The 56183-nt window shown below is 66.9% G+C and carries 58 protein-coding genes and 1 riboswitch (1 of these 59 running past the window's edge); of the genes, 7 read left to right on the top strand and 51 right to left on the bottom strand.

What is annotated here, in order from left to right; genetic code table 11:
* Positions 1-546, bottom strand: partial view of a Nif3-like dinuclear metal center hexameric protein gene (locus DID99_RS29155; protein ID WP_124487861.1) — the 5' portion only. It extends 201 nt beyond the left edge of the window; only the first 546 of its 747 coding nucleotides appear in the window; its start codon is at positions 544-546; its stop codon lies beyond the left edge, outside the window.
* 21 nt (positions 547-567) lie between these two features.
* Here DID99_RS29155 and DID99_RS29150 point away from each other — a divergent pair, with 21 nt between their 5' ends.
* Complete coding sequence (locus DID99_RS29150) at positions 568-1773, top strand: Do family serine endopeptidase (protein ID WP_044845947.1); 1206 nt, start codon at positions 568-570, stop codon at positions 1771-1773.
* A 242-nt stretch (positions 1774-2015) separates the two neighbouring features.
* On the opposite strand, the gene tatC is transcribed toward DID99_RS29150, so the two are convergent.
* The 29 genes from tatC to DID99_RS29005 form a co-directional block, all read right to left on the bottom strand.
* The gene (gene tatC, locus DID99_RS29145) at positions 2016-2798 is read right to left on the bottom strand and encodes a twin-arginine translocase subunit TatC (RefSeq protein ID WP_044845948.1); all 783 of its coding nucleotides are present in this window, start codon (positions 2796-2798) and stop codon (positions 2016-2018) included.
* 41 nt (positions 2799-2839) lie between these two features.
* Positions 2840-3370 carry a Sec-independent protein translocase protein TatB gene (gene tatB, locus DID99_RS29140; RefSeq protein ID WP_044845949.1) on the bottom strand — a complete coding sequence of 177 codons (531 nt, stop codon included), beginning with the start codon at positions 3368-3370 and terminating at the stop codon, positions 2840-2842.
* A gap of 26 nt (positions 3371-3396) precedes the next feature.
* The gene (gene tatA / locus DID99_RS29135) at positions 3397-3627 is read right to left on the bottom strand and encodes a Sec-independent protein translocase subunit TatA (RefSeq protein ID WP_044845950.1); all 231 of its coding nucleotides are present in this window, start codon (positions 3625-3627) and stop codon (positions 3397-3399) included.
* Between the two features lie 93 nt (positions 3628-3720).
* Positions 3721-4086 carry a histidine triad nucleotide-binding protein gene (locus DID99_RS29130; protein ID WP_044845951.1) on the bottom strand — a complete coding sequence of 122 codons (366 nt, stop codon included), beginning with the start codon at positions 4084-4086 and terminating at the stop codon, positions 3721-3723.
* 29 nt (positions 4087-4115) lie between these two features.
* Positions 4116-4508, bottom strand: coding sequence for a hypothetical protein (locus DID99_RS29125; RefSeq protein ID WP_124487859.1), 393 nt, complete (start codon positions 4506-4508; stop codon positions 4116-4118).
* Positions 4509-4579: 71 nt separating this feature from the next.
* Entirely contained in the window at positions 4580-4945 is a 366-nt protein-coding gene (locus DID99_RS29120; RefSeq protein WP_044845953.1) for a phosphoribosyl-ATP diphosphatase, read from the bottom strand.
* A complete protein-coding gene (hisI, locus tag DID99_RS29115) occupies positions 4942-5358 on the bottom strand; it encodes a phosphoribosyl-AMP cyclohydrolase (RefSeq protein WP_044845954.1) in 417 nt (138 codons plus the stop codon). Before hisI ends, DID99_RS29120 begins: the two co-directional genes overlap by 4 nt.
* The gene (hisF, locus tag DID99_RS29110) at positions 5358-6131 is read right to left on the bottom strand and encodes an imidazole glycerol phosphate synthase subunit HisF (protein ID WP_044845999.1); all 774 of its coding nucleotides are present in this window, start codon (positions 6129-6131) and stop codon (positions 5358-5360) included. The genes hisI and hisF overlap by 1 nt, the downstream gene beginning before the upstream one ends.
* 104 nt (positions 6132-6235) lie before the next feature.
* Entirely contained in the window at positions 6236-6991 is a 756-nt protein-coding gene (hisA, locus tag DID99_RS29105; RefSeq protein WP_034183653.1) for a 1-(5-phosphoribosyl)-5-[(5-phosphoribosylamino)methylideneamino]imidazole-4-carboxamide isomerase, read from the bottom strand.
* Positions 6992-7154: 163 nt separating this feature from the next.
* On the bottom strand, positions 7155-7796 hold the full coding sequence (gene hisH, locus DID99_RS29100) for an imidazole glycerol phosphate synthase subunit HisH (RefSeq protein ID WP_044845955.1): 642 nt from the start codon (positions 7794-7796) through the stop codon (positions 7155-7157).
* Positions 7793-8413 (bottom strand): YchE family NAAT transporter, encoded by a 621-nt coding sequence (locus DID99_RS29095; protein ID WP_044845956.1) that lies wholly within the window; start codon positions 8411-8413, stop codon positions 7793-7795. Before DID99_RS29095 ends, hisH begins: the two co-directional genes overlap by 4 nt.
* Positions 8414-8475: 62 nt before the next feature.
* Positions 8476-9063: an imidazoleglycerol-phosphate dehydratase HisB gene (gene hisB / locus DID99_RS29090; RefSeq protein WP_006751804.1), complete on the bottom strand. Its 588-nt coding sequence runs from the start codon at positions 9061-9063 to the stop codon at positions 8476-8478.
* Positions 9064-9128: 65 nt separating this feature from the next.
* A complete protein-coding gene (gene hisC, locus DID99_RS29085) occupies positions 9129-10202 on the bottom strand; it encodes a histidinol-phosphate transaminase (RefSeq protein WP_044845957.1) in 1074 nt (357 codons plus the stop codon).
* A 122-nt stretch (positions 10203-10324) separates the two neighbouring features.
* A complete protein-coding gene (hisD, locus tag DID99_RS29080) occupies positions 10325-11641 on the bottom strand; it encodes a histidinol dehydrogenase (protein ID WP_044845958.1) in 1317 nt (438 codons plus the stop codon).
* Positions 11642-11665: 24 nt separating this feature from the next.
* Positions 11666-12319 (bottom strand): ATP phosphoribosyltransferase, encoded by a 654-nt coding sequence (gene hisG / locus DID99_RS29075; protein WP_006751807.1) that lies wholly within the window; start codon positions 12317-12319, stop codon positions 11666-11668.
* Positions 12316-13665 carry a UDP-N-acetylglucosamine 1-carboxyvinyltransferase gene (murA, locus tag DID99_RS29070; RefSeq protein WP_124487855.1) on the bottom strand — a complete coding sequence of 450 codons (1350 nt, stop codon included), beginning with the start codon at positions 13663-13665 and terminating at the stop codon, positions 12316-12318. Before murA ends, hisG begins: the two co-directional genes overlap by 4 nt.
* Before the next feature lie 14 nt (positions 13666-13679).
* On the bottom strand, positions 13680-13919 hold the full coding sequence (locus DID99_RS29065; protein ID WP_006477131.1) for a BolA family protein: 240 nt from the start codon (positions 13917-13919) through the stop codon (positions 13680-13682).
* Positions 13920-13969: 50 nt separating this feature from the next.
* Positions 13970-14725 (bottom strand): ABC transporter permease, encoded by a 756-nt coding sequence (locus tag DID99_RS29060; protein ID WP_044845960.1) that lies wholly within the window; start codon positions 14723-14725, stop codon positions 13970-13972.
* On the bottom strand, positions 14722-15648 hold the full coding sequence (locus DID99_RS29055) for an ABC transporter ATP-binding protein (RefSeq protein WP_044845961.1): 927 nt from the start codon (positions 15646-15648) through the stop codon (positions 14722-14724). Before DID99_RS29055 ends, DID99_RS29060 begins: the two co-directional genes overlap by 4 nt.
* Positions 15649-15840: 192 nt before the next feature.
* The gene (locus DID99_RS29050) at positions 15841-16116 is read right to left on the bottom strand and encodes a lipid asymmetry maintenance protein MlaB (RefSeq protein ID WP_044845962.1); all 276 of its coding nucleotides are present in this window, start codon (positions 16114-16116) and stop codon (positions 15841-15843) included.
* Positions 16113-16742 carry a phospholipid-binding protein MlaC gene (locus DID99_RS29045; RefSeq protein ID WP_044846000.1) on the bottom strand — a complete coding sequence of 210 codons (630 nt, stop codon included), beginning with the start codon at positions 16740-16742 and terminating at the stop codon, positions 16113-16115. Before DID99_RS29045 ends, DID99_RS29050 begins: the two co-directional genes overlap by 4 nt.
* Before the next feature lie 110 nt (positions 16743-16852).
* Positions 16853-17818, bottom strand: coding sequence for a VacJ family lipoprotein (locus tag DID99_RS29040; RefSeq protein WP_044845963.1), 966 nt, complete (start codon positions 17816-17818; stop codon positions 16853-16855).
* A gap of 32 nt (positions 17819-17850) precedes the next feature.
* Entirely contained in the window at positions 17851-18411 is a 561-nt protein-coding gene (gene mlaD, locus DID99_RS29035) for an outer membrane lipid asymmetry maintenance protein MlaD (RefSeq protein ID WP_124487854.1), read from the bottom strand.
* Positions 18412-18435: 24 nt separating this feature from the next.
* Positions 18436-19203 carry a lipid asymmetry maintenance ABC transporter permease subunit MlaE gene (gene mlaE / locus DID99_RS29030; protein ID WP_006762098.1) on the bottom strand — a complete coding sequence of 256 codons (768 nt, stop codon included), beginning with the start codon at positions 19201-19203 and terminating at the stop codon, positions 18436-18438.
* Positions 19200-20021 carry an ABC transporter ATP-binding protein gene (locus tag DID99_RS29025; RefSeq protein ID WP_044845966.1) on the bottom strand — a complete coding sequence of 274 codons (822 nt, stop codon included), beginning with the start codon at positions 20019-20021 and terminating at the stop codon, positions 19200-19202. Before DID99_RS29025 ends, mlaE begins: the two co-directional genes overlap by 4 nt.
* Before the next feature lie 84 nt (positions 20022-20105).
* The gene (gene thiE / locus DID99_RS29020; protein ID WP_124668057.1) at positions 20106-21230 is read right to left on the bottom strand and encodes a thiamine phosphate synthase; all 1125 of its coding nucleotides are present in this window, start codon (positions 21228-21230) and stop codon (positions 20106-20108) included.
* Complete coding sequence (locus tag DID99_RS29015; protein ID WP_039322226.1) at positions 21227-22042, bottom strand: thiazole synthase; 816 nt, start codon at positions 22040-22042, stop codon at positions 21227-21229. Before DID99_RS29015 ends, thiE begins: the two co-directional genes overlap by 4 nt.
* A 38-nt stretch (positions 22043-22080) precedes the next feature.
* On the bottom strand, positions 22081-22278 hold the full coding sequence (gene thiS / locus DID99_RS29010) for a sulfur carrier protein ThiS (protein WP_014898319.1): 198 nt from the start codon (positions 22276-22278) through the stop codon (positions 22081-22083).
* A gap of 32 nt (positions 22279-22310) precedes the next feature.
* Positions 22311-23447, bottom strand: coding sequence for an FAD-dependent oxidoreductase (locus tag DID99_RS29005; protein WP_124668056.1), 1137 nt, complete (start codon positions 23445-23447; stop codon positions 22311-22313).
* A 234-nt stretch (positions 23448-23681) separates the two neighbouring features.
* A riboswitch (TPP riboswitch) is annotated at positions 23682-23805 on the bottom strand.
* A gap of 268 nt (positions 23806-24073) precedes the next feature.
* Between DID99_RS29005 and DID99_RS29000 the strand changes: the two genes are divergently transcribed.
* The gene (locus DID99_RS29000) at positions 24074-25843 is read left to right on the top strand and encodes an ABC transporter ATP-binding protein/permease (protein ID WP_044845970.1); all 1770 of its coding nucleotides are present in this window, start codon (positions 24074-24076) and stop codon (positions 25841-25843) included.
* 73 nt (positions 25844-25916) lie between these two features.
* On the opposite strand, the gene thpR is transcribed toward DID99_RS29000, so the two are convergent.
* Together thpR and DID99_RS28990 are read right to left on the bottom strand one after the other, a co-directional pair.
* The gene (gene thpR, locus DID99_RS28995) at positions 25917-26465 is read right to left on the bottom strand and encodes an RNA 2',3'-cyclic phosphodiesterase (protein ID WP_124668055.1); all 549 of its coding nucleotides are present in this window, start codon (positions 26463-26465) and stop codon (positions 25917-25919) included.
* Positions 26462-27952: a sodium:alanine symporter family protein gene (locus tag DID99_RS28990; protein ID WP_124571919.1), complete on the bottom strand. Its 1491-nt coding sequence runs from the start codon at positions 27950-27952 to the stop codon at positions 26462-26464. The genes thpR and DID99_RS28990 overlap by 4 nt, the downstream gene beginning before the upstream one ends.
* Before the next feature lie 315 nt (positions 27953-28267).
* Here DID99_RS28990 and DID99_RS28985 point away from each other — a divergent pair, with 315 nt between their 5' ends.
* Both DID99_RS28985 and DID99_RS28980 read left to right on the top strand, forming a co-directional pair.
* Positions 28268-29506 (top strand): lipid II-degrading bacteriocin, encoded by a 1239-nt coding sequence (locus DID99_RS28985; protein ID WP_260428122.1) that lies wholly within the window; start codon positions 28268-28270, stop codon positions 29504-29506.
* Between the two features lie 73 nt (positions 29507-29579).
* Positions 29580-29951: a hypothetical protein gene (locus DID99_RS28980; protein ID WP_124571920.1), complete on the top strand. Its 372-nt coding sequence runs from the start codon at positions 29580-29582 to the stop codon at positions 29949-29951.
* A 254-nt stretch (positions 29952-30205) separates the two neighbouring features.
* Here the strand turns inward: DID99_RS28980 and DID99_RS28975 are convergent, their stop codons facing one another.
* The 3 genes from DID99_RS28975 to DID99_RS28960 form a co-directional block, all read right to left on the bottom strand.
* The gene (locus DID99_RS28975) at positions 30206-31672 is read right to left on the bottom strand and encodes a glutamate synthase subunit beta (RefSeq protein WP_044845973.1); all 1467 of its coding nucleotides are present in this window, start codon (positions 31670-31672) and stop codon (positions 30206-30208) included.
* Between the two features lie 85 nt (positions 31673-31757).
* Entirely contained in the window at positions 31758-36461 is a 4704-nt protein-coding gene (locus DID99_RS28970) for a glutamate synthase-related protein (protein ID WP_044845974.1), read from the bottom strand.
* Positions 36462-36750: 289 nt separating this feature from the next.
* Positions 36751-37464: a transposase gene (locus DID99_RS28960; protein ID WP_006752972.1), complete on the bottom strand. Its 714-nt coding sequence runs from the start codon at positions 37462-37464 to the stop codon at positions 36751-36753.
* Positions 37465-37657: 193 nt separating this feature from the next.
* On the opposite strand from DID99_RS28960, the gene DID99_RS28955 reads away from it, so the two are divergent.
* Complete coding sequence (locus DID99_RS28955) at positions 37658-38383, top strand: OmpW family protein (protein WP_044845975.1); 726 nt, start codon at positions 37658-37660, stop codon at positions 38381-38383.
* A gap of 163 nt (positions 38384-38546) precedes the next feature.
* On the opposite strand, the gene ugpQ is transcribed toward DID99_RS28955, so the two are convergent.
* The 12 genes from ugpQ to DID99_RS28895 all read right to left on the bottom strand — a co-directional run bounded on the left by ugpQ (position 38547) and on the right by DID99_RS28895 (position 50695).
* Entirely contained in the window at positions 38547-39311 is a 765-nt protein-coding gene (gene ugpQ, locus DID99_RS28950) for a glycerophosphodiester phosphodiesterase (RefSeq protein WP_124668059.1), read from the bottom strand.
* Positions 39312-39339: 28 nt separating this feature from the next.
* A complete protein-coding gene (locus DID99_RS28945; RefSeq protein ID WP_124487847.1) occupies positions 39340-40425 on the bottom strand; it encodes a sn-glycerol-3-phosphate import ATP-binding protein UgpC in 1086 nt (361 codons plus the stop codon).
* 31 nt (positions 40426-40456) lie between these two features.
* Complete coding sequence (ugpE, locus tag DID99_RS28940; RefSeq protein ID WP_044845977.1) at positions 40457-41302, bottom strand: sn-glycerol-3-phosphate ABC transporter permease UgpE; 846 nt, start codon at positions 41300-41302, stop codon at positions 40457-40459.
* Positions 41299-42183: a sn-glycerol-3-phosphate ABC transporter permease UgpA gene (ugpA, locus tag DID99_RS28935; protein WP_044845978.1), complete on the bottom strand. Its 885-nt coding sequence runs from the start codon at positions 42181-42183 to the stop codon at positions 41299-41301. The genes ugpE and ugpA overlap by 4 nt, the downstream gene beginning before the upstream one ends.
* A gap of 98 nt (positions 42184-42281) precedes the next feature.
* Positions 42282-43616: a sn-glycerol-3-phosphate ABC transporter substrate-binding protein UgpB gene (gene ugpB / locus DID99_RS28930; RefSeq protein ID WP_124668054.1), complete on the bottom strand. Its 1335-nt coding sequence runs from the start codon at positions 43614-43616 to the stop codon at positions 42282-42284.
* Positions 43617-43706: 90 nt separating this feature from the next.
* On the bottom strand, positions 43707-44915 hold the full coding sequence (locus DID99_RS28925) for a deoxyguanosinetriphosphate triphosphohydrolase (RefSeq protein ID WP_044845980.1): 1209 nt from the start codon (positions 44913-44915) through the stop codon (positions 43707-43709).
* 41 nt (positions 44916-44956) lie between these two features.
* The gene (aroB, locus tag DID99_RS28920; RefSeq protein WP_044845981.1) at positions 44957-46036 is read right to left on the bottom strand and encodes a 3-dehydroquinate synthase; all 1080 of its coding nucleotides are present in this window, start codon (positions 46034-46036) and stop codon (positions 44957-44959) included.
* Positions 46033-46587: a shikimate kinase gene (locus tag DID99_RS28915; protein ID WP_082088580.1), complete on the bottom strand. Its 555-nt coding sequence runs from the start codon at positions 46585-46587 to the stop codon at positions 46033-46035. Before DID99_RS28915 ends, aroB begins: the two co-directional genes overlap by 4 nt.
* Positions 46588-46627: 40 nt before the next feature.
* Complete coding sequence (locus DID99_RS28910) at positions 46628-48280, bottom strand: type IV pilus secretin PilQ (protein ID WP_124668053.1); 1653 nt, start codon at positions 48278-48280, stop codon at positions 46628-46630.
* Positions 48277-49143, bottom strand: a complete 867-nt coding sequence (locus tag DID99_RS28905; protein ID WP_124668052.1) for a pilus assembly protein — start codon at positions 49141-49143, stop codon at positions 48277-48279. The genes DID99_RS28910 and DID99_RS28905 overlap by 4 nt, the downstream gene beginning before the upstream one ends.
* A complete protein-coding gene (locus DID99_RS28900; protein WP_124487842.1) occupies positions 49140-49775 on the bottom strand; it encodes a fimbrial protein in 636 nt (211 codons plus the stop codon). Before DID99_RS28900 ends, DID99_RS28905 begins: the two co-directional genes overlap by 4 nt.
* Complete coding sequence (locus tag DID99_RS28895; RefSeq protein WP_124668051.1) at positions 49772-50695, bottom strand: competence protein ComA; 924 nt, start codon at positions 50693-50695, stop codon at positions 49772-49774. Before DID99_RS28895 ends, DID99_RS28900 begins: the two co-directional genes overlap by 4 nt.
* A 226-nt stretch (positions 50696-50921) precedes the next feature.
* Between DID99_RS28895 and DID99_RS28890 the strand changes: the two genes are divergently transcribed.
* The gene (locus DID99_RS28890) at positions 50922-53309 is read left to right on the top strand and encodes a penicillin-binding protein 1A (protein WP_124668050.1); all 2388 of its coding nucleotides are present in this window, start codon (positions 50922-50924) and stop codon (positions 53307-53309) included.
* A gap of 100 nt (positions 53310-53409) precedes the next feature.
* Here the strand turns inward: DID99_RS28890 and cyaY are convergent, their stop codons facing one another.
* Positions 53410-53736 carry an iron donor protein CyaY gene (gene cyaY, locus DID99_RS28885; RefSeq protein ID WP_124487840.1) on the bottom strand — a complete coding sequence of 109 codons (327 nt, stop codon included), beginning with the start codon at positions 53734-53736 and terminating at the stop codon, positions 53410-53412.
* Positions 53737-53772: 36 nt separating this feature from the next.
* Between cyaY and lptM the strand changes: the two genes are divergently transcribed.
* Entirely contained in the window at positions 53773-54054 is a 282-nt protein-coding gene (lptM, locus tag DID99_RS28880; protein WP_124571926.1) for an LPS translocon maturation chaperone LptM, read from the top strand.
* Positions 54055-54139: 85 nt separating this feature from the next.
* Here lptM and msrQ read toward each other — a convergent pair whose 3' ends face one another.
* From msrQ to ccsA, 3 genes are all read right to left on the bottom strand, one after another.
* On the bottom strand, positions 54140-54829 hold the full coding sequence (gene msrQ / locus DID99_RS28875; RefSeq protein ID WP_124487838.1) for a protein-methionine-sulfoxide reductase heme-binding subunit MsrQ: 690 nt from the start codon (positions 54827-54829) through the stop codon (positions 54140-54142).
* Positions 54830-54849: 20 nt separating this feature from the next.
* Positions 54850-55845, bottom strand: a complete 996-nt coding sequence (gene msrP, locus DID99_RS28870; protein ID WP_124571928.1) for a protein-methionine-sulfoxide reductase catalytic subunit MsrP — start codon at positions 55843-55845, stop codon at positions 54850-54852.
* A gap of 158 nt (positions 55846-56003) precedes the next feature.
* Positions 56004-56183 (bottom strand): cytochrome c biogenesis protein CcsA (ccsA, locus tag DID99_RS28865; protein WP_171928181.1); only part of this gene is annotated, 180 nt, incomplete at its 5' end.

The following is a 56183-nucleotide window of genomic DNA, read 5'->3' as shown; positions in this document are numbered from 1 at the left end:
CGCGTCGAAATAGCTTTGCGCGGCGCCCGTACACCATGCGATGCGGCGCAACTGCATCTCCGGATCGCCGAGCACGAGCGGCGTGCGGCCGAGCGTGCGCTCGACCTTCGCGACGAAGTGCTCGAGCGAGACGGGCATCGGCAGCGTGGCCATCCAGCCGAGGTCGCCATCGCCGAAACGCTGCTCGCCGAGCAGCCCGAGCTTCTCGCCGAGCTGCGCGTTGTTGCCGAACTCGGGGTGCGCGTCGAGCGGCAGGTGGAATGCGAACAGGTTCAGATCGTTCGCGAGCAGCAGCTTTAGCCGCTGGTACTTTCGGCCGGTGATCTGCGGCGCCTCGTTGCGCCAGAAATAGCCGTGATGGACGAGCACCGCATCCGCGCCCCATTCGAGCGCGGCTTCGAGGAACGCGACCGACGCCGTCACGCCGGTGGCGATCTTCTCGATCTTGCGGCGCCCCTCGACCTGGAGGCCGTTCGGGCAATAGTCCTTGAAGCGCGCGATTTCAAGGGTATTGTTCAAGTACAATTCAAGTTCGATCCGATCCATATAAACCTCTAATCCTTTCAGATGCTTAGACGCTTCTGGCTGTTCTTCGCGCAGGCGGTGACCGTACTGCTCGCGCTGATGTTCATCGTCGTGACGCTCAAGCCGCAATGGCTGCAACGGCAAGGACAGCTCGGCAAGCAGCTCGCCACGCCGATCGTCGCGCTGCGCGAAGTCGCACCGGGCATCGGCGGCGCCCCCGCGACCACGTCGTACGCCGAGGCCGCGCAAAAGGCGATGCCCGCCGTCGTCAACGTCTTCTCCAGCAAGGACGGCTCGCTGCCGCCCGATCCGCGCGCGAAGGATCCGCTGTTCCGCTACTTCTTCGGCGACCGCAATGCGCGCAAGCAGCACGACGAACCGGCCGCCAATCTGGGCTCGGGCGTTATCGTGAGCCCTGAAGGTTACATTCTAACGAACCAGCACGTAGTGGACGGCGCCGACCAGATCGAAGTCGCGCTCGCCGACGGCCGCACGGGCACCGCGAAGGTGATCGGCAGCGACCCGGAAACCGACCTCGCCGTGCTGAAGATCAACATGACGAACCTGCCGACGATCACGCTCGGCCGTTCCGACCAGTCGCGGGTCGGCGACGTCGTGCTCGCGATCGGCAACCCGTTCGGCGTAGGCCAGACGGTCACGATGGGGATCATCAGCGCGCTCGGCCGCAATCACCTCGGCATCAACACGTTCGAGAACTTCATCCAGACCGACGCGCCGATCAACCCGGGCAACTCGGGCGGCGCGCTGGTCGACGTCAACGGCAACCTGCTTGGCATCAACACGGCGATCTACTCGCGCTCGGGCGGCTCGCTCGGCATCGGCTTCGCGATTCCCGTGTCGACCGCGCGCACCGTGCTCGAAAGCATCATCACGACGGGCTCGGTCACGCGCGGCTGGATCGGCGTCGAGCCGCAGGACGTCACGCCGGAAATCGCCGAATCGTTCGGGCTCCAGCAGAAGTCGGGCGCGATCGTCGCGGGCGTGCTGCAGGGCGGGCCGGCCGACAAGGCCGGCATCAAGCCCGGCGACATCCTCGTGAGCGTGAACGGCGACGACATCACCGACACGACGAAGCTGCTGAACACCGTCGCGCAGATCAAGCCGGGCACGCCGACCAAGGTGCATGTCGTGCGCAAGGGCAAGGAGTTCGACGTGAAGGTCGTGATCGGCAAGCGCCCGCCGCCGCCGAAGCAGGCGCTCGACGAACAGGACAGCGACAGCGAATGACCTCCGGCGGGCGGCGTACCGGCGCCGCTTGCCGGCCAAGGACGGAAACAAAAAAGGGCAGCCTGATCGGCTGCCCTGTTGCTTTGGTCCGGCGGCGTTGCTCCGGCATGCCTTCTTCACGGTGAAGAAGCTGCGGGCGCCCTCGCGATCTGCACCATCCGGTCGGCGCGCGCGGCTTCAACGCTGTCGAGGGGCCGTATCGACGACCGCGATCATGCCGGCCGCCGCGCACCGGTCCCGCATCAACTCGCGGCGCCGTTCTCTGCCTCGGGTTCTTCCGTCGGCTTCGGCACGAAGAATCGCGCGGCCAGCAGCCCGATCTCGAACAGCACGACGAGCGGCAACGCGAGCATCAGCTGCGAGAACACGTCCGGCGGCGTGACGACCGCCGCGACGACGAACGCGCCGACGATCACGTACGGCCGCATCTCCTTCAGCTTCTTCAACGTCAGCACGCCCATCCGGACGAGCAGCACGACGACGATCGGCACCTCGAACGTGACGCCGAACGCGATGAACATCCCGAGCACGAAGCTCAGGTAGTTGTCGATATCGGTCGACATCTCGGCGCCGAGCGGCGCGTTGTAGTGCGCCATCACGCGGAAGATCGTCGGGAACACGAGGAAGTACGCGAACGCCATCCCGCACAGGAACAGGACATAGCTGCTGCCGACGAGCGGCGCGACGAGCTTCTTCTCGTGCTGGTACAGCCCCGGCGCGACGAACGCCCAGATCTGGTACAGCACGATCGGCAGCGCGATCACGAGCGCGACGAGCATCGTGACCTTCATCGGCACGAAGAACGAGCCGGTGACGTCGGTCACGATCATCCTGCCGCCCTTCGGCAGGTTTTCCATCAGCGGCCGCGCGAGCAGCCGGAAGATGTCGGGCGCCCAGTACACGAGCCCGAGGAACACGACGATCACGGCCAGCCCCGCGCGAATGATGCGGTCGCGAAGCTCGACGAGATGGGAAATGAAGGTTTCTTCCGGGGCGTCGCCCGGGTTCTGCTGGGGGTCGCTCACACCGGCCCTCGGTAGGATTGACGAGCGAGCATGCGCTCGGCTCAGAAGAAGCGCGTCGGCCGGCGCAGGCTGGCCGGCTGGTGGCGCGCGACACGCGCGGCCCCCGACTGCACGTGCGTGCGGCGGGTCGTCGCGCGCTTGTACCAGACAGGCGTCGCCGCCTGTTTCACACGCCAGTTGCGACGCTTCGGCGCGAGCGCGGCCGTGCTGCCGCGCCACGACGGCGCCGCGGGCGTGTCGGAGCCGTACGTACCGGCATCGACCGAGCCTTCGTTAAGGCCGCCGACCGCGGAGTTCCACGTGTCGTTCAGTTCCTTCTCGTGCTCGCGCAGGTTGTCGTGAATCGTCGTCTCGACATTGCGCGCGGCCGTCTCGAAATCGGTCTTCATCGTCCGCAACGCGTCGAGTTCGATTTCGCGCGAGACCTCGGCCTTCACGTCGTTGATGTACCGCTGCGCGCGGCCGAACAGTGCGCCGGCCGTACGCGCGACGCGCGGCAGGCGCTCGGGGCCGAGCACCACGAGCGCGACGACGCCGATCAGCGCCATCTTCGAAAGACCGAGATCCAGCATCGCGAATGCCTGTCAGCGTGCCGGCGTTACGCCTTGTTCGAGTCGGAACGCGTCGTTTCCTTCGCGTTGACGTCGACCGAGCCGTTGCGCGGCAGCTGCTGCGCGTCCGCCGGCGTCTCGCCGTCCTTCATGCCGTCCTTGAAACCCTTCACGGCGCTGCCGAGGTCGTTGCCGATGTTGCGCAACTTCTTCGTACCGAAAACCAGCGCGACGATCAGCAGCACGATCAGCCAGTGCCAAATGCTCAATCCACCCATGATGAAACCTCTCCTCAACCACGCCGCGTCGCGGCGCAAATCGCCGGCGGCACGCCGGCTTCGACTATCGATGCGGGGAAACGCCCCGCGACGTCAACCCATCCGCAGCCACGGGCGCGGGCCGGCCAGAATGTGCGCGTGCAGGTGGTAAACCTCCTGCCCGCCGCCGGGGCCTGTGTTGATCACCGTGCGAAAACCGGTTTCGCCACCCGTGTACGCGACGCCGAGCTGGTCGGCCAGACGCGCGACCAGCAGCATCAGCCGGCCGAGCATCGGCGCGTCGGCCTCGCTCGCCGCCGACAGCGTCGGCACGTGCCGGCGCGGAATCACGAGCACATGCGTCTCGGCCGCGGGGCGGATGTCGCGGAACGCGACGAATTCGTCGTCCTCGTGCACCTTCGTGCTCGGGATCTCGCCCGCCGCGATCTTGCAGAACAGGCAATTCGGATCGTGACTCATGTTGCTCCTGCGAAACGCCCGCGCGCCGGTCAGAACCAGGCCTGCGGATCGAGCGTCTTGTTGTCGTTCAGGTACAGCCAACCTTTGATGATACGGTACAGCGTCCAAATCCACGTGACAAACATGATGACGAATCCCACGCCCACGAACATCAGCGCGAAGCCGATCACGTAAGCGATCAGCGCGCGCCAGAACGTGCGGATCTGCCACTCGAAATGGTCGGCGTACGGCGTGCCGGCCACGTCGCCGCGCTTCACGTAGTTGATGATGATCGCGATGAGGCCGGTGACGCCGCCCGTCAGCCAATGAATCGCGTAGAGGCCGTACAGCACGTGCGTCAACGTGCGCAAACCGTTCAGCCGCTCGGCGTCCGCTGCACCCGGCACCGACGGCGTCGGAAGCTGGCTCGGCGTATCGGTCATGATGCTACCCCCGTTGGATGACAATTCTTACAGCTTACCGCACTGTCGCCGGCGCGGCAGGCCGCGAGCCGTCAACCGCCGTTTTCCTCGCGCTCGCGGCGCTTGCGCAGCGCCTTTTCCTCGATGCCCGACAACCCTTCGCGGCGCTCGAGTTCGGCGATCACGTCGGCCGGGCTCAGGTCGAAATGCGACAGCATCACGAGGCAGTGGAACCACAAATCGGCCACCTCGCCGACCAGCGCCGTCGGCGCGCCGCCCTGGCGTACGTCCTTCGCGGCCAGCACGACTTCGGTCGCCTCTTCGCCGATCTTCTTCAGCACCGCGTCGTCGCCCTTGTGGAACAGGCGCGATACGTACGATTGTTCGGGGTCGCCGCCCTTGCGGCTATCGATCACGGCCGCGAGGCGCAGCAGCGTGTCTTCGGTCGATTGCGTCATTTGTAGATGTGTTCGGGGTCTTTCAGCACCGGATCGACCGCGACCCAGTCGCCGCTGTCCACCGTACCTTCGAATTTCTGGAAGAAGCACGAATGCCGGCCGGTGTGGCAGGCGATGCCCGACACCTGCTCGACCTTCAGCAGCACGACGTCCTCGTCGCAATCGAGCCGCACCTCGTGCACGTGCTGCACGTGGCCCGACTCCTCGCCCTTGAACCACAGGCGCTTGCGCGAGCGCGAATAGTAGACCGCGCGCTGCGTCTCGATCGTCTTCGCCAGTGCCTCGCGGTTCATCCACGCGAACATCAGCACGTCGTTCGTCGACGCTTCCTGCGCGATCACCGGCACGAGGCCGTTGTCGTCCCAGCGGACCTTGTCGAGCCACGCGGGCAGGGATTTCGTTTCCGTATTCATCACAGCCTCACCGCGATGCCCTGCTCGGCCATGAAGCGCTTCGCCTCGCCGACCGTGTGCTCGCCGTAGTGGAAGATGCTTGCGGCCAGCACCGCGTCCGCGCGGCCGTCCTTGATGCCGTCCGCGAGATCCTGCAGGCAGCCGACACCGCCCGATGCGATCACCGGCACCGGCACCGCGTCCGACACGCCGCGCGTGAGCGCGAGGTCGAAGCCCGACTTCGTGCCGTCGCGGTCCATGCTCGTGAGCAGGATCTCGCCCGCGCCGAGTTCGGCCATCTTGCGCGCCCATTCGATCGCATCCAGGCCAGTGCCCTTGCGGCCGCCGTGCGTGAAGACTTCCCAGCGCGGCGCCTCGCCGTCGGCCGACACGCGCTTCGCGTCGATCGCGACGACGATGCACTGCGAGCCGTACTTGTCGGCCGCGTCGCGCACGAGTTGCGGGTTCGCGACCGCCGACGAATTCATGCTGACCTTGTCCGCGCCGGCGTTCAACAGGCGCCGCACGTCCTCGACGGCGCGCACGCCGCCGCCGACGGTCAGCGGAATGAACACCTGCGACGCAACGGCTTCGATGATCGGCAGGATCAGGTCGCGCTGGTCGGAGGTCGCGGTGATGTCGAGGAACGTCAGTTCGTCGGCGCCCTGGTCGTCGTAGCGGCGGGCGATTTCGACGGGGTCGCCGGCATCGCGCAGCTCGACGAAGTTGACGCCCTTGACGACACGCCCGGCAGTCACGTCCAGGCAGGGGATGATGCGTTTAGCTAGAGCCATGATGTACGCCATAGGCCGCGGTGGAACGGCCGGTTGCGGAAGCCTCGCGCGAGGCTTCCGGTCGGGGCCGCCTGCGGGCAGCCCCGGCGAACGGGACACCGCGGTTACGCGTTGTCGAGTTCGCCGTTCAGTTCGTCCGCGCGCTTTTGCGCGGCCGCGAAATCGAGATCGCCGGAGTAGATCGCACGGCCGCAGATCACGCCTTCGACGCCGTGCTCTTCCACTTCGCACAGGTTCTCGATGTCCGTGAGGTTCGACAGGCCGCCGCTGGCGATCACCGGAATGCCGACCGCCTGCGCGAGCTTCACGGTCGCCTCGATGTTGATGCCCTGCAGCATCCCGTCGCGGCCGATGTCCGTGTAGACGATTGACTCGACGCCGTAGTCCTCGAACTTCTGCGCGAGATCGATCACCTCATGGCCCGTCAGCTTGCTCCAGCCGTCGGTCGCGACCTTGCCGTCCTTCGCGTCCAGGCCGACGATGATGTTGCCCGCGAACGCGGTGCACGCGTCCTGCAGGAAGCCCGGATCCTTCACGGCCGCGGTGCCGATGATCACGTAGGACAGGCCCGCGTCGAGATACTTCTCGATCGTCTCGAGGCTGCGGATGCCGCCGCCGAGCTGAACGGGGATTTCGTCGCCGACTTCGTCGAGGATCGCTTCGATCGCCTCGAGATTCTTCGGCTTGCCGGCGAATGCGCCGTTCAGGTCGACCAGATGCAGCCGCCGGGCGCCGAGATCGACCCACTTGCGGGCCATCGCCGCCGGGTCCTCGGAGAAAATCGTGGCCTGGTCCATATCGCCCTGTTTGAGGCGCACACACTGACCGTCTTTGAGATCGATGGCCGGAATCAGCAACATAGCAATCGGGTGTCGTCGTGGAAAATGAAAAGAATCCGGCGCGCACCGGCCAAACCGGTGCCGCGCCGTCTCGCTAGTTTAGTACAACTCTTTCGGTGCTTAAGCGTGCGAGCCCCGCACGACAGGCGTTTGCGCCCTGTCAACTGTGGCTCGCGCACCACGTTCACGGCTTCCAGTGTACGAAGTTGCGATACAGACGCAACCCGACTTCCGCGCTTTTCTCGGGGTGGAATTGGGTCGCGAAGAGATTGTCCCGCGCGACCGCTGACGTAAACGGCGCGCCGTAGGCCGTTTCGCCGACCGTGTGCGCCGGGTTGTCCGGGCTCACGTAATAGCTGTGAACGAAGTAGAAATACGCGTCGTCGGGCACGCCGTCCCAGAGCGGGTGCGGCTGCGACTGGCGCACGCGGTTCCAGCCCATCTGCGGCACCTTGAAGCGCGAGCCGTCGTCCTGCAGCCGGCCGTCGAGCTCGAAGCGCACGACCTTGCCGGGCAGCAGGCCCAGGCCCTTCGTGTCGCCTTCCGCGCTCCAGTCGAACAGCATCTGCTCGCCGACGCACACGCCGAGCAGCGGCTTCGTGCGCGACGCCTCGATCACCGCTTCCTGCAGCCCCGATTCGCCGAGGCAGCGCATGCAGTCGGGCATCGCGCCCTGGCCGGGCAGCACGACGCGGTCGGCCGCGCGAATCGCGGCCGGCGTGTCGACGATCGCCACGTCGGCGGCCGGTTCGGCCTTCTTGAGCGCCTGCGCGACCGAGCGCAGGTTGCCCATCCCATAATCCACAATCGCAATCGAAGTTTTCATCTCAGTGCAGGCAGTAGCGCCCTCAGTCCATTGACGATGAATTCCACCGCCAGCGCCGACAGCATCAAACCCATCAGCCGCGTGGCGATGTTGATGCCGGTGCGGCCGATCCAGTTCGCGATCGGCTCGGCAAGCCGCATCGCGAAGAAACACAGCAGAGCCAGCGCCGCGCCGATCGCGACGAGCCCGGCTCGCTCATACCAGTGATGCGAGTTCGCCGCATAGATGATCACCGTGCTGATCGAGCCGGGGCCCGTGAGCAGCGGAATCGCCAGCGGCACGACCGCGATGTTGTCCTTCTGCTCGGCTTCATGGCGCTCCTCCGGCGTCGAGCGGGTGTTGCCGGCCTGAGCGTTCAGCATGCTGATCGCCATCAGCAGCATGATGATCCCGCCGCCCACTTCGAGCGAGCCGACCGATATGCCGAAGAAGTCGATGATCTGCTGCCCGAGCAGCGTCGTCACCGTCATCACGCAGAACACCGACACTGACGCGATCCGGATCGTGCGGCGCCGCTCGTCGTCCGTCTGCTGCGCCGTCAGGCTCAGGAAGAACGGCACCGCGCCGACCGGATTGATCAGCGCGAGCAGGGAAATGAACGATTTGAGCAGATCCATCGCAAGCCGGCGCGCCGCGCCGAAGCCGTGAGGTTGTCCGTGGCGTCCTGTCCGTTCGAAAGTTAGAGGCTGCCCTTCGTCGACGGAATCTGCCCCGCCGCGCGCTCGTCGAGCTCCACCGCCGCACGCAGCGCCCGGCCGAAGGCCTTGAACACCGTTTCGAGCTGGTGGTGCGCGTTGATCCCGCGCAGGTTGTCGATGTGCAGCGTGACGCCCGCGTGGTTCACGAACCCGCGGAAGAATTCGATCGACAGGTCGACGTCGAACGTGCCGATCCGCGCGCGCGTGAACGGCACGTGGAATTCGAGACCCGGCCGGCCCGAGAAGTCGATCACGACGCGCGACAGCGCCTCGTCGAGCGGCACGTACGAATGGCCGTAGCGGCGGATGCCCTTCTTGTCGCCGATCGCCTTCGCGACGGCCTGACCGAGCGTGATGCCGACGTCCTCGACCGTATGGTGGTCGTCGATATGCGTATCGCCATGCGCTTCGACCTCGAGATCGATCAGACCATGTCGCGCGATCTGATCGAGCATATGGTCGAGAAACGGCACGCCGGTGGCCAGCTTCTGCCGGCCCGTACCGTCGAGATCGAGCTTCACACGGATCTGCGTTTCGCTGGTATTGCGAACGACTTCCGCCACACGCATGGCAATTCCTTGATTGAGTCTGATGTAAATGGGGATTGATCGTCGCGCGCCGCCGCGCCCTGGGGTCAACCGGGCAGCGCGAGTTTCAAGGCAGCCAGCAGGCGCGCGTTTTCGTCGGGAGAACCGACGGTCAGCCGCACGCATTCGGCCAGCAACGGATGCATTTTACTCACGTTTTTGACCAGCACCCGCTCGGTGAGCAACGCATCGAACACGGCCGCCGCGTCCGGCACGCGCACCAACAGGAAATTGCCGGCGCTCGGAAACACCGTCGCGCCCGGCAGCGCGGCCACGGCCTGCGCGAGGCGCGTGCGTTCCGCACGCAGTTCGGCCGCCTGCGCGTCGAGCACGTCGAGGTGGTCGAGCAGGAAATCGGCGGTCGCCTGGGTCAGCACGTTGATGTTGTACGGCGGGCGCACCTTGTCGAACTCGGTCAGCCACGTCGGCAGCCCGGCGAGATAGCCGAGGCGGATTCCCGCGAGGCCGAGCTTCGAGACCGTGCGCATCACGACGACGTTGTCGAACTCGGCGGCACGCGGCAGCCACGAGCGCTCCGCGAACGGCTGGTACGCCTCGTCGATCACGATCAGGCTGTGCCGCGCGGCCGCGATGATCCGCTCGACGTCGGCTTCGTCGTACAGCGTGCCGGTCGGGTTGTTCGGGTACGCGAGATAGACGATCGCGGGCCGGTGCTCGGCGATCGCCGCGATCATCGCGTCGGCGTCGAGCGTCAGGTCGGCCTTGAGCGGCACGCCGACGAATTCGAGCTGCGCGAACTTCGCGGACAGTTCGTACATCACGAAGCCCGGCACCGGCGCGAGCACCTTCGCGCCCGGCTTCGCGCAGGCCACCGACATCATGCTGATGATTTCGTCCGAACCGTTGCCGAGCAGCACGTCGCACGCGGCCGGCACGCCCATCGCACGGCGCAGCTTGTCGAGCAGCGCGCCCGGGCGCGGCGCCGGGTAGCGGTTCAGCGCGACCTGCGCGAGGCGCTCGCCGAGCGCCGCCGCGAGCGGCGCCGGCAGCGAATACGGGTTCTCCATCGCATCCAGCTTCACGAACCCGCTCGCGTCGGGCACCGGGTAGCTCGTCATTGCGAGCACGTCGCGGCGGATGATGTCTTGTGGCGTCGTCATGGTCTCAAGCCGGCGTGCGTCGCGCCAGCGTCAAATTGGTCGGCAGGGCGGCGGCTGCCGCCCTGCGCTTGGTCTCCTCGTCGTCCGGAGTCGATGCGTCGGCATCGGCTCCGGCGCGCGGGTCACCCCTTCATCCGGAGTTCGGCGCTGCGCGCGTGCGCCTGCAGCCCTTCGCCGTATGCGAGTTCGGAAGCAATCTCGCCCAGCGTCTGCGCACCTTCGGCGCTGACTTCGATCAGGCTCGAGCGCTTGATGAAGTCGTACACGCCGAGCGGCGACGAGAAGCGCGCGGTGCGCGAGGTCGGCAGCACGTGGTTTGGGCCGGCGCAGTAGTCGCCGAGGCTTTCGCTCGTGTAGCGGCCGAGGAAGATCGCGCCGGCGTGGCGGATCTGCTGGCCCCATTGCTGCGGCTCCAGCGCGGAAATCTCGAGGTGCTCGGGCGCGATGTCGTTCGCGATCCGGCACGCTTCGGCCATGTCGCGCACCTTGATCAGCGCGCCGCGGCCTTCGAGCGACGCGCGGATCACGTCCTGGCGCGGCATCGTCGGCAGCAGCTCGTCGATCGCCTTCTCGACGCGCTCGAGGAACGCGGCGTCCGGGCACAGCAGGATCGACTGCGCGAGTTCGTCGTGTTCGGCCTGCGAGAACAGGTCCATCGCGACCCAGCTCGGATCGGTCGTGCCGTCGCACAGCACGAGGATTTCCGATGGTCCGGCGATCATGTCGATGCCGACCGTGCCGAACACGCGGCGCTTGGCCGACGCGACGTACGCGTTGCCCGGCCCGCAGATCTTGTCGACCGCCGGCACCGTGGCCGTGCCGTACGCGAGCGCGCCGACCGCCTGCGCGCCGCCGATCGTGAACACGCGATCGACGCCGCCGAGCAGCGCCGCGGCGAGCACGAGGTCGTTCTTCACGCCGTCCGGGGTCGGCACGACCATCACGATCTCGCCGACGCCCGCGACCCGCGCGGGAATCGCGTTCATCAGCACCGACGACGGATAGGCGGCCTTGCCGCCCGGCACGTACAGGCCGACGCGGTCGAGCGGCGTGACCTTCTGGCCGAGCACCGTGCCGTCGCTTTCCGTGTACTGCCAGCTATGGGTGCCGCACTCGATCTTCTGTTTCTCGTGGTACGCCCGCACGCGTGCGGCGGCGGCTTCCAGCGCCGCGCGCGCCTTCGGCGCGAGGCCGTCGAGCGCCGTCTGCAGCGCGTCCTGCGGCAGTTCGAGCGCGGCGACGCTGCTGGCGTCCAGCCGGTCGAAGCGGTTCGTGTACTCGAGCACCGCGGCGTCGCCGCGCGACTTCACGTCGGCGAGAATCTGCGCGACCGACTGCTCGATCGCTTCGTCCTCGCTCGCCTCGAACGCGAGCACCGCACGCAGCGCGGCGTCGAAGCCGTCGCTGGTCGAATCGAGTTTGCGGATGGTGATGGCCATGGAAGTTCCGTTACGGTGATGCGCTCAATTGCCATTCTGCGACGCGCGTTCGAACGCGTCGAGAATCGGCTTGAGCGCCGCGCGCTTCAACTTCAGCGCAGCCTGGTTCACGACGAGGCGCGACGAGATCGCCATGATCTCCTCGACCTCGACCAGATTGTTCGCCTTCAGCGTGCCGCCCGAGCTGACGAGGTCGACGATCGCGTCGGCCAGCCCGACGAGCGGCGCCAGCTCCATCGAGCCGTACAGCTTGATCAGGTCGACGTGCACGCCCTTCGCGGCGAAGTGTTCGCGTGCCGTTTCGACGTACTTGGTCGCGACCCGCAGGCGCGCGCCCTGGCGCACCGCGTTCGCGTAGTCGAAACCGGCCGGCACGGCCACCGACATCCGGCAGCGAGCAATGTTCAGATCGATCGGCTGGTAGAGGCCCGAGCCGCCGTGCTCGACCAGCACGTCCTTGCCGGCCACGCCGAAGTCGGCCGCGCCGTATTCGACATAGGTCGGCACGTCGCTCGCGCGCACGATGATCACGCGCAGGTTCGGATCGGTCGTCGGCAGGATCAGCTTGCGCGACGTTTCCGGATCCTCGGCCACCTGCACGCCGGCGGCCGCCAGCAGCGGCAGGGTTTCCTCGAAAATCCGGCCCTTCGACAGGGCGAGGGTCAGCGGCGCGGTCATGCTTGGCTCCCGGAGAGTCGGCGCACGTTCGCGCCGACGGCGGTCAGTTTGGTTTCCATGCGGTCGTAGCCGCGGTCCAGGTGATAGATGCGGTCGACGAGCGTTTCGCCTTCGGCGCGCAGCCCGGCGATCACGAGGCTCGCCGACGCGCGCAAGTCGGTCGCCATCACGTTCGCGCCGGACAGCTTGTCGACGCCCGTCACGAGCGCCGTGTTGCCGTCGATCGTGATGTTCGCGCCGAGCCGGTTCAGCTCCTGCACGTGCATGAAGCGGTTCTCGAAGATGGTCTCGACGACCTGCGCGGTGCCCGTCGCGACCGAATTGAGGGCCATGAACTGAGCCTGCATGTCGGTCGGGAACGCCGGGTATTCTGACGTGCGGATCGTCACCGCCTGCGGGCGGCGGTCCATCTTCACGCGCAACCAGCTGTCGCCTTCCTCGATCGACACGCCGGCCTCGCGCAGCTTGTCGATCACCGCGTCGAGGATGTGCGGGCGCACGCCCGTCAGCATCACGTCGCCGCCCGCCGCCGCGACCGCGCACAGGAACGTGCCGGCCTCGATGCGGTCGGGAATCACCGAATGGCGTGCGCCGTGCAGCCGCTCGACGCCCTGGATCACGAGGCGGTCGGTGCCGATGCCGTCGATTTTCGCGCCCATCGCGACCAGCAAGTGTGCGAGATCGCTCACTTCCGGCTCGCGTGCCGCGTTCTCGATCACCGTCTCGCCGTCGGCCAGCGTCGCGGCCATCAGCAGGTTTTCCGTCCCCGTCACCGTGATCATGTCGGTCACGATGCGCGCTCCCTTCAGGCGCTTCGCGCGTGCCTCGATGAAGCCGTGCTCGATGCTGATCTCGGCGCCCATCGCCTGCAGGCCCTTGATGTGCTGGTCGACCGGCCGCGCGCCGATCGCGCAGCCGCCCGGCAGCGACACCTTGGCCTCGCCGAAGCGCGCGAGCAGCGGCCCGAGCACGAGGATCGACGCGCGCATCGTCTTGACGAGCTCGTACGGCGCGACGAGGTTGTCGACGCGCGATGCGTCGAGCTGCACGCGGCAGCCGTCCGTTTCGCTCTTCACGCCCATCTGGTTCAGCACCTTCAGCGTGGTGCGCACGTCCTTCAGGTTCGGCACGTTGTCGAGTTCGACCGGCTCGGCGCTGAGCAGCCCCGCGCACAGGATCGGCAGTGCGGCGTTCTTCGCGCCCGACACGACGATCTCGCCCGACAACCGGCGACCGCCTTCGATCACCAGCTTGTCCATCCCATGTCCCTGCGATTCCCCGTTGGCGGCCGGGTGTGCCGTGGCGACGCTCTGGACGGCGTCGCGCTCGTTGACGGTGACTTGCACTCAGTGGTTCCGGTTTATGCGTTCTGCCATTCGGCGGGCGTCAGCGTCTTCATGCTGAGCGCGTGAATTTCCTGCTTCATGCGATCGCCGAGCGCCGCATAGACGAGCTGGTGCCGCTGGATCGGCCGCTTGCCTTCGAAGGCCGCCGACACGATCGTCGCGAAGAAATGCTGGCCGTCGCCTTCGACTTCCAGATGAGTGCAGGCGAGACCGCCGGCGATGTATTGCTTGACCTGTTCGGGAGTCGGCAACATGAGGGGCTCCTGTCGGCGCGCGCCGCCCGTGGCGGCCGCCGCCGTCGATATCAATGACGCAGTTTGTAGCCGGTCGCGAGCAGCCGCATCGCGAACATCGCGAGCAGCACGAAGAAACCGGTGACGATCGCGAGGCTCGCGAGCGGGTTGATGTCGGACGCGCCGAAGAACCCGAAACGGAAGCCGTCGATCATGTAGAAAAACGGGTTGAGACGCGAGATCTCGCGCCACACGGGCGGCAGCGAGTGCGTCGAATAGAACACGCCGGACAGGAACGTCAGCGGCATGATCAGGAAGTTCTGGAACGCGGCGAGCTGGTCGAACTTCTCGGCCCAGATCCCGGCGATCAGCCCGAGCGTGCCGAGGATCGCCGAGCCGAGCAGCGCGAACGCGATGATGAACAGCGGCGCCGCGAAATGCATCGGGATAAACCAGATCGTCACGACGAACACGCCCGCGCCGACCGAGAGCCCGCGCACGACGGACGCGAGCACGTACGCGCCGAAGATGTCCTTGTAGGACAGCGGCGGCAGCAGCACGAACACGAGGTTGCCGGTGATCTTCGACTGGATCAGCGACGACGAGCTGTTCGCGAATGCGTTCTGCAGCACGCTCATCATCACGAGGCCGGGGACCAGGAAGCTCACGTACTCGACGCCCGGATACACCTCGACGCGGCCCGACAGCGCGTGGCCGAAGATCGTCAGGTACAGCAGCGCCGTCACGATCGGTGCGCACACCGTCTGGAACGACACCTTCCAGAAACGCAGGAGTTCCTTGTAGAACAGCGTTTGAAAACCGCTCATGCCAATCCCTCGACGACTTCTGCTCCGTTCATCACCTGGACGAACACATCCTCGAGGTCGGCCTTGCGGACCTCGATCTCGTCGAACGTGCAGCCCGCCGCGCGACACTGCGCGAGAATCCGTTCGACATCGTCGTAGCTCGCGAGACGCAGCAGATGCTCGCCCGGCGCGCGTGCGGCCGGATCGGTCTCCAGCCCGCGCAGCTCGGCGGGCAGCGCGCCCGTTGCCAGTCGCAGGTACAGCTGCAACCCCGCGAAGCGGCGCAGCAGCGCGTCGGTGCGGTCGAGCGCGACGACCTCCCCGCGGCGCAGCATCGCGATGCGGTCGCACAGCGACTCGGCTTCCTCGAGGTAATGCGTGGTCAGGACGATCGTGTGGCCTTCGCGGTTCAGCCGCGAGATGAATTTCCACAGCGTCTGGCGCAGCTCGACGTCGACGCCGGCCGTCGGCTCGTCGAGCACGATCACGGGCGGCCGGTGCACGAGCGCCTGTGCGACCAGCACGCGGCGCTTCATGCCGCCCGACAGCGCGCGCATGTTCGCGTCGGCCTTCTCGGTGAGGTCGAGATTGGCCATCACTTCGTCGATCCAGTCGTCGTTGCGGCGCAGCCCGAAATAGCCGGACTGGATCCGCAGCGTCTCGCGGACGGTGAAGAACGGGTCGAACACGAGTTCCTGCGGCACGACGCCGAGCGCGCGGCGCGCACCGCGGAAGTCCTTGACGACGTCGTGGCCGCGCACCGAGATACTGCCTTCATCGGCCCGGGCGAGCCCGGCGAGGATACTGATGAGCGTGGTCTTGCCTGCGCCGTTCGGGCCGAGCAGACCGAAAAACTCGCCCTCCTCGACCGACAGGCTGACGCCCTTGAGCGCCTGAAGCGATTTGTAGCGCTTCTTGACGTGACGGATTTCTATGGCTGACATGACTGTGCGCGGCGCAGGGGCCGCGACGCCTATTCTGTGCTTGCTGCGAAAGAAAATGGGGGCCGGACGCCGATTGGCTGCCCCGCAAAACGCTTGATTATAGGGCAAACCGGCTGGTGGAGCCGGCGCCTAAGGCGCGCGGCCTGAAGCGTGCGCGCGCCGGCTGGCGCGGCAGGCTTCGGTCGGACAGGGTCAATGTCGCCCGGTGCCGTCGATGAGCGCGTCGACGCCGTAGGCGCGCGCGAGGCTGGCGAGCTTCGAGGGGAGATTGAGGATGTCGAGGGTCGCACCGCGCGCTTTGGCGGCACGTTGCCATGCGAGCAGCACGGCGAGCGCGGACGAGTCGAACTGCGTCAGCGCCGCGCAGTCGACGGCGGTTTCGCCCGCGTCGATGCGCGCGAGACCGTCCGCGAGCGCGGACTTCGCGCTCGCGACGGTCAGCGAGGAGCCGGCCGCGAAGCCGCTCACGACGCCTGCTTGCCGGCGGCAAGTTCCTGGTTGCGCTGCGTCAGGAACTTGATCAGGCCGTCCACGCCGCTTTGCTGGATCTTCTCGTTGAACTGCTGCTGGTACGTCTGGATCAGCCATGCGCCCAGCACGTTCAGGTCATACACCTTCCAGCCGTTGGCCGTCTTGTACAGGCGGTAATCGATCTGGACCGGCTGGCCGTTGTTCATCGCGACCGTCTTCACGACGACGTCGGTGTCGGCCGGATCGGCACGGAACGGCGGGTACTGGATCTGCTGGTCCGGCTTCAGCTGCGCAAGCGCGCCCGAATACGTGCGGATCAGCAGCAGCTTGAACTGCTCCTGAACCTGCTGCTGCTGCTCGGCCGACGCCGTGCGCCAGTTGCGGCCCATCGCGAGCTGCGTGGTGCGGCGGAAATCGGTGTACGGCAGGATGTCCTTGTTGACGATCGTAATGATGCGGTTGGTGTCGCCCTGCTTGATCGTCTGCTGCTTGACCTCGTCGAGCACCTGCTGCGTCGCCGTCTTGATCAGCGCCTGCGGGTTCGACTGGTCGACTTGCGCGTGAGCTGCGCTGCCGAACGAGAACAGCGCCGCGAAAACGGGAATCAGGAACAGTTTTTTCATCATGGAGACCTGCATGAAGAGTCGATGCGAAGGTTGGAGCCGGTAGATTACGCGAAGGTTCGCGTGCGCTACCGACTGAATCGTTTCCGGCTGTAACGAATGTAAGCGCGTCAGTGCAGCCGGATGCTCGGGAAGCGGAATCCGCCCGGCGACGGCGGCGCCACCTGCATCGGCGGCACGGTCGTCGCGCTGGCCGGGTTCGGCGCCTGGGCGGCGCCCGACGCCGGTGCGGCAACGGCCGCGCCCGATGCGCCGGCCGGCGCCGTCGCGCCACCGACTGCCGCGGCACCCGCCGTCCCGGCCGCACCGGCTGCCGCCGGCGCCGCGCCGTCGTCCGGCAGGTCGTACTTCGGCAGCGCATCGTTGCTCGAGGTCGTCGAGGCCTCGCCGCGCGCGTTGTCGATCAGCATCTGGCGGCGTTGCAGGTACGCGTTGCGCACGAACGAATACTTGTCGAGCGCCGCAGCATCCAGCACGTCGCCCGCGCCGAGCAGGTTCGCACGCGTGTTGACGAGGTTCACGCCGAACAGGCCCCAGCTCAGGCCGTCCGGCTTCACGTAGGTGAGCGGGTTGCCGACGTAGTCGACGCCGAGGCCGGCCGTGTCGCGCAGCGTGCTCGGGCCCAGCAGCGGCAGCACGAGATACGGACCCGACGGCATGCCGTAGCGGCCCATCGTGATCCCGAAGTCGGCCGTGTGCTTCGGCAGTTTCGCAATCGTCGCGACGTCGAACAGGCCGCCGACGCCGAACACCGTGTTGATCACGACGCGCATGATGTCGCCGACGCCGTCCGCGATCCGCAGCTGCACGATGTTGTTCGCCGCGATGTAGACGTCGCCGATGTTCGAGAAGAAGTTCGTCACGCTGTCGCGCACCGGCTGCGGCACCACGTACTGGTAGCCCTTCGCGACCGGTTTCAGCGCGTACGTGTCGACCGTGTCGTTGAACTTGTACATCGACCGGTTGAAGCCTTCGAGCGGATCGCCCTTGGTCGGCGTCTGCACGGTCGCGCAACCGCTCAACGCGGCGACTGCCGCCACCGCGAGCGCGGCGTGCCTGATGCGGATCGTCTGCATGGTCATTACCCTCTTGTCTTTCTCTCGTGTGGTTATTGGGCGGCCGAACCGGACACCGCGGAGGCCGGCACCGCGACCGGTGCGGGCGCCGCCGGTGCAGCCGAGGCGCCGGATGCCGGCTTCGCGCCACCCGCGTCGGCTGCCTTGCTGTACAGGAACTGGCCGATCAGGTTCTCGAGCACGATCGCCGACTGCGTCATCGTGATCGTATCGCCCGCCTTCAGCATTTCGGTGTCGCCGCCCGGATCGAGGCCGATGTACTGCTCGCCGAGCAGGCCCGACGTCAGGATCTTCGCGGACGAATCCTTCGGGAACGGATACTGGCCGTCGATATCGATTGTCACCAGCGCCTGGTAGGTGTTGGGATCGAAGCCGATCGCCTTCACGCGACCGACCACGACACCCGCGCTCTTCACGGCCGCGCGCGCCTTCAGCCCGCCGATGTTGTCGAATTTCATCCGCACCGAGTAGGTCGGCTGAAACGAAAGCGAGCTCATGTTGCCGACCTTGAGCGCCAGGAACAGCACCGCAAGGAAGCCCACCACCACGAACAGGCCGACCCAGAAGTCGAGAGCAGTCTTTTTCATCGTCATCCCAAAATTTGGCTTGGCTGAGGCTTAGCTGAACATCAGCGCGGTCAGCAGGAAATCGAGGCCGAGTACGGCGAGCGACGCGAACACGACCGTCTTGGTCGTCGCGCGCGACACGCCCTCGGGCGTGGGCTTCGCTTCATACCCTTGAAACAGCGCAATGAAGGTCACGGCGAACCCGAACACGATGCTCTTGATCACGCCGTTGCCGACGTCGGCCCATACCTGGACCCCGCCCTGCATCTGCGACCAGAACGCGCCCGGATCGACGCCGATCAGCACGACCCCGACGAAATAGCCGCCGAGCACGCCGACCGCGTTGAAGATCGCGGCGAGCAGCGGCATCGCGATGATGCCGGCCCACAGGCGCGGCGCGATCACCGTCTTGACCGGGTCGACGGCCATCATCTCGAGCGCGGTGAGCTGCTCGCCGGCCTTCATCAGGCCGATCTCGGCCGTCAGCGACGTGCCGGCGCGGCCCGCGAACAGCAGCGCGGTCACGACCGGGCCGAGCTCGCGCACGAGCGACAGCGCGACCAGCAGGCCGAGCGCCTGCTCGGACCCGTAGCGATTCAGCGTGTAGTAGCCCTGCAGGCCGAGCACGAAGCCGACGAACAGGCCCGACACGGCGATGATCACGAACGAATAGTTGCCGAGGAAGTGGATCTGCTTCGTGACCAGCCGCGGCCGGCGCAACAGCGGGAAGAATTCCAGCACGAGGCGCACGAACAGCCGCGTGCCGTAGCCCGCGCGCTCGAGGCCGCCGATGACGTAACGTCCGATCGCGCTGATCATGCGCGCCCTCCGCCGAGCCCGAAATCCGCTGCCAGCGGCGGGCTCGTGTAATGAAATTTGAACGGGCCGTCCGGCGCGCCGTCGATGAACTGGCGCACGCTCGGGTCGGTCGATGCGCGCAGCTCGTCGGGCGTACCCTGCGCGAGCACGCCGCCGTTGGCCAGAAAATACACGTAGTCGGCGATAGCGAACGATTCCGGCACGTCGTGCGTGACGAGGATCGACGTCGCGCCGAGCGCCTCGTTCAGCGTGCGGATCAGGTTCGCGGTGATGCCGAGCGAGATCGGATCGAGGCCGGCGAACGGTTCGTCGTACATGATGAGCTGCGGGTCGAGCGCGATCGCGCGCGCGAGCGCGATGCGGCGCGCCATCCCGCCCGACACCTCGGACGGCATCAGGTCGCGCGCGCCGCGCAGGCCGACCGCGTTGAGCTTCATCAGCACCAGATCGCGGATCAGGTCGTCGGGCAGGTCGGTGTGTTCGCGCAGCGCGAACGCGACGTTCTCGAACACGGACATGTCGGTGAACAGCGCGCCGAACTGGAACAGCATGCCCATCTTGCGGCGCAGCGCGTACAGGCCGTCGCGCGTCTGCGCGCCGACGTCGGCGCCGTCGAACAGCACCTGGCCGCGGCGTGCGCGCACCAGCCCGCCGATCAGGCGCAGCACGGTCGTCTTGCCGCAACCCGACCCGCCCATGACGGCGACGACCTGGCCGCGCCCGAAGCGCATGTTCAGGTTCGACAGGACGAGGCGGTCGCCGTAGCCAAAGTCGACGTCGCGAAGTTCCAGCAGGGTCTCGGTAGGAGTGGGGCTCACGGAGCTGACAGTCCTTTTACGCAGAACGCCGAATTATAGGGCCTGCATTGGAATGATGTCGTGACGCCGTTCCGGGCCCTGCGGTCAATGATTGTCAAATTGTCGGGCAAAGCATTGCTGCAATGCAACAATAGCCGCCCGATAATCGTTGGCGTCCGTGATCGCGCTGACCACCGCGACGCTGCCGACGCCCGTCGCCAGCACGTCCGGCAACGCGTCGAGCCCCACGCCGCCGATCGCGACGAGCGGCGCCCGCGCCCCCGCGAAGCGCGCATAGCGGGCAATCCTCGCCAGGCCCTGCGGCGGCGCCGCGACTGCCTTGGTCGCGGTCGCGTAGACGGGACCGAGCGCCAGATAGCTCGGGCGCTCGTGCAAGGCCCGCAACATCTCGTAATAGCCGTGGCTCGACAGCCCGAGCCGCAGGCCGGCGCGCGCGATCGCGGCCAGATCGGCCGTTTCCAGATCCTCCTGGCCCAGATGTACGCCGTACGCACCCTCTTCTACTGCGATCCGCCAGTGATCGTTGATGAACACACGCGCATCGGGATAGCGGCGCCCTGCCGCGACCGCGCGCGCGATTTCACGGCGCAATGCGTCCGGCTCCGCGCCTTTCACGCGCAGCTGCACGGTCCGCGCGCCGCAATCCAGCACGCGCTCGACCCATTCGGCATCCGGGACGACCGGATACAGGCCCAGTTGCGCGGGGCACGGCGGGAATGCCGGCTCCGGTGCGGCGGCCAGGCCGGCGACACGCGGAAACCGTGCCGCGTCGACCGGCCACGCATCGGCATCGCGCGTTTCGTCGCCGTCGCGCCACGCCAGCGCGAGCACCAGCGCGTCGATCGGCGCGAAACCGCAGTCGAGGAACGCGGCGAGCGCCGCGATCCAGTCGTCGGCGAGCGGATGCGCGGCTTCCAGCGCGTGGCGCACGCCCGCGGCATGCAGCACGGCGCCGCGCTCGTCGAATTCGATTGCGACCGTATCCGGCGATGCGGGGCGCGATGCGGCCGACGCGCGCGCCTGCGCGGCACGGTCGCCGGCCGACACGATCAGCACGTCGCCGTCGGCCGGCACGTCGGGCGCCGCGACGCAGAGCCGCCACGGCGTCGTGCCGGCCGGCCAGTCGCCGAGGCGCGCGCGAATCCGCTCGGCCGCTTCGGCCAGCTCGTCGGCCGGCGGCCAGAAGGCATCGGCGAAGCGCGCGCTCATGCGCCGCCTCCGTCCTGGTGCCAGAACGGCATCCCGACGACCGGCGTGCTCGCATGCGCGGTCTCGCGCGCATCCATCGGCCCGGCAAGGTAGGCCGCACGGCCGGCCTCGACGCCCTGCGCGAACGCGCGCGCCATGATCTCCGGGTGCGTGGCCTGCGACACGGCCGTGTTCAGCAGCACCCCGTCGAAACCCCACTCCATCACCTGGCACGCGTGCGACGGCACCCCGAGCCCCGCGTCGACGATCAGCGGCACGTCCGGCAGCCGCTCGCGCAACACGCGCAGCCCGTACGGGTTCACGACGCCCTTGCCGGTGCCGATCGGCGCGCCCCACGGCATCAGCGCCTCGCAACCGACGTCGAGCAGGCGCCGGCCGATCACGAGATCCTCGGTGCAGTAAGGCAGCACCTTGAAGCCGTCCTTGACCAGTTGCGCGGCCGCCTCGATCAGCCCGACCGGGTCGGGCTGCAGCGTGTAGTCGTCGCCGATCAGCTCGAGCTTGATCCAGTCGGTGTCGAACACCTCGCGCGCCATGTGCGCGGTCGTCACCGCCTCGGCGACGGTCTGGCAGCCGGCCGTGTTCGGCAGCAACGGCACCGCGTGACGCTTGAGCAGGTCGAAGAAACCGGCCTCGGCCGTGCCGCCGGTCATCTGACGGCGCAGCGCGACCGTCACCATCCCGGGGCGCGACGCGGCGATCGAGTCGGACAGCGACTGCAGCGACGGATAGCGCGACGTGCCGAGCAGCACGCGGCTTGCGAAGGTTTCGCCGTACAGCGTCAGCGCGTCGGCGGAAGTGAGGGACGTCATGTCGTTTTCCTGGAAGAGCGGGGGCGAACCGGCGGCGCTCAGCCGCCCGCGACGGGGTGCACCACGTCGAGCTTGTCGCCCGTCGCGAGCGCGCGCGCCGCATGCTGCGTGCGCGCGACGAAATTGCCGTTCAGCGCGACCGCGTACGGCGGACGCGCGCCGTACGCGGCGAGCGCGTCGGCCACCGTCGCGCCGTCGGGCAGCGTCAGCGTCTGTTGGTTGATCTGGATATCCATGAGGCTTGATCGAATTCGGTCGGCGGCGCGCGTCAGGCCGGCTGGCGCGCGTCGTCGCGGTGATGAAGGAGCGTCGGCCAGCGCGCGGCATCGCGCCATGCGGCGAACGCGTCGGCATCGGCGAACGTGCCGCCGAGCGCGGCCTGCGCGAACGCGACCGCCGCATGCGCGACTTCCGGCGCGATCATGAAGCCGTGCCGGTACAGGCCGTTGACGGCGAGCGTCGTCGCGCCGTCCCAGATCACCGTCGGGCGATGGTCGGGCAGCGTCGGGCGGCACTGCGCGTTGAGTTCGAGGATGCGCGCCTCGCCGAATGCCGGGTGCACGGAGAACGCCGCGCTCAGCAGTTCGAGCGCCGAGCGCACGCTGACGGGCGACATGTCCTCGCCCTCCACCTCGGTTGCGCCGATCACGTACAGGTCGTCCTGTTTCGGCGCGATGTACAGCGGATAGCGCGGATGCAGCAGCCGCACGGGCCGCGTGAGCCCGATGCCGGGCGCATGCACGCGCGCGACCTCGCCGCGGATGCCGCGCAGCGCGGGCAGCGCGGATTTCGCGCCGAGCCCGCGGCAATCGATCGTGAAATGCGCGTCGGGCCGGTTCGCGTCGTCGATCGTCGCGTGCCAGTGCAGCTCGACGCCGCGTTGCGCGAGGCCCGCCGCGAGCGCGCGCAGCGCCTGCCGGTTGTCGAGCTGCCCTTCGCGCGGCAGCATCAGGCCGCGCGCGAAGCGGCCCGCGAGCGCGGGCTCGGCCGCATCGACCTGGCCACCGGCCAGCGCGACGAAGCCGCCGTCGAACAGCTCGGCCGGCGCGTTCGCGCGCACGCGCCGCTCGAACAACGGCGCCTCGGCACGATCCGCGTGATGCCAGACGACGAGCGTGCCGTGCTGCTGGAAGAACACCGGTTCGGGCAGTTCCGCGAGCCATTGCGGCCAGCGCGCGAGCGATGCGGCGCCGAGCTCGGTGATCAGCAGCTCGGCACTCGCCGCCTCGGCGAGCGGCGCGAGCATCGCGGCCGCGACCCACGCGGCCGACTGCTCGCCGTCCGGGCCGCCGCGTTCGTACAGTGCGACGCGATGCCCGTCGCCCGCGAGCCGCCACGCGATCAGGCGGCCGACGAGGCCGCCGCCGAGTACCGCGAAATCCGGCCGGGAAGCATGGAGGTTCATCGCGCCCCCTCCCCGCGAACCAGGCGGGCGCATGCGACGGACGTCGACGCGCGCACACGGTCCCGTGCAGACGCACGCGACAGCGGATCGGGAACAGCGCAAAAGACTGAAGATTGAGCGGTCATCATTCCTTCCGTAACGCGCGACGCGCGTACCCAAAAGGACGAAACCGGCAGCAAAGGCCGGCCGGGCGGGACTCGGGCGCTGACCATGTGGGATGGCGGCCAGCGCGGCCCGGCGGGATCAGAAACTTCCCTCGCCGGTATTACCCGGATCGGGTGCGAAGGGTCTTTCTCAGCCTCGCCGCGTTGCCCGGAACTGTCCGTCGGCCGCGCTCGAAGCACCCCTGTTTCGTCGTCGGCCATTAGACCATAAAAGCGGAAAGCGCCGCAAACTGTCCCCTTGCGGCAAATTCGCCGTCGCGCCGCGCCGCTCTGGCACAATGCCCGCAGGCCGGCCGCGCGAGCGGCCGGTTGCCGCGTCACCGCCGGCCTTAAGTGCCGTTTAAGACGCGCGGGCCACCATCCGGACGCCCGCCGTCAGTCGGCACCTCGTCCCGGCATGCCGTATCGCGGCGCGCGTCCGGCTCCGCCCGGCCCGCGCGCCGGCTACTCATCAGGAAGCACATGACCCAATCGATCGATCCCGTCCGCTCCGCCTCCGACGCGCCGCAGGACGAGCGCCCGGTATCCGCATGGAGCCTCATCAAGCCCTACTGGGTGTCGTCCGAATGGAAAGTCGCGTGGGGGCTGCTGGTCACGATCATCGCGATCAACCTCTGCGTGGTCTGGATCAACGTCAAGCTGAACAAGTGGAACGCGCAGTTCTACAACGCGCTGCAGTCGAAGGACGTCCACGACTTCCCGAACCTGCTGATGCAGTTCTCCGCGCTCGCGTTCGGCTTCATCATCCTCGCGGTGTACGGGCGCTACCTGCGCCAGATGCTCGGGTTCCGCTGGCGCCAGTGGCTGACCGACCGGTTTCTCGGCCAGTGGCTCGGCGATCGCGCGTTCTACCGGATCGAACGCGACCGCCTCGCCGACAACCCCGACCAGCGGATCACCGACGACCTCCAGTCGTTCGCGACGACGACGCTCGCGCTGTCGCTCGACCTGCTGTCGACGGTCGTCACGCTCGTGTCGTTCATCACGATCCTGTGGTCGCTTGCCGGCGCGCTGACGCTCTCGCTCGGCGCGACGCCGATCACGATCCCCGGCTACATGGTGTGGGCGGCCGCGCTGTACGCGGTGGTCGGCTCGCTGATCATCCAGAAGGTCGGTCACCCGCTCGTGTCGATCAACTACCAGCAGCAGCGCGTCGAGGCCGACTTCCGCTTCGGGCTGATCCGCGTGCGCGAGAACGCCGAGCAGATCGCGTTCTACGACGGCGAGAAAACCGAAACCGCCAACGCGCAGAGCCTGTTCACGCGCATTCGCGACAACTGGTGGCGCGTGATGAAGTACACGAAGCGCCTCACGTTCGTGCTGAGCTTCTACGGGCAGATCGCGATCATCTTCCCGCTCGTCGTCGCGGCGCCGCGCTATTTCGCCGGCGCGTTCTCGTTCGGCGTGCTGATGCAGATCTCGTCCGCGTTCGGCACAGTCAGCGATTCGTTCTCGTGGTTCATCAACAGTTACTCGACCCTCGTCGAATGGCGCGCTACCGTCAACCGTCTGCGTGAATTCAAGCGCGTGATGGGCACGTCGCACCTGAAGGAAAGCCTGTCGCCCGCGACCGAGCACGGCGGCATCAACCTGCACTACGTCGATGCCGCGAAGCTGTCGACGTCGTCGCTGAAGCTCGCGCTGCCGAACGGCAACGCGCTCGCGAACATCGGCAACGTGACGATCGAACCCGGCTCGCGCTGGCTCGTGATCGGCAAGTCGGGTTCCGGCAAGAGCACGTTCATGCGCGCGCTCGCGGGCCTCTGGCCGTTCGGCGACGGCGCGATCGACGCGCCGGTCGGCGCGCGGATGATGTTCGTGCCGCAGACGAGTTACCTGCCGATCGGCACGCTGAAAGCAGCGCTAACGTATCCGGCCGCGCCCGACACGTTCACCGACGACGCGTGCCGCGACGCGCTGCGCGCGTGCCGCCTCGAAGACTACGTCGAGCGCCTCGGCGAGACCGGCCACTGGACGCGCGTGCTGTCGCCGGGCGAACAGCAACGTCTCGCCGGCGCGCGCGTGCTGCTGCACAAGCCGGACTTCCTGTTCCTCGACGAAGCGACGAGCGCGCTCGACGCCGACAACGAAGCGCGGCTCTATCACCTGTTCGCCGAACGGCTGCCGAAGGCCGCGATCGTCAGCATCGCGCACCGCGAGTCGCTGGCCGCGTTCCACGTCGGCACGATCAACGTCGAACGCGTGAACGACAGCGACAAGGTCGCCGCGTAACCGCTCAACAGAAGGCCGGTGCATGCCGCGCCGGCCTTCTCTTCCTCGTTCTTCCTGCCTTCCCGCCTTCCCGCTACGCCGGCACGATCGGCACCGACACGATCGGCACATGCGACACGCCGTCGTGCGACAGCCGGCTTTCGAATAGCGTCAGCGCGGCGAAACGCAGCGCGCACGGCCGCCCGGTCGCGCCGCCGTGCGCGGGCTGCCCGTCCGCGTCGCGCGGCAACCGCGCGAGCGTGACGTGCGGCCGGAACGGCCGGCGGTCGGCCGGCACGCCCAGTTCGCGCAGCAGCGAGGACAACTCGGCACTAAGCGCCGCACAGGCGGGATCGGGCGCGAGTTCCGCGACGATCAGCCTAGCGCGCGGCAGGCTCGGCCACCACGCGATCCGCTCGACCGGCTGCAACGGCAAAGGATGCGCGGCCGCGAGCGCCGGCAGGCGTGCGGCCAGTGCGTCGCAACGCGCGCGTTCGATCGCGCCGATGAACGCGAGCGTCACGTGCAGTTGCGCGGGCAACGTGCGCCGCGCGCCGCGGGTGACCGGCAGCGCATGCAGCGCGTCGCGCGATGCCGTGTCGGGCATCAGCGCGACGAACGCACGAAGCCGGTCGCCGTTCACGACTCGCGCACCGCCACGCGCGCTTCGGCCACCGCATCGGCCGACACCGGACGCTGCGGCAGCGGGCCGTGCTCGCCCCACACGTCGGCCGGCAGCACGCGCGCGAGCTCGGGAATCGTATTGCGCGTGAACACCGGATCGGCAATGCCCTGCGCGCGCTGGCGGCGATAGTCGCGCCACGCGGCATGCGCATACTTGCCGAGCGCGAGGATCGCAACCAGGTTGATGATCGCCATCAGCCCCATGCTCGTATCGGCCATCGCCCACACGAGCGGCAGTTGCCCGACGCTGCCGAACATCACCATCCCGAGCACCGCGATGCGGAACAGCGGCAGCACGCCGCGCCGCTTCGCGATGAAATCGACGTTGCCTTCCGCGTATGCGTAATTGCCGATCACCGACGAGTACGCGAAGAAGAAGATCGCGACGGCCATGTAGGTGCCGCCCCAGCCGCCGACGTGGCTCGCGATCGCGCGCTGCGTGAGCGCCGCGCCTTCCATGCCGGTGCCGAGTTCGTACTGGCCCGACAGCAGGATCACGAACGCGGTCGCGCTGCAGATCACGATCGTGTCGACGAACACGCCGAGCATCTGGATCAGCCCCTGCACGACCGGATGCCGCACGCTCGCGGTCGCGGCCGCGTTCGGCGCGCTGCCCATGCCGGCCTCGTTCGAGAACAGCCCGCGCTTCACGCCCATCGCGACCGCCTGGCTGACCGCATAGCCGGTCAGGCCGCCCGTCGCCTGCTCGAGCCCGAACGCGCTCTTCACGATCAGCGCGATCACGGCCGGCACCATCGCGATGTGGGTCGCGACCGCGTAGATCGCCAGCGCGAGGTAGCCGATCGCCATCACCGGCACGATCACCTGCGCGACCGACGCGATGCGGCGAATCCCGCCGAAGATGAGCGGCGCGGTGAGCAGCACGAGGCCGAGGCCGACCGTCTCGCGGCTCCAGCCGAACGACGTATGGAACGCGTCGGCGATCGCATTGGCCTGCACCGCGTTGAACACGAAACCGAACGCGAGGATCAGCGACAGCGAGAACAGCACGCCGAAGCCGCGCGAGCGCAGGCCCGTCTGGATGTAGTACGCGGGGCCGCCGCGATAGCTGCCGTCCGGATGCGACACCTTGAAGATCTGTGCGAGCGTCGCCTCGACGAACGCCGACGACATCCCGACAAGCGCCGTCATCCACATCCAGAAGATCGCGCCCGGCCCGCCGACCGTCAGCGCGACCGCGACACCGGCGATGTTGCCGGTGCCCACGCGGCTCGCGAGCCCGGTCGCGAACGCCTGGAACGACGAGATGCTGCCCGGCTCGCCCTTGCTGCCGACCAGTTTCATGCTGAGGAACAGCGCCTTCAGCTGGATCATCCGGAACCGCAACGTGAACCACGCGCCGGCGCCGAGCAGCAGCACGATCAGCACGTAGTTCCACAGCACGCCGTTGACGGCGTCGATCAGCCCATGCACGAGTGCTTCCATCCAGAGTCCTTTCAAATGGGGTCAATCATGGTCGGCTGCGCGTGGCGCGCCGAAAGGACGACATGATATGACAATCCCCGAGAAATATTACAAAATGAAAGAATCGTGACGCGATGCCAGCCGGGCTGTCAACGCATCCAGATTATGCGACTCGCCGCGCGCAACACCAGGCTCGGCTCAATGGACTTTGACGTTTGGAAACGTTGTCCGAACCGTCCATCGGGGAGGACACGTCTCGCGGAATCGCTTCAGTTGGACGTTACCGCGCGCCGCACTCGGCACATACGGGGAGCACCGCCCGAGGCTGGCGAGCGGATGAGCACCATACAAAATCCTTGCAGAACAACCCAAAAAGACAAACGCTATGTCTTTCGCTATGCGAATCAATTACCGAAAGACAACCAAACGGGGTGTGAAATGCTCAAGCACGACACGCTGGCATCTGAAAATGTCATGAATGGCGACAACAAACGGCAACACCAGAACAGGCGCCGCTTCCTGATTGCTTCGACCGCGCTACCGCTCGGAACCTTGCTGAAACATACAACGAGCGCGGCGCAATCAAATGTCCTGCCACCGATTTCGGTTACCGCACCACGACCGCCTGATTTCAACTTTGGTGATTTCAACACCAATGCGAACGAAATACCTGGCGCAAATGTCGGGGCGGGAATACCAGCACCATCCATCTGCTTCAATCAACATTGCGCGTCGAACTACATGCTCCTTTTTGCGAACACGGGCAACATGGTTCGCGCAACGGAGATGTTTCTCAAGCACCTTCAGGTATTCGGAAAAAATGACGCAGCCTTTTGGGGAAGCCAGCTTGCTCTAGTCGGCGGATTTACCCCCTGGCTCGCAAGAGGAGGCTACAAATACTTACCCGGAGCCAAACCATACGGTCTCGATTTTTCCACGGGCCACTACGCAGATATCTCAACGCTATTTGGCATCTACGCAGGTCAATTGCAAGGAATCCCTCCAATATCGGAATTCGAGTTCTATGGAAATCCGCTCATGTTTATTGGAGCAATCAGTCACTGGGTATACGGAAACGGCCAGCGTCGATCTATGAACATCGAATCCCTCAATTTAAAAATGGGGATATCAGACTTCGAACAAATCACCAAAATTGTTGAAAACCCGACATACGGCCCCGGAGCACACGCACTCGTCATTCCCTTCAGCACGAACATCTTTTCCCATGGAAAAAAAGACTTGTGGTCTGCCTCAACCCTCGGGCGAATTTCCGGACATGCCCGAGGAACATTAACACTAAATTCTGACAACACCTATCAATTCGTTGGCTCCTATACACTCAACCCCGACAGATTTGACGCAGATCGCTCGAATCGAGATTTTCTACAGGAATGGGCGACCACATTTCTTCGAACACTAGGGAATGCGCTAGGGCATACCGACTACGATATCGTCTTCACTGGCGAAAAGAACGTTTCCTTTTCCGGTCAACGGCCCATACGAAATATCCAAGAGCCCCCACCCCAAGCAGTTCATCGACCATCGTTCGGAGGATTAATGCGCCCTGGCCGCTGACAAGCCATATCCCCGCCCCGGACGCACAAACATCCGTGGCGACTGATTAACTAAAACGAATCTGGATGAGATCGTGACGTCGAGAATCCTACGCTACACCGTGCGGTCGATGCTTTGGCTTGTCGCAACAACAACCGTGCTCGTCTTACTGCTATTTGTCATCCTCATGTTTGCCAGATATGAAATAGACGAAGGTAGTTGTCCCGACGCGCCAGCGGCAGAGCTTGAAGCCAAGATTCTCGCGTTCGCCAAAGAACAGGGAATCAGTTTGACCGACGTCAGCTTCACCGGGACTCCCCGATACCACGATGGCACCCTTGGCTGGTGGGGATTCGATCTGAGCGCGCGCGAAGGAGACTATGTCACGACAATCGATTGCAGCGGGCGCGTCTCCGGCTTTGGAACGATCCAGCGGCTCCCTGACCCACCCGGGCCGTCCAGGTAATGCCGCGGCTCGGGGCACGAAGGCCCATTTGGAATGCCAGATTACACCCACCGCAAGTCATTCACGAGTGTCGTTTGGTGGCTTGATGCGTGCCGGTATCGATCGCGTGTAGATCGCATTCGGCTCACCGACTACTAGGCGCAAACGCGCCCAAGCCTGCCAAGATCCGACGATCGACTGCCCTTAACGTCCATCAAAAATAAAACCGGGCGTCCTGATAGACGCCCGGCCGTTACTTCAACACGCTACAACGCTTACCGCGGCAGTTCCGAATGCCCCATCAGGTACGCATCGACCGACCGCGCGCATTGCCGGCCTTCGCGGATCGCCCACACCACGAGCGACTGGCCACGGCGCATGTCGCCTGCCGCGAACACCTTGTCGACCGACGTGTAGTACGAACGATCGCCTTCGGTCGCCGCACGCGCGTTGCCGCGTGCGTCCTTCGCGACGCCGAACGCCTCGAGCACGGTGGCTGCCGGCTGCGTGAAGCCCATCGCGAGCAGCACCAGGTCGGCCTTCATCTCGAACTCGGAGCCCGGCACCTCCTGCATCTTGCCGTCCTTCCACTCGACGCGCACCGCGATCAGCTTCTCGACCTTGCCGTTCTTGCCTTCGAGACGCTTGGTCGCGACCGCCCAGTCACGCTCGCAGCCTTCCTCGTGCGACGACGACGTGCGCAGCTTGATCGGCCAGTACGGCCACACGAGCGGCTTGTTTTCCTCTTCCGGCGGCTGCGGCAGCAGCTCGAACTGCGTGACCTGCTTCGCGCCGTGACGGTTCGACGTGCCGACGCAGTCCGAACCCGTATCGCCGCCGCCGATCACGATCACGTGCTTGCCCTTCGCGAGCAGCTGGTCGGCGAGCTTGTCGCCCGCGTTCACGCGGTTCTGCTGCGGCAGGAAGTCCATCGCGAAATGCACGCCCGCGAGTTCGCGGCCCGGCACCGGCAGGTCGCGCGGCGTTTCCGAACCGCCCGCGATCACGACCGCGTCGAATTCCTCCTTCAGCGTGTCCGGCGAAATGGTTTCCTTCGCGAGGCTGCCGATCGACTCGGGCAGCGGATCCTTGCCGATGAACACGCTGGTGCGGAACGTCACGCCTTCCGCTTCCATCTGGCGCATGCGGCGATCGATCAGCCACTTCTCGAGCTTGAAGTCGGGGATCCCGTAACGCAGCAGGCCGCCGACGCGATCGTTCTTCTCGAACACCGTCACGTCGTGGCCGGCACGCGCGAGCTGCTGCGCAGCGGCGAGGCCCGCGGGGCCAGAACCGACGACCGCGACTTTCTTGCCGGTCTTGTGTTCGGCCGGCAGCGGCTTCACCCAGCCTTCCGCCCAGGCCTTGTCGATGATCGCGTGCTCGATCGACTTGATGCCGACCGGATCGTTGTTGATCCCGAGCGTGCAGGCTGCCTCGCACGGCGCCGGGCAGATGCGGCCCGTGAACTCGGGGAAGTTGTTGGTCGAATGCAGGACTTCGATCGCCTGCTGCCAGTCCTGGCGGTAAACGAGATCGTTGAAGTCCGGAATGATGTTGTTGACCGGGCAGCCGTTGTTGCAGAACGGGATGCCACAGTCCATGCAGCGTGCGCCCTGGACCTTCGCGTCCGCGTCGGTCAGCGCCGCGACGAATTCCTTGTAGTGCTTCACGCGCGTGAGCGGTGCTTCGTACGCCTCGTGGCGGCGTTCGAACTCCAGAAAACCGGTTGCCTTGCCCATAAGGTGCTCTTCTGTTCGGTGTATCGGGTGGGGGAGCCGCGCGCGGCCGTCAGGCGCGCGCGGCATTCGCTATGTCGTTCGTCGCTCAGGCGGCCAGCACTTCCTTCGCCGCCTTCTTCGCACCGATCTCGCCCAGCGCGCGCTTGTATTCGTGCGGGAACACCTTCACGAACTGGCGGCGCGCCGCGTCCCAGTTTTCCAGCAGCGACTTCGCGCGCGGCGAACCCGTGAACTGGAAATGACGCTCGACGAGCCCCTTGAGCAGCGCTTCGTCCGTCGTGCCCGCATGCCAGAGCGCGCGGTCGACCGTGCGCTCCTGCTCGGCCTGCTGCAGCACCGGCTCGAGCGCGACCATCGACTTGTTGCACTTCGCCGCGAACGTGCCTTCGGGATCGTAGATGTACGCGAGACCGCCCGACATGCCGGCCGCGAAGTTGCGCCCGGTTTCGCCGAGCACGACGACCGTGCCGCCCGTCATGTATTCGCAACCGTGGTCGCCCGTGCCTTCGACGACCGCCGTCGCGCCCGAGTTACGCACGCAGAAGCGTTCGCCCGCGACGCCGCGGAAGAACGATTCGCCTTCGATCGCGCCGTACATCACCGTGTTGCCGCAGATGATGTTTTCCTCGGACTTGCCGCGGAAGTCGTTGGTCGGACGGATGATGATCCGGCCGCCCGACAGGCCCTTGCCGACGTAGTCGTTGCCGTCGCCGACGAGGTCGAGCGTCACGCCCTTCGCGAGGAACGCGCCGAAGCTCTGGCCGGCCGTGCCCTTCAGCTGGATGTGCACCGCGTCGTCGGCCAGGCCTTCGTGGCCGTGCTTCTTCGCGATCACGCCCGACAGCATCGCGCCGACCGTCCGGTTCACGTTGCGCACCGGCTGGATGAACGACACATGCTCGCCGTTCTCGATCGCGGCCTTCGCCTTCTCGATCAGCACGTGGTCGAGCGCGCGCTCGAGGCCGTGATCCTGCACGTCGACGTGACGCGGCGCGACGTCCTCGCACTCTTCCGGCTGGTAGAACACGCGCGAGAAGTCGAGGCCCTTCGCCTTCCAGTGCTCGATGCCCTTGCGCGTATCAAGCAGGTCGGCACGGCCGATCAGGTCGTCGAACTTCGCGACGCCGAGCTGCGCCATGATCTCGCGCACTTCCTCGGCGACGAAGAAGAAGTAGTTCACGACGTGCTCGGGCTGGCCCTTGAACTTCGCACGCAGCACCGGATCCTGCGTCGCGACGCCGACCGGGCACGTGTTCAGGTGGCACTTGCGCATCATGATGCAGCCTTCGACGACGAGCGGTGCCGTCGCGAAGCCGAATTCGTCCGCGCCGAGCAGTGCGCCGATCACGACGTCGCGGCCCGTCTTCATCTGGCCGTCGGCCTGCACGCGGATGCGGCCGCGCAGGCGGTTCAGCACCAGCGTCTGCTGCGTTTCGGCGAGGCCGAGTTCCCACGGCGTGCCCGCATGCTTGACCGACGACAGCGGCGACGCGCCCGTGCCGCCGTCATGGCCGGCGATCACGACGTGGTCGGCCTTCGCCTTCGCGACACCGGCCGCGACCGTGCCGACGCCGACTTCCGACACCAGCTTCACCGAGATGCTCGAGCTCGGGTTCACGTTCTTCAGGTCGTGGATCAGCTGCGCCAGATCCTCGATCGAGTAGATGTCGTGGTGCGGCGGCGGCGAGATCAGGCCGACGCCCGGCACCGAGTAACGCAGCTTGCCGATGTATTCGGACACCTTGTGGCCCGGCAGCTGGCCGCCTTCGCCCGGCTTCGCGCCCTGCGCCATCTTGATCTGGATCTGGTCGGCCGATGCCAGGTACTCGGCAGTGACGCCGAAGCGGCCCGACGCGACCTGCTTGATCTTCGAGCGCAGCGAATCGCCGTCCTTCAGCGGAATGTCGCTGACGATCTCGTCGCCGATCACCGACTTCAGCGTCTCGCCCGACTTGATCGGAATACCGCGCAGTTCGTTGCGGTAGCGCTTCTCGTCCTCGCCGCCTTCGCCGGTGTTCGACTTGCCGCCGATCCGGTTCATCGCGATCGCGAGCGTCGCGTGCGCTTCCGTGCTGATCGAACCGAGCGACATCGCGCCCGTCGCGAAGCGCTTCACGATGTCCTTCGCCGGTTCGACGTTTTCGATCGGGATCGCCTTGGTCGGCTCGACCTTGAACTCGAACAGGCCGCGGAACGTCATGTGACGCTTGGTCTGGTCGTTGATCAGGTGCGCGTATTCCTTGTACGTCTGGTACGAGTTGCTGCGCGTCGCGTGCTGGAGCTTCGCGATCGAGTCCGGCGTCCACATGTGGTCTTCGCCGCGCACGCGATACGCGTACTCGCCGCCCGCGTCGAGCATGTCGCGCAGGACCGGGTTGTCGCCGAACGCATCGCGGTGCAGGCGGATCGCTTCTTCCGCGACTTCGAACAGGCCGATACCGCCGACCTTCGAGGCCGTGCCCTTGAAGTACTTCTCGACGAGGTCGCTCGACAGGCCGAGCGCTTCGAAGATCTGCGCGCCCGTGTACGACATGTACGTCGAGATGCCCATCTTCGACATCACCTTCTGCAGGCCCTTGCCGACCGCCTTCGTGAAGTTGTAGACGGCCTTCTCCGGCGACAGGTCGCCAGACAGGCCTTCGGCCATCTTCGCGAGCGTTTCCATCGCGAGGTACGGGTGCACGGCTTCCGCGCCGTAGCCCGCGAGCAGCGCGAAGTGGTGCGTCTCGCGTGCGGAGCCCGTCTCGACGACGAGGCCCGTGCTCGTGCGCAGCCCTTGCTGGACGAGGTGCGAGTGGATCGCCGACGTGGCGAGCAGCGCCGGAATCGCGACGTGCTCGGCGTCCGTCTTGCGGTCCGACACGATCAGCATGTTGTAGCCCGACTTGACCGCGTCGACGGCTTCCGCGCACAGCGACGCGAGGCGCGCCTCGATGCCTTCCTTGCCCCACGCGACCGGGTAGCAGATGTTCAGTTCGTACGCGCTGAACTTGCCGCCCGTGTACTGGTCGATCGCGCGGATCTTCGCGATGTCCTTGAAGTCGAGCACCGGCTGCGACACTTCGAGACGCATCGGCGGGTTGATGTTGTTCGTGTCGAGCAGGTTCGGCTTCGGGCCGATGAACGACACGAGCGACATCACCATGTTCTCGCGGATCGGGTCGATCGGCGGGTTCGTGACCTGCGCGAACAGCTGCTTGAAGTAGTGATAGAGCGTCTTGTTCTTGTTCGACATCACCGCGAGCGGCGAGTCGTTGCCCATCGAACCGACGGCCTCTTCGCCCTGCTGCGCCATCGGCGCCATCAGGAACTTCAGGTCTTCCTGCGTATAGCCGAACGCCTGCTGGCGGTCGAGCAGCGCGGCGCCCTGCGTGCGGCCGGCCGCGACGTCCTCGGCCTTCGGCTCGATCTCGTCGAGCTTGATGCGCACGGCGTCGATCCAGCTCTTGTACGGCTTCGCGTTCGCGAGGTTGTCCTTGAGCTCCTTGTCGTCGATGATGCGGCCGTGTTCCATGTCGATCAGGAACATCTTGCCCGGCTGCAGGCGCCACTTCTTGACGATCTTCGATTCGGGGATCTGCAGCGTGCCGGCTTCCGACGCCATGATGACGAGGTCGTCGTCGGTCACGATGTAGCGCGCCGGGCGCAGGCCGTTACGGTCGAGCGTCGCGCCGATCTGGCGGCCGTCGGTAAACGCGATCGCGGCGGGGCCGTCCCACGGCTCCATCATCGCGGCGTGGTATTCGTAGAACGCGCGGCGGTTCTCGTCCATCAGCGTGTGCTGTTCCCAGGCTTCCGGGATCATCATCATCACCGCGTGCACGAGCGGGTAGCCGGCCATCACCAGCAGTTCGAGACAGTTGTCGAACGATGCGGTGTCCGACTGGCCCGGGTAGATCAGCGGCCACAGCTTCGGCAGGTCGTCGCCGAGCACGTGCGACGCGATCGCGCCGGTACGCGCGTTCAGCCAGTTCACGTTGCCCTTCACGGTGTTGATCTCGCCGTTGTGCGCGATCATCCGGTACGGGTGCGCCAGCTCCCAGGCCGGGAACGTGTTGGTCGAGAAGCGCTGGTGCACGAGCGCGAGCGCCGACACGACGCGCGCGTCCTGCAGGTCGCGGTAGTACACGCCGACCTGGCCCGCCAGCAGCAGCCCCTTGTAGACGATCGTGCGCGCCGACATCGACGGCACGAAGTATTCCTTGCCGTGCTTGAGCTTCAGCGCCTGGATGCGGTGGCTCGCGGTCTTGCGGATCACGTACAGCTTCCGCTCGAGCGCGTCCGTCACCATGATGTCCTTGCCGCGGCCGATGAAGATCTGGCGGATCAGCGGCTCGCTCGCCTTGACCGTCGGCGAGATCGGCATCGTATGGTCGACCGGCACGTCGCGCCAGCCGAGCACGACCTGCCCTTCTGCCCGCACCGTCCGCTCGAGCTCCTGCTCGCACGCGAGACGCGATGCATTTTCCTTCGGCAGGAAGATCATGCCGACCCCATATTCGCCGGCCGGCGGCAGCGTCACGCCCTGCTTCGACATTTCCTCGCGATAGAACGCGTCCGGAATCTGGATCAGGATGCCGGCGCCGTCGCCCATCAGCGGATCGGCACCGACCGCACCGCGGTGATCGAGGTTCTCGAGGATCTTCAGACCCTGCTGAATGATCTCGTGGCTCTTCTTGCCCTTGATGTGAGCGACGAAGCCGACGCCGCAGGCGTCGTGTTCGTTTTGCGGGTCGTACAGACCTTGTGCGGCGGGCACCGCGGCGAGCGGCTGCTGGTGGTCGTTCATGGGGACACCGTCGTAAAGGGGCCTCGAGGGCCGTTGAACCATTTTTTTGTTGCCGTCGATCCCGCTCCCGACGGGAGACGGCACGGCCGACAGTGGTTGGGCGAGCTTCACCCGGGCCACCGGAATTCGGAATATACGCGACGAATCAAAGGAATAGCAACAAAAACCGCTTGATCGAACCCCATTTAAACAGATGCTCGGATCTGGTGCTGTTTTATTGGGGCCGTATCATTTTGGTGCAAAAAGAAGCGGCGCCCGCGGCGCCGCCTCGTGATCCGCCTTTCCCGCGTTACTGCTGGATCGGCGGCGTGTTTTCACGCACCTTTCTGGGGCGTCCGCGCGGCAGCGGCGACACGCGGCGGTTCGCCGTGCGCGCCGCCCACTCGCGGTAGTTCTCGCCGCCGAGCACCCAGCCCTTGAGTGTCGCCTGCTGGAGCTGATCGGCCTGCCGCTCGTCGAGCGGCTGCTCGCACAGCTCCTTGTACGCGCGCTGACGGTCGAACGGCGTGTTGCCGAGCGCCCAGTAGAGCGGATGGTCGGTGATCAGGCTGTCGACGGTGAGCCCGACGTGGTGCCGGTAGCTCGACCAGCGATAGGCGTCGGGCGTCGCGACCAGCTGCGCGCGCACCGGGCTCATCTCGACCACGCGGCTCGCGAGCAGGAAATAGCGCTCGCCTTCGATCACGGTCGCGCGATAGCGGCCTTCCCACAGGGTGCCGCGCCGCGAATAGCGCCGGTTGAAATGCGCGACGTAGCGGCGGCCCACCGCCTGCATCGCCTTCGGCAGGCTCGCCTCGTCGCTCGGCGTCACGAGGAGCTGCACCTGACGCGGCAGCAGCACGTAGGCATGCACCGAAAGATGGTGATCGCGTGCCGCGGCCTTCAGACAATCGATGAAGAGTTCGTAGTCCTGGTCGTCGACAAACGCGGGTTGCTGATCCAGGCCGCGCAGTATCACGTGCTGCGGCTGGTCGGGAACGTAGAGTCGTGCTAACCGTGCCATGCTGAATGTCCGTTTGAACGCGTTAGGAAATACCCGAAGGTCCGAAAATGCGCACCTGCGTAGAATGCCTGTCCTGGCGGGGCGCGGAAGCGTACGGTCGTGCGAATCCTAGGGAGAAAGCTCTAACTTGCGAGCTTGTTTGGTTTTAAACGCAGTCGTCATAATGAGCACGCCTTTGATCGGAGGAGACACAATGAAACGAAAACTGGCCATTACGGGGGCCGTGGCGCTCGCATTCGCGGGCGGTACGGCACACGCACAATCCGCAGGTGATTTCTACGTCAGCACCGGCTGGCTGCACTTTTCGCCGCAGGACAGCAGCGACCCGCTGTTCGTCTACGGCGTCGGCGGCACGCCCATCAACCAATCGATTCCCAACACCGGCGCCGGCATCAACGACGCCGATACGCTCGGTCTCGCAGCGGGCTACTTCGTCACCGACCATATCTCCACCGAGCTCGTGATGGGGATACCGCCGAAGTTCGACATTACCGGCAAGGGTCGGTTCGAAAACTTCGGCGTACTCGGCCGTGCGTACCAGTGGAGCCCCGCCGTATTGCTGCGCTACCACTTCAACGACGCCAACGCGAAGTTCCGTCCGTATGTCGGCGTCGGCGCGACATATACGTGGTTCACCGGCGCAAAGATCACGAACAGCAGCTTCGAGAACGGCGTGCTCGGCGGCCCGACCAGCGCGACGACCAGCAACCAGTGGGCGCCCGTGTTCAACGCCGGCTTCACGTACAACTTCACGAAACACTGGTTCGGCGGCCTGTCGATCTCGTACATCCCGATCAGCGTCACCGCGACCTTCACGACGGCCCGCCGGACGCCGGTCGGCACCCTGACCGAAACGTCGAAAGCGAAGATCTCGCTCAATCCGATCGTCACGTACCTGAACATCGGCTACCGCTTCTAAGCGTAGTCGAATATTTGGGGAATGGTTAATCCTGCTGCAATTTGTAGCCGATTTTTCGTGACGTAACGTCTCCACGATGGAAAACGCCCCGGCGGAAACCCGCCGGGGCGTCGTTTTTTTGCCTCAGGGTTTTCCCGCCACCAGCATCGCGCGGGACCGGTCGCTACGCGATGTCGTCCAGCGCATCGGCGGCGATCAGGTCGATCCGGTCCGTGCAGACCGCATCGACGCCCCAGCGCGCGAGTTCGCGCGCCCGGGCGAGGTCGTTGACCGTGTACACCAGGATCCGCAGGCCGGCCGCCTTGATCGCGCGCACGAGCGGTTCATCGAGCTCCTTGTGGCTTGCGTGCAACGATACGCAGCCGAGCGCACCGACGACCTGCGCGTGCCAGTCGTCCGGTACCGCCTCGTACAGCATCCCGCGCGGCAGCGCCGGTGCGCTCGCGCGCGCCTGTTGCAGCGCCTCGAACGAGAACGACGACAAGAGCGGCGGCACCGCCGCGCCATGCCAGTACGCGGCCGCATCGGCCGCGACCCGCTGCCCCGTGTCGCGCTCGCGGCCCGGGCACGGCTTGATCTCGACGTTCGCCGCCAGCCCGTGCGCGACGCAGCGCGCCGCCGCCGCCTCGAGCGTCGGCATCCGCTCGCCCGTGAAACGCGCGTCGAACCAGGCACCGGCGTCGAGCGCGGCCAGCGCCGCATAACGCATGCCCGCCGCCGGGCCGCGGCCGTTCGACGTGCGGTCGACCGTGTCGTCGTGCAGGAGGAACGTCACGTCGTCGGCGGATAGCTTCGCGTCGAACTCGACCATCCGGTGACCGCGCCGCGCGCCCTCGTCGAACGCGGCGAGCGTGTTCTCCGGTGCGAGCGTGCCGCCGCCGCGATGGGCGACGACGCGCGGATAGGGCCAGTCGGTTCGGGAAGTCATCATGCGCCTCGCAACGGGTTCGTCAGGATCAGCCGGCCCGCTTGCCGGTCTCGGGATCGAAGAAATGCAGCCGGTGCGCGGGCAGCGCGGCACCCAGCGCCGTGCCGCGCGCGGGACGATCCGCGTGCGGCAGCCGCACCGCGACGTCGTGGTTGCCCCAGCGGCCGTGCGCGAGGTTGTCCGCGCCGAGCAGCTCGCACGAGTCGACCGGCAGCGTCGCCTGCGCGACGCCCGGCTGCGGCGTCATGTGCTCCGGCCGCACGCCGAGCACCCAGTCGCGCCCGGTGGCGATCGCGGTGCCGATGCCGGGCGCGCCGGCGACCGGCAGCGCCGGGCCGCCGCCCGCGACCGTAAACGTCGCGCCATCCTCCGACAGCCGGCCGTGCATAAGGTTCATCGCCGGCGAGCCGATGAAGCCCGCGACGAACACCGTCGCCGGCTTCTCGTACACGTCGACCGGCGCGCCGATCTGCTCCGCATAGCCGCGGTTCATCACGATCACGCGCTGCGCGAGCGTCATCGCCTCGATCTGGTCGTGCGTCACGTACACGCTCGTGGTCGCGAGCCGCGCATGCAGCCGCTGGATCTCGAGCCGCATCTGCACGCGCAACTTCGCGTCGAGGTTCGACAGCGGCTCGTCGAACAGGAATACCGACGGCTCGCGCACGATCGCGCGCCCCATCGCGACGCGCTGCCGCTGGCCGCCCGACAGTTCGCGCGGCCGCCGCGCGAGCAGCGGCTCGAGCTCGAGGATCTTCGCGGCGGCAGCGACCCGCGCGTCGATCGTCGCGCGCTCGATGCCGCGGATCTTCAGCCCGTAGCCCATGTTCTGCGCGACCGTCATGTGCGGATACAGCGCGTAGTTCTGGAACACCATCGCGATGTCGCGATCCTTCGGCTCCAGCGCGTTGACCACGCGCTCGCCGATCGCGATCTCGCCGTCCGTCACCGTCTCGAGCCCCGCGATCATCCGCAGCAGCGTCGACTTGCCGCAGCCCGACGGGCCGACCAGCACGATGAATTCGCCGTCGGCGATCTCCACGTCGATGCCATGCAGCACGTGCTGCTTGCCGTCGTAGGATTTCCTGACGCCCTTCAAGCTCAGCGCAGCCATACTTGGTCCTTCTCCCGGTTGCCGTCCGTGGTTATTTCTCGGAATCGACGAGGCCGCGCACGAACCAGCGCTGCATCGCCAGCACGACGACGAGCGGCGGAATCATCGCCAGCAGCGTCGCCGCCATTACGTATTGCCATTCGGTCGCGGCGTCGCCGCTCGCGATCATCGTCTTGATGCCCACCACCGCCGTCGACAGCGACGCCTCCGTCGTGATCAGGATCGGCCACAGATATTGGTTCCAGCCGTAGATGAACGTGATCACGAACAGCGCCGCGATGCTCGTCTTCGACAGCGGCAGCACGACGTCCCGGAAGAAGCGCAGCGGCCCCGCGCCGTCGATGCGCGCGGCGTCCATCAGCTCGTCGGGCAGCGTCATGAAGAACTGGCGGAACAGGAACGTCGCGGTCGCCGATGCGATCAGCGGCAGCGAGAGCCCCGCGTAGGTGTTCGTCATGTGGAGCGTCGACACGACCTGCACGGTCGGGAAGATCCGCACCTCGACCGGCAGCATCAGCGTGATGAAGATCAGCCAGAACGCCGTGTTGCGGAACGGGAAGCGGAAGTAGACGATCGCGTACGCGGACAGGATCGACACCGCGATCTTGCCGACCGCGATCGCGAGCGCCATCACGAAGCTGTTGACGAGCAGCCGGCCGAACGGCGCCGTCGTGCCGCCGCTGCCGTGCCCCCAGATATAGGCGACGTTCTCCAGCAGGTGCGTGCTCGGCACCAGCGACAGCGGGATCGTGAACACTTCCTGCGCGTTCATGGTCGCCGCGCAGAACGCGACGTACACGGGGAACACGATCAGCACGACGCCCGCGATCAGCACTGCGTGGCAGAACAGGTCGAAGCCCTTGCGATTTTCGATCATGCGTATTGCACCCTGCGTTCGACGAAGCGGAACTGGATCACCGTCAGGCCGACGACGATGATCATCAGCACGACCGACTGCGCGCCCGAGCTGCCGATGTCGAGCCCCTGGAAGCCTTCCGTGAAGATCTTGTAGATCAGCGTCTTCGTGCTCTGCGCGGGGCCGCCGGCGGTGGCCGCGTCGATCACCGGGAAGGTGTCGAAGAACGCGTAGACGAGGTTCACGACCAGCAGGAAGAAGCTCGTCGGCGACAGCAGCGGCAGCACGATGTGGAAGAAGCGCCGCACCGGCCCGGCACCGTCGATCGCCGCCGCCTCGATCAGCGAGCGCGGAATCGCCTGCAGTCCTGCGTAGAAGAACAGGAAGTTGTAGCTCACCTGCTTCCATACCGACGCGAGCACGACGAGGAACATCGCCTGGCCGCCGTTCAGCGCGTGATTCCACACGATGCCGCCCTTCGCGAGCGCATAGGTGACGAGGCCGATGCTCGGGTTGAACAGGAACGCCCACAGCACGGCCGCGATCGTCGGCGCGACCGCATACGGCCAGATCAGCAGCGTGCGGTATACGCGCGCGCCGCGGATCACGCGATCGGCGCAGGCGGCGAGCAGCAGCGACACGACGAGCCCGCTGACCGTGACGAGCGAGCTGAACACCAGCGTCGTGCGGAACGAGTCGAGGTACAGCGGGTCGGCGAACAGGTGCGTGAAGTTCGCGAAGCCGACGAATTCACTCGACGTGCCGAACGCGTCCTGCATCTGCGTCGACTGCCACAGCGCGACGCCGGCCGGCCACAGGAAGAACACGGCGGTGATCGCGAGCTGCGGCGCGATCAGCAGGTACGGCAGCAGGCTCGCGCCGAAACGGGAACGGGATTGCATCGCGGGTGTCCGGAGGCGAAACGGGAAGGGAACCGTGCCGCCGGCCCGCACGCGCGCATACGCGATGCAGCGGCCGGCGGCACGAACGCGATGCAGGCTCAGCCGCCCGACTTCTCGAAGCGGCGCAGCAGCTCGTCGCCGCGCGACGCCGCCGAGTCGAGCGCCTCCTTCGGCGACTTCTTCTCCGCCCAGACCTGCTCCAGCTCTTCGTCGACGACCGTGCGGATCTGCGGCATGTTGCCGAGGCGCAGCCCCTTCGTATACGGCAGCGGCGGCTTGTTCATCATCTGCTTGATCGCGGTTTCCGCGCTCGGGTTCTTCGCATAGAAGCCCTGCTGGCGCGTGAGTTCGTACGCAGCCGTCGTGACCGGCAGGTAGCCGGTTTCCTGGTGCCACTTCGCGGCGATCGGCGGCGAGGCCAGGAACGCGAGGAATTTCGCGACGCCCTTGTAGGTCGCCGGATCTTTGCCGGCCAGCACCCACAGGCTCGCGCCGCCGATGATCGCGTTCTGCGGCGCGCCCTTCACGTTCGCGTCGTACGGCATCATGCCGGTGCCATAGCTGAACTTCGCGAACTTCTGCACGTTCGCGAGCGCGCCCGACGACGTCGTCAGGATCCCGCAGTCGCCGCTGTAGAACTTCGCCGATGCCTCGTCCTTGCGGCCCGCGTACGTGAACGTGCCGTCCTTCTGCATCTGTTGCAGGAACGCGATGTGCGCGACCTGCTGCGGCTTGTTGAATTCGAGCGCCGCGTCGGCGCCGTCGAAGCCGTTGTTGCGGCTTGCGAACGGCAGCGCATGCCACGCGCTGTAGTTCTCGAGCTGGATCCAGCCCTGCCAGCCGGTCGTGAAGCCGCACGTCATCCCGGATTTGCGCAGCTTCTCCGCGGCGGCCTGCACGTCGGCCCACGTCTTCGGCGGCTGGTTCGGGTCGAGCCCGGCCTTCTTGAACGCGTCCTTGTTGTAGTACAGCACCGGCGTCGAGCTGTTGAACGGCATCGACACGAGATGGCCCGTCTTCGCGTCGCTGTAGTAGCTCGCGATGGTCGGTACGAACGCCTTTTCGTCGAGCGGCACGCCGGCCTGCTTGAACACGTCGTAGACCGGCACGACGGCCTTCTTCGCCTGCATCATCGTCGCGGTGCCGACTTCATAGACCTGGAGGATCGCCGGCGCGTTGCCGCTGCGATAGGCGGCGATGCCCGCCGCGAGTGCCTGGTCGTACGTGCCCTTGAAGACCGGCACGATCTTGTAGTCGCTCTGCGATGCGTTGAACTGCGTGGCGAGCTCGTTGACGCGCTCACCGAGCGCCGACTCCATCGCATGCCAGAACTGGATCTCCGTCGCGGCGAACGCCGCATGCTGCGCACCGAACATGAGCGCGCCGCCCAGCGCGATCGAGCGAACCATTGTCCCCGCGGGCTTCTTCTTCATCGATCTCTCTCCTGTGAAAACGTTACCAACAGCGTGTGCAACATTCCCGTCGCCATTGAACCGGCGAAGTCTAGTGATCGTTTGTGACAGTCAGTTGTCGTTGATGACGAACAGGCGCTGGTATTCCTTCAGCGCGAAGCGGTCGGTCATGCCGGCGATGTAGTGCGCGACGAGGCGCGGCTGCTGCGCTTCGTCGTCCGACTGGTACGGCGGCGGCAGCAGGCGCGGATCGTCGATGAACGCGTCGAACAGCCCGGTGACGACGCGCTGCGCCTTGTTCGCCATGCGCATCACCTTGTAGTGGCGATACAGGTTCTTGAACAGGAAACGCTTGAGGGCCGCCGCCTGCGCGGCGATCGGCTCGCTGTGCGCGACGAGCGGCGGCGCGGCGCGCACGTCGTCGAGCGACGCGGGCGCGACACGGGCGAGATTGCGCGTGGTCTCGTCGATCAGGTCGACGATCAGCGTGTTGATGATGCGGCGCACCGTCTCGTGCACGAGGCGGCGGCCTTCGAGATGCGGGAATTCGGCGAGCGCCGCGTCGTAGTGGCGCTGCCACAGCTCGACTTCGGCGAGCTGCTCGATCGTGATCAGGCCGGAGCGCAGGCCGTCGTCGACGTCGTGGTTGTTGTACGCGATTTCGTCCGCAATGTTCGCGAGCTGCGCTTCCAGCGACGGCTGGCGGCCTTGCAGGAAACGCTCGCCGAGTGCGCCGAGCTTGCGGGCGTTCTCGCGCGAACAGTGCTTGAGGATGCCTTCGCGCGTCTCGAAGCACAGGTTCAGGCCATTGAACGCGCCGTAGTGCTCCTCGAGTTCGTCGACCACCGCCAGGCTCTGCAGGTTGTGCTCGAAGCCGCCGTGCTCGCGCATGCACGCATTCAGCGCGTCCTGCCCGGCATGGCCGAACGGCGTATGACCGAGATCGTGCGCGAGCGAGATCGCTTCGACGAGATCCTCGTTCAGGCGCAGGTTGCGCGCGACCGAACGCGCGATCTGCGCGACTTCGAGGCTGTGCGTGAGGCGGGTGCGAAACAGGTCGCCTTCGTGATTGACGAAGACCTGCGTCTTGTATTCGAGCCGGCGGAACGCGGTCGAATGAACGATGCGGTCGCGGTCGCGCTGGAATTCGGTGCGCGCCGCCGGCGGGGTTTCCTGATGGCGGCGGCCGCGCGACTGCGACGCGTGGGCGGCATACGGAGCGAGATGGGCTTCCAGCGCCGCCAGCGTCGGCGGCTCGGCCAGCGCCGCGGCAGATGCGCGGCCGGCTCGGGTCGGTTTGCTGCTGGATGTCTCGCTCACGTCTCCTCCATGTCAGGGGCGCCGGGGCATCCGGGGCGCCGTTACCGGGTCGTCTGCGCCAGCGTAGCGAACACGGCTTCGTCGGGCGCCTGGGTGATCAGCGTATCGCCGAATCGCTTCAGCAGGATGAACTTGATCGCTCCGGCTTCAGCCTTCTTGTCGACGCGCATCAGGTCCATGTAGCGCGCATCGCCGAGTGCCGGCCCGCGCACCGGCAGATGTGCGGCGGCGATCACCGCGTCGAGCCGCTGCCGCGACGCTTCGTCGAGCAGGCCGAGCCGCACCGACAAGTCGCCCGCCATCACCATCCCGCAGCCGACCGCTTCGCCGTGCAGCCACTCGCCATAACCGAGCCCGGCCTCGATCGCATGGCCGAACGTATGGCCGAAATTCAGGATCGCACGCAGCCCGCCTTCGCGTTCGTCGGCTGCGACCACGCTCGCCTTGATCTCGCACGAGCGCTTCACCGCATGCGCGAGCGCGGCCGGCTCGCGGCGGTTCAGCGCCTCGACGTTCGCCTCGATCCAGTCGAAGAATGCCGCATCGGCGATCGCGCCCGTCTTGATGACCTCGGCCACGCCGGCCGCCAGCTCGCGATCGGGCAACGTGGTCAGCGCGCCGATATCGGCGATCACGGCCTGCGGCTGGTAGAACGCACCGATCATGTTCTTGCCGAGCGGGTGGTTGATGCCCGTCTTGCCGCCGACCGACGAATCGACTTGCGACAGCAGCGTCGTCGGCACCTGGATGAACGGCACGCCGCGCATGTAGCACGCGGCGGCGAAGCCGGTCATGTCGCCGATCACGCCGCCGCCGAGTGCGACGAGCGTCGTCTTGCGGTCGGCGCGCTCGGTCAGCAGGCCGTCGAAGATCAGGTTCAGCGTTTCCCAGTTCTTGTAGGCCTCGCCGTCCGGCAGCACGACCGTCGACACGCGCTTGCCGAGCGGCGCGAGCGCCGCGCGCAGCACGTCGCCGTAGAGCGGATCGACCGTCGTGTTCGTGACGATCGTGACCGACGAACCGGTGATGTGAGGGGCGAACAGCTCGGTGCGGCCGATCAGGCCGGCACCAATGTGAATCGGGTAGGCGCGCTCGCCCAGATCGACGTTGACGGTAATCATGCTTGTAGCGGCTTGGCGATGACGCCTGCCAGTTCGAGTTGCATCAGCACCATGTTGACGAGGCCGTTGACCGACGGGCGGCCGGTCTCGATGATGAAGTCCGCGCATTCGCGGTACAGCGGGTCGCGCACTTCGTAGAGCGCTTCGAGACGCGCCTTCGGATCGTCGGTTTGCAACAGCGGGCGGTTCTTGTCCTTGCGGGTGCGCAGCCACAGATCGTGCGGATTGGCGCGCAGATAGATGACGATTCCGCTGCTTTTCAGGCAGTCGCGATTCTCGGGCCGCAGCACCGCGCCGCCGCCCGTCGCGAGCACGATGTTCTCGCGCTGGGTGAGATCGGCGATCACCTGCGATTCGCGGTCGCGAAACCCGGCCTCGCCCTCCATCTCGAAGATCACCGGAATGCGCGCACCCGTGCGGGCCTCGATTTCGTGGTCGGAGTCGAAGAACGTCCTGTCGAGCCGGCGCGCGACCGCCCGGCCCACGGTGGTCTTACCCGCTCCCATAAGGCCGACGAAAAATACGTTTGCATGTGGGTCCCGCGCTTGCAACGGCTTCCTCTGCTTGAATCTTGCTGGTGTGTGGCGCAGCTTACTGGCAAAGCGGCTGCCTTGTCGAGCCTGCGCCGCCGGCTTCCGGCCCCGTTTTTCCCGCATCCGCGTCGCCCGCGCCGGCCGTTTCGCAACGCGCGCCGACGACCGTCGGCGTGATGAAGACGACCAGTTCGCTGCGCTGGTCGCGCCGTGCGCGGTGCCGGAAAAGCGCGCCCAGTACCGGTATTTTGCCCAAGAGCGGCACCCGCGTCACATCGTCCCGGTTCAACTGCTCGTAAATCCCGCCGATCGCGACCGTTCCGCCGTCCTCGACCTCGACGCGTGTCTGGACGTGCTTCGTATGAATCGCCGGGCCGGCCGCCGTCGGCTCGCCGATGCTGTCCTTCGTCACGTCCAGGTCCAGCACGACGCGCCCGTCGGGCGTGATCTGCGGCTCGACCTCGAGCTTCAGCGTCGCGCGGCGGAACTGCACGCCGCTCACGCCGTTGCCGACCTTCGCCTGGTACGGCAGCTCCGAGCCCTGTTCGACGATCGCCTTCACGCGGTCGGCCGTCACCACGCGGGGGCTGGAAACGATCTGGCCCCGCCCCTGCGCCTCGAGCGCGCTCAATTCAACGTCGAGCACGCGGCTGAGCGGCGCGGCGAACAACGTGAAGCCGGCCGTCGCCGCCTCGAAGCCGCCGAGCGGTCGTGCGGCTAGGTCGAGCGCGTTGCGCGTGTCCGTCGCGAATGCCGCGCCTTCGGCCGCGGGCGCCCGTCCCTGCGCGCGCAGCGCGACGCGTGCGCCGAGGTTGCGCGAGAAGCCCTGCTCGCCTTCTACGATCCGCGCCTCGATCCGGACCTGCCGCGATGGCCGGTCGATCGCGTCGATCAAGCCCGCGATCTGCGCGATGCGCGGCGCCAGATCGGTGACGAACAACAGGTTCGTGCGCGGGTCGGCCGCCGCGGCGCCGCGTTTCGACAGCAGACGCTGGCCGGTCGCTCCGGCCAGCAGCCGCTGCACGTCCTGCGCGCGCGGGTAATGCAGCGCGAAGGTCCGGCTCGCGAGCGGCTCCAACTCGGCCGCGCGTGCATGCGTTTCGAAGCGCTCGCGCTCGCGCGCGGCGAGTTCGGCCGCCGGCGTGACCCAGATCACGTTGCCGCGCCGGGACATCGCCAGCCCGTGCGTGTCGAGCAACGTGTCGAACGCATCGCGCCAGCGGACATTGTTCAGACGTAACGTCACGGTGCCGCGCACCTGCTCGCCGACGATGATGTTCAGCCCGGTGAATCGCGCGAGCGCGTCGAACGCGGCAGCGAGCCCGGCGCCTTGCAGATTCAGCGAGATCCGCCGCGCGTCATCCGCATCGCCGGGGTGCCGCGCCGCGGCGTCGCTCATGCGCGTCGGCGGCGGCAATGGAATCGGCGGCCCTTCCAGCCGGAGCACCGGTGCGGTTGTGTCCGCTTGAAGCGCCGCGCGCACTGCCCGCTCGAACGGCGGCGGGCCGTCATGCGCGGGCGCTGCGCCGTCCGCACCGTCGGGCGCGCCCTGCGGCAGCGGTGTGTCCTGGGCATGCGCCTGCATCGATGCGATCGGCCAGCCGGCCGGCGGCAAAGGCGGCAACAGGGGCAACGGCGGCAGCGCCGCGTGTGCCGCGGCCACGCCCGATCCGACCCAGAATGCGATCGCCCGCCATCCGTACTTCGTCATGGGCGACCTCCGTCATCCATGACGAACCGGCGCGCGCCGTCGGCTGTCACAAGCGTCACCGCACCGGCATCGACGCTCACCACGCGTGACATCCCGAACGCTTCGCCCGGCGCAACGGTCGCGAATGCGCCATCGCCCGCGTCGAACAGCGCGAGCCCGGCGCGTACGTCGCGAATCGTGCCGGCCAGGCGCGGCGTCACATCGTCGGCCCGCGTGGGCAAGCCATCGCCGCCGAATGGATCGTCGCTCGGCACGCCGGCAAGCAGCCGCACCGTGCCATCGGGAACACGAGCCCCCGACAGCGCCGGAAACACGTCGATCGTCATGTCCACCCGCAACGCGGGCGGTTTGCGCTCGATATGCAGCCTCGAGGGCACCACCAGCGCGGGAAAACTCGCCAGCCCGCCGATCAGCCGCAGCAGCTCCGGAAAGCCGCCGTCCGCGACGATCCGCACCGTGCGTCGGCCATCCGGCGCCGCTTCGTCAGTGCGCCGCGGCTCGATCGACACGATCCGCAGTCCGCTCGCGCCGGCCAGGTCCGCCAGCTCAAGCATCAGTGCGGGCCACCCCGATGCACTCGGCACGCTGGAGGCGTGCCCGGCAGCCGGGTCCGGGTCGCGCCGTGGCGCGGTCGCGAGCAGCCGCTGTGCGTCGGCGGCACGCACTTGTGCCGTTGCCAGCAACGCGCGACTGCGTGCGAGTCCGCTCGCGTCGACAGCATCCATCAGATGAATGCCGCCCATCGTCACGCACGCGAATGCCGCCACGCAGCCGATGGCATGCGCCGCGGCCGGTGACATCCGCGCCACGCGGCCGCGCCGACCGGCACCGGCTGGCATGGACCGATACGTGATCGCCGTCATGCGTCGCCTCCCGCTGCGTTCTGCCGCGGCGGCGCGTCGTGCCAACGCACCTGCACGGAAAACCGGAACGGCACGGCCGAACCCGTGACCGGCGTGGCCGAAGCAGGTGTCAGCGCACCGACATCGAATCGCCAGTCACGCTGCTCGACCGCAATCCGTGCGAGCCACCGCGCGGCCGCCCGGTAACTCGTCGTGCGCGCGTCGAGCACGGCGCCGGACGCAGTCGTGCGCAATGCGTCGAGCCGGACGGTGTCGTCGCGCACCTGCGCCAGCGTCGCGAGCAGCCCGGCGACACGCCGGTAAGGCGCGGCAAGCACGACCGCCCGTGCATCGCGTCGCGCGAGGTCGGCAGCCACGCCGGCGGCGCGCCGTGCGGCATCGATCCGTGGCTGCAATTGCCGCAGCCGCGCCTCCACACGCGTACGCTCCGCATCCATGCGCCATCGCCACGCCGTCGCCGCACCCGTCCAAACGCAGGCCCCGAGCACGCCGAGCACGACCGCCGCCCCGCACTGCGCGGCACGGCGCCGCCGCAACGCCTGCGCCAGCCGCTCACGGTACGGCAGCAGATTGAAGCCGCCGAGCACGGCGTGGCCGGCGGCAGTTCGCCCGAACCCCACATCGGCCATCATTCCCACACCCCGCGCAGCGCCAGCCCGATCGCGAGGGCAAACGCCGGACCGCCCTGCGTTCCGGCGGGCACGCCCGGCAGTCCGTCCCATCCGGTGCAGTCGAACGGCACCGCGGCCACGCCGAGCGCATCGCCGATATCGGCGGCCGACGTACCGCAGCGGGCGATGCTGCGCGCGTCGCCGGCCACGAGCACGCAGCGCACCGGCTCGAACACGCACTGGCGCAATGCGTCGGGGAACGCCGCCTGCACGTCGCCGGACACCGCGAGCACCGGTACGGCGATCGAACCGTCGATCCGCCAACCGCGTACGCCCGTGTCGCAGAACCAGAATGCGGCGTACGGGCCGTGGGCGTCGGGTTCGAACTGCGCGGCATAGCGCAACGCGCGCAGCGCGGCGGCCGACTCGCCGTCGACGGCCGTCAGGTCGACGCCGGCCTGCGCGGCCACGTCGATCCGCCGTTCGAGCAATGCCTGCGGCGCCACGGCGACCTCGATCTCGCCCGGGCACGCGCCGTCGTCCTGCCGCCAGTCGAACGCGAGGCTGTGGGGCGGCAGCCCCGAGATCCGTTCAGCGGCCTGCCGGGCGGCGTCCGCGACGTCGTCGCGCCCGGCTAGGTCGAGCGTCGCGGTCCGCATTTCGTCGTCGCGCAGCGCCATCACGCCGCGCGTATCGCAGCGCACGCCCGCCGCCGACAATCGCGACACGGCCGCCGCCAACGCGCGTGCGACCGCGGCCCAGCGCGCCTCCTCCGGCCCGTCCTGCAATCCGACCGGCTCCCGCTCGAGTCCTTCGACCCGCACCTCCAGGGCCCGCCCGCGCCGGCTCAGCACGGCCACCCTCACCTCGTCCGCCCCGACGTCGATGCCCGTCGAACGGTGCCTGCCCGGCGCGAACCGCGCCGCCCATCGTCCTGCCATCCCAGCCTCCCGCGATCGTTGCGGCCCACGCCGCGTTTCCGAGGCCTGATTCTGCAAAGCGGCGCGTGTGCCCGACAGTCGGCCGGACGGCCAGTTGTGGCACGGGGCGACCTCGCGGACACTATGCCGGCGGCACCGCGATCAGCCGGTTTCCGGCCGCCGCCCCCCGCGTCAGGACCGGTCTTACCGGGCAGCTATAATCGCGGGACTGTTTTCCGGTATGCCTATGCAATCCACGTCTCCTACGTCCCCGCCTCCCGCGCCCGAGCCGAAGAAGCGGTCCTGGTGGCTGAAAGTCCTGATCGGCCTCGCCGCGATGTGCGTGGCCCTCGTCGTGGCCGGCGGCCTCGTGCTCGGCTACGCGCTTGTCGTCGCGTGGCCGAACATGCCGTCGCTCGACGCGCTGACCGACTATCGTCCGAAGGTACCGCTGCGCATCTATACGTCCGATCACGTGCTGATCGGCGAATTCGGCGAGGAACGCCGCGACATCGTCCATTTCAAGGACGTGCCCGACTCGCTCAAGAAGGCGATCCTCGCGATCGAGGACGCACGCTTCTACGATCACGGCGGCGTCGACCTCACCGGCATCGCCCGCGCCGGCTTCGTCGCACTGACGAATGGCCATGCGTCGCAGGGCGCGAGCACGATCACGATGCAGGTCGCGCGCAACTTCTTCCTGTCGAGCGAAAAGACCTACACGCGCAAGATCTACGAAATGCTGCTGGCCTACCGGATCGAGCGCGCGCTGACGAAGGATCAGATTCTCGAGGTCTACATGAATCAGATCTATCTCGGCCAGCGTGCGTACGGCTTCGCGAGCGCCGCGCGGGTCTATTTCGGCAAGGACCTGAAGGACATCACGCTCGCCGAAGCGGGGATGCTCGCGGGGCTGCCGAAAGCGCCATCCGCGTACAACCCGGTCGTCAATCCGAAGCGCGCGAAGGTGCGCCAGGAATACATCCTGCAGCGGATGCTCGAGCTGAACTTCATCACGCGCGAGCAGTACGACCAAGCCGTCGCGCAGCCGCTCGCCGTCAAGGGTGCGGGCCGCGAGTTCAGCGTGCACGCCGAGTACGTCGCGGAAATGGTCCGACAAATGATGTACGCACAGTACCGCGAGGAAACCTACACGCGCGGCTTCAACGTCGTCACGACGATCGATTCCGCCGACCAGCAGGTTGCCTACACCTCGCTGCGCAAGGGCATCATGGATTACGAGCGCCGCCACGGCTATCGCGGGCCGGAAGGCTTCATCGAATTGCCGGCCGGCGCCGACGATCGCGAGCAGGCGATCGACGATGCGCTGCTCGAACACCCCGACAACGGCGAGCTGATCGCGGCGGTCGTCACCGCGGCCACCCCGCGCCAGATCACCATCGCCTTCATCGACGGCAGCAGCGCGACGATCGAAGGCGACAACCTGCGCTTCGCGTCGGGCGCGCTGTCGGCCGGCGCGCAGCCGAACCGGCGCATCCGCCCGGGCGCGATCGTCCGGGTCGTGAAGAACGACGCCGGGAAGTGGTCGATCACGCAGTTGCCGCAGGTCGAAGGCGCGTTCATCTCGATCGTTCCGCAGGACGGCGCGATCCGCTCGCTGGTCGGCGGCTTCGACTACAACAAGAACAAGTTCAACCACGTCACGCAGGCGTGGCGGCAACCGGGTTCGTCGTTCAAGCCGTTCATCTACTCGGCGTCGCTCGACAAGGGCCTCGGTCCGGCCACGGTGATCAACGACGGCCCGCTGTATTTCAGCGCAGCGGAAACCGGCGGCCAGCCGTGGGAACCGAAGAACTACGGCGGCGGCTTCGAAGGCCCGATGTCGATGCGCACCGCGCTGCAGCGCTCGCGCAACCTCGTGTCGATCCGGATCCTGAACCACATCGGCACGAAGTACGCGCAGCAGTACATCACGCGCTTCGGCTTCGACGCCGACCGTCATCCGGCCTACCTGCCGATGGCGCTCGGCGCGGGCCAGGTCACGCCGCTGCAGATGGCCGGCGCGTACTCGGTGTTCGCGAACGGCGGCTTCCGCGTGAATCCGTACCTGATCGCCGAAGTGACCGATCCGAACGGCGCTGTCGTCGCCCGCGCGCAGCCGCTCATCGCCGAGCAAAACGCGCCGCGCGCGATCGACGCGCGCAACGCATACGTGATGAACAGCCTGCTGCAGAGCGTCGCGCAGCGCGGCACGGGCGCGCGCACCAACGTGCTGAAGCGCACCGACCTCGCAGGCAAGACCGGCACGACGAACGACTCGCACGACGCGTGGTTCGCCGGCTACCAGCACACGCTCGCGGCGATCGCGTGGATCGGTTACGACAACCCGCGCAGCCTCGGCGATCGCGAAACCGGCGGCGGCCTGTCGTTGCCGGTCTGGATCGACTATATGGGCGCGGCGCTGAAGGGCGTGCCGGAGTTCAAGCCGACGATGCCGGACGACGTCCAGGCGCTCGGCAGCGAGTTGTACTTCACCGACTTCACGCCGGGGCACGGCTTCGTGTCGACGGTCGGCGTGCCGCAGGCGCCGGCGGTGCAGAGCACCGACGAAGCGGTGCCGCATGTCGACGAACAGGAGAAGCAGGACATCATGAACCTGTTCCGCGGCCACTGACACGAACGGCCCGAGCATGAAAAAAGCGCCCCGCGGGGCGCTTTTTCGTTGTGCTTCGATCCGGCGTATCGGCCGCCCGGCCAGGCAAGCGCCGGACGCGTTACGCGCCGAACGTGATCGGCAGGCCGGCCTGCTGCGTCGCGTACTCGGTGAGCGCCGCGAAGAACTCGGTGCCGGTGCGCGTATCGCGCCATTCGCCGTCCACGAAACGGTAATGGAACCCGCCCGCCTTCGCGGCGATCCACAGCTCCTTCATCGGCGGCTGGAGGTTGACGATGATCTTCGAGCCGTTCTCGAACGTCAGCGTCAGCACGCTGCCGTTGCGCTCCAGATCGATGTCGTGATCGCCGTCGTTCGCGGCATCCACGGTACGCTCGACGGCCGCCAGCACGGCCTCGGCACGGGCCAGGTATTCAGTATCGGACATGCTAAACTCTATCGGTTAAATTGTTCAGGGACGATCATGCGAGTCGTTTTCCGGATGAGCGCGATTGTAGCGGCTTTGGCGATTCTTGCCGGCTGCGGTCAACGCGGTCCGCTCTATCTGCCCACCGTGCCCCCGTTGCCGGCGAAGCCCATCCAGCAGCAGGACACGGCGCCGTCCGACGTCACGCCGACCGATGAAAACGCGTCGTCCGACAGCATTCCCGATTCTTCCGGCACGCCGCTCACGCTGTCACCGGAGCTGTCGAGCGATGCATCGAAGGCCGCGACGCCGGCATCCGGCCCGGCCGCCACGCAGTAAGCGCGCGCCGCCGCTCGCGCGGCTTCCTTCGCGACCAAGGCGATGACTGCCCGTCATCGCCTTTTGTTTTTCCGGGCCCTCCTCGTCACGCGCGGATGCGCCGCCAGCCCCATTCGAGCAGGCGCCAGCCGAGCAGCACCGCAACGATCACCGCGTAGAGCTTCGGCTGCGCGAGATTGTGCTTGCCGGCCCTCATCCACCAGAAATGCAGCACGCCGAACAGCGCGATCGCATAGATCGCGCGATGCAGCGTCGCCCAGTGACGGCCGAGCCGGCGCACCATCGCGCGCGGCGAGGTCGCGGCCAGCGGAATCAGCAGCACGAACGCGGCGAAGCCGACCGTGATGAACGGACGCTTGCCGACGTCCTTCAGGATCGCGAGCACGTCGAACCACTTGTCGAACCACAGATACGTCGTGAAATGCAGCGTCGCGTAAAAGAACGCGAACAGGCCGATCATCCGGCGAAAGCGCAGCAACGCGGGAACGCCCGTCACGCGCCGAAGCGGTGTGACGCCGAGCGTGAGGCAGAGCATCACCAGCGTCCAGAGGCCCGTCGAGCGCGTGATGAATTCGATCGGGTTCGCGCCGAGCCGGTCGGTCAGCCCGAACAGCACGAGACGGGCGAGCGGATAGAGTCCGGCCGCGAAAACCAGTACCTTGGCGGGGGCAAGCCAGCGCGGCGCGGCAGCACGCACTGAGCCGCCCCGGGAACTGCCGGCGGCAGCCGTGCGCGTGCCGGACGCGCGCGCGGGCGTCAGCGTCGAAGGAGGCATGTCGTTTCTCACCGGCGCGCTCAGAAGTTCTTCTTCAGGTCCATGCCCTGATACATCGACGCGACGAGATCGCCGTAGCCGTTGAACATCAGCGTCTTGCGCTTCGGCGTGAAGAAGCCGTCCTCGCCGATCCGGCGCTCGGTCGCCTGGCTCCAGCGCGGGTGATCGACGTTCGGGTTCACGTTCGAATAGAAGCCGTATTCGTTCGACGCGTACGTGTTCCAGCTCGTTTTCGGCTGCTTGTCGACGAAGCGGATCTTCACGAGCGACTTCGCACTCTTGAAGCCGTACTTCCACGGCACGACGATCCGCACCGGCGCGCCGTTCTGGTTCGGCAACACCTGGCCGTACACGCCCATCGTCAGCAGCGTCAGCGGATTCATCGCCTCGTCCATCCGCAGCCCTTCCGAGTACGGCCAGTCGAGCACCGGCGTCGACAGCCCCGGCATCTGCGACGAATCGGCCAGCGTGACGAACTGCACGTACTTCGCGTTGCCGGTCGGCTGCACGCGCTTGATCAGCTCGGACAGCGGCACGCCGATCCACGGGACCACCATCGACCAGCCTTCGACGCAACGCAGCCGGTACACGCGCTCTTCGAGCGGCGCGAGCTTCAGCAGTTCGTCGAGATCGAACACCTTCGGGTGCAGCACCTCGCCTTCGACGCTCACGCGCCACGGGCGCGACCGCAGCGTGCCGGCGTTCTGCGCCGGGTCGCCCTTGTCGGTGCCGAATTCGTAGAAGTTGTCGTAGGACGTGATGTCCTTGAACGGCGTGACCCGGTCGGCCGCAACGAACTTCGGGTTGGTTTTCGCCACGAGCTTCGCGGCCCGCGCGTCGGGCGACGCATAGGCGGCGAACGCCGCGCCGCTGCCGCCGAGCAATCCGCCCGCCGCCGCCAGGCCGGCGGCCTGCAAGACGCGCCGCCGGTTCTCGAACACCGCGCGCGGCGTAATCTGGCTCTGCGCGATGTCACCGCCGGTCAGTACGGTGCGCAAAGGGTGTTTGATCCACATCGTGCTGCTCCTCCTGCATGCGCGGCGCGCACGCTTCATGAGCGTTCGACCCGACCCATCCTGCGCCGTTCGACGCCCGGACCGCCCGCCCGTTACAAAAGAAAACCGCCGGGCACGCAGTGCGCCGGCGGTCTTTTGTCGGACCCGCGTCGGAAATCTTACAGCTTGCCGTAGCTGTGCAGCCCGGACAGGAACATGTTGACGCCGAGGAACGCGAACGTCGTCACGAGCAGGCCGGTGAGCGCCCACCAGGCGGCAACGGCGCCGCGCAGGCCCTTCATCAGGCGCATGTGCAGCCAGGCCGCGTAGTTGAGCCACACGATCAGCGCCCAGGTTTC

The organism is Burkholderia sp. Bp8986 (genome assembly GCF_003854225.1).
Lineage (GTDB): Bacteria > Pseudomonadota > Gammaproteobacteria > Burkholderiales > Burkholderiaceae > Burkholderia.
The sequence above is the reverse complement of the archived record's forward strand: the minus strand, read 5'-3'. Positions and strand labels throughout refer to the sequence as shown.

Coding starts and splice junctions, on each gene's coding strand:
- DID99_RS29150 (WP_044845947.1), top strand. CDS start 568: ATGCTTAGACGCTTCTGGCTGTTCTTCGCGCAGGCGGTGACCGTACTG.
- tatB (WP_044845949.1), bottom strand. CDS start 3,370: ATGCTGGATCTCGGTCTTTCGAAGATGGCGCTGATCGGCGTCGTCGCG.
- tatA (WP_044845950.1), bottom strand. CDS start 3,627: ATGGGTGGATTGAGCATTTGGCACTGGCTGATCGTGCTGCTGATCGTC.
- DID99_RS29130 (WP_044845951.1), bottom strand. CDS start 4,086: ATGAGTCACGATCCGAATTGCCTGTTCTGCAAGATCGCGGCGGGCGAG.
- DID99_RS29125 (WP_124487859.1), bottom strand. CDS start 4,508: ATGACCGATACGCCGAGCCAGCTTCCGACGCCGTCGGTGCCGGGTGCA.
- DID99_RS29120 (WP_044845953.1), bottom strand. CDS start 4,945: ATGACGCAATCGACCGAAGACACGCTGCTGCGCCTCGCGGCCGTGATC.
- hisI (WP_044845954.1), bottom strand. CDS start 5,358: ATGAATACGGAAACGAAATCCCTGCCCGCGTGGCTCGACAAGGTCCGC.
- hisF (WP_044845999.1), bottom strand. CDS start 6,131: ATGGCTCTAGCTAAACGCATCATCCCCTGCCTGGACGTGACTGCCGGG.
- hisA (WP_034183653.1), bottom strand. CDS start 6,991: ATGTTGCTGATTCCGGCCATCGATCTCAAAGACGGTCAGTGTGTGCGC.
- hisH (WP_044845955.1), bottom strand. CDS start 7,796: ATGAAAACTTCGATTGCGATTGTGGATTATGGGATGGGCAACCTGCGC.
- DID99_RS29095 (WP_044845956.1), bottom strand. CDS start 8,413: ATGGATCTGCTCAAATCGTTCATTTCCCTGCTCGCGCTGATCAATCCG.
- hisB (WP_006751804.1), bottom strand. CDS start 9,063: ATGCGTGTGGCGGAAGTCGTTCGCAATACCAGCGAAACGCAGATCCGT.
- hisC (WP_044845957.1), bottom strand. CDS start 10,202: ATGACGACGCCACAAGACATCATCCGCCGCGACGTGCTCGCAATGACG.
- hisD (WP_044845958.1), bottom strand. CDS start 11,641: ATGGCCATCACCATCCGCAAACTCGATTCGACCAGCGACGGCTTCGAC.
- hisG (WP_006751807.1), bottom strand. CDS start 12,319: ATGACCGCGCCGCTGACCCTCGCCCTGTCGAAGGGCCGGATTTTCGAG.
- DID99_RS29065 (WP_006477131.1), bottom strand. CDS start 13,919: ATGTTGCCGACTCCCGAACAGGTCAAGCAATACATCGCCGGCGGTCTC.
- DID99_RS29060 (WP_044845960.1), bottom strand. CDS start 14,725: ATGAGCGGTTTTCAAACGCTGTTCTACAAGGAACTCCTGCGTTTCTGG.
- DID99_RS29055 (WP_044845961.1), bottom strand. CDS start 15,648: ATGTCAGCCATAGAAATCCGTCACGTCAAGAAGCGCTACAAATCGCTT.
- DID99_RS29045 (WP_044846000.1), bottom strand. CDS start 16,742: ATGAAAAAACTGTTCCTGATTCCCGTTTTCGCGGCGCTGTTCTCGTTC.
- DID99_RS29040 (WP_044845963.1), bottom strand. CDS start 17,818: ATGCAGACGATCCGCATCAGGCACGCCGCGCTCGCGGTGGCGGCAGTC.
- mlaD (WP_124487854.1), bottom strand. CDS start 18,411: ATGACGATGAAAAAGACTGCTCTCGACTTCTGGGTCGGCCTGTTCGTG.
- mlaE (WP_006762098.1), bottom strand. CDS start 19,203: ATGATCAGCGCGATCGGACGTTACGTCATCGGCGGCCTCGAGCGCGCG.
- thiE (WP_124668057.1), bottom strand. CDS start 21,230: ATGAGCGCGCGCTTCGCCGATGCCTTCTGGCCGCCGGCCGACGAGCTG.
- DID99_RS29015 (WP_039322226.1), bottom strand. CDS start 22,042: ATGACGTCCCTCACTTCCGCCGACGCGCTGACGCTGTACGGCGAAACC.
- thiS (WP_014898319.1), bottom strand. CDS start 22,278: ATGGATATCCAGATCAACCAACAGACGCTGACGCTGCCCGACGGCGCG.
- DID99_RS29005 (WP_124668056.1), bottom strand. CDS start 23,447: ATGAACCTCCATGCTTCCCGGCCGGATTTCGCGGTACTCGGCGGCGGC.
- DID99_RS29000 (WP_044845970.1), top strand. CDS start 24,074: ATGACCCAATCGATCGATCCCGTCCGCTCCGCCTCCGACGCGCCGCAG.
- DID99_RS28990 (WP_124571919.1), bottom strand. CDS start 27,952: ATGGAAGCACTCGTGCATGGGCTGATCGACGCCGTCAACGGCGTGCTG.
- DID99_RS28985 (WP_260428122.1), top strand. CDS start 28,268: ATGAGCACCATACAAAATCCTTGCAGAACAACCCAAAAAGACAAACGC.
- DID99_RS28975 (WP_044845973.1), bottom strand. CDS start 31,672: ATGGGCAAGGCAACCGGTTTTCTGGAGTTCGAACGCCGCCACGAGGCG.
- DID99_RS28970 (WP_044845974.1), bottom strand. CDS start 36,461: ATGAACGACCACCAGCAGCCGCTCGCCGCGGTGCCCGCCGCACAAGGT.
- DID99_RS28960 (WP_006752972.1), bottom strand. CDS start 37,464: ATGGCACGGTTAGCACGACTCTACGTTCCCGACCAGCCGCAGCACGTG.
- DID99_RS28955 (WP_044845975.1), top strand. CDS start 37,658: ATGAAACGAAAACTGGCCATTACGGGGGCCGTGGCGCTCGCATTCGCG.
- ugpQ (WP_124668059.1), bottom strand. CDS start 39,311: ATGACTTCCCGAACCGACTGGCCCTATCCGCGCGTCGTCGCCCATCGC.
- DID99_RS28945 (WP_124487847.1), bottom strand. CDS start 40,425: ATGGCTGCGCTGAGCTTGAAGGGCGTCAGGAAATCCTACGACGGCAAG.
- ugpE (WP_044845977.1), bottom strand. CDS start 41,302: ATGATCGAAAATCGCAAGGGCTTCGACCTGTTCTGCCACGCAGTGCTG.
- ugpA (WP_044845978.1), bottom strand. CDS start 42,183: ATGCAATCCCGTTCCCGTTTCGGCGCGAGCCTGCTGCCGTACCTGCTG.
- ugpB (WP_124668054.1), bottom strand. CDS start 43,616: ATGAAGAAGAAGCCCGCGGGGACAATGGTTCGCTCGATCGCGCTGGGC.
- aroB (WP_044845981.1), bottom strand. CDS start 46,036: ATGATTACCGTCAACGTCGATCTGGGCGAGCGCGCCTACCCGATTCAC.
- DID99_RS28910 (WP_124668053.1), bottom strand. CDS start 48,280: ATGACGAAGTACGGATGGCGGGCGATCGCATTCTGGGTCGGATCGGGC.
- DID99_RS28905 (WP_124668052.1), bottom strand. CDS start 49,143: ATGACGGCGATCACGTATCGGTCCATGCCAGCCGGTGCCGGTCGGCGC.
- DID99_RS28900 (WP_124487842.1), bottom strand. CDS start 49,775: ATGATGGCCGATGTGGGGTTCGGGCGAACTGCCGCCGGCCACGCCGTG.
- DID99_RS28895 (WP_124668051.1), bottom strand. CDS start 50,695: ATGGCAGGACGATGGGCGGCGCGGTTCGCGCCGGGCAGGCACCGTTCG.
- DID99_RS28890 (WP_124668050.1), top strand. CDS start 50,922: ATGCAATCCACGTCTCCTACGTCCCCGCCTCCCGCGCCCGAGCCGAAG.
- cyaY (WP_124487840.1), bottom strand. CDS start 53,736: ATGTCCGATACTGAATACCTGGCCCGTGCCGAGGCCGTGCTGGCGGCC.
- lptM (WP_124571926.1), top strand. CDS start 53,773: ATGCGAGTCGTTTTCCGGATGAGCGCGATTGTAGCGGCTTTGGCGATT.
- msrQ (WP_124487838.1), bottom strand. CDS start 54,829: ATGCCTCCTTCGACGCTGACGCCCGCGCGCGCGTCCGGCACGCGCACG.
- msrP (WP_124571928.1), bottom strand. CDS start 55,845: ATGTGGATCAAACACCCTTTGCGCACCGTACTGACCGGCGGTGACATC.